The organism is Prevotella sp. P4-51, from assembly GCF_002251455.1.
In the GTDB taxonomy this organism is placed as follows: domain Bacteria; phylum Bacteroidota; class Bacteroidia; order Bacteroidales; family Bacteroidaceae; genus Prevotella.
Genome location: NZ_NPJM01000059.1, coordinates 57,672 through 115,342, shown reverse-complemented (window position 1 = coordinate 115,342; position 57,671 = coordinate 57,672). Strand labels below are relative to the sequence as shown.

The following is a 57,671-nucleotide window of genomic DNA, read 5'->3' as shown; positions in this document are numbered from 1 at the left end:
ATAAGCTATCACGTCGCCCTTGCGAACCTTGGCGCCCTGCTTGGCGTTAATCTCTACGAGTTTGCCGCCAAGGTCTGCCTTGACCTCAACAAACTCGCCCCAAGGAGCCTGTATGTAGCAGAATGCGTCGCCTTCCTTGTATTCTTTGCCGATGAATGGCTCAACAGCAGGAGCAGCCTCGCCGTCGCCCTGGAATTCCCAGAACAGCTGTCCCTTGACCGGACATACGATTGCATCGGCCTTTGCGTGCTTGAAAGCAGCCAACTGCTCGGCGCTCAACTGGCTTCCCATCTTTGCATCTTTGGCTTTCTGCAGGTCGGCGAGGAAGTTCTTCTTGGCCTGGCCGCTCTTGAAGTTGCGATACTGCTCGGGGTGCATAGCCAACTCGAACAGCTCCTCATCGTCCTGACCATACTCCCAACCGTTCTCGTCCATCTCCTTGCGGAAGTCATCGAGGGCGTCGGTGAGCAGTGTGTGGGCGTCGACATCGGTAAACTCTCGGCCCTGCTTCTGAGCCAGCTCTACCAGCTCGGGAGCGATGGTGCCAGGAATCTTGCCACTCTTGCCGAGAATCATACCCCACATAGCCTCGTCCATCATCACAAAGCGGCCCTTGCCCTGCTCGATAGTCAGCAGGTTCATCAGCGCGATGTTCTTGACATACTGGCTGAAAGGAGTAACCAGTGGAGGATAGCCTACGCGAGGCCATACATATTCAACCTCATCGAAGAGCTTGATGAGCAGGTCGTCCATAGACAGCTCGTCCTCACCCTTCTTCTTGCGTACGTTGTTGATGGTGGTGCGCATACCGCCGAGGTCGGCCATCATAGAACCCATCATACCGCCGGGCAGACCGCAGCCGAGCAGGAGCGAAGACATAATCTTGTTACCGGGGTTGATGAAGTAGCCGAGCCACTCGTCGATAAACTCCTGGGTAAGAGCGCGAGCCTTCATGTAGGCACTCATGTTGATTTCGGGTACCTCGAAGCCCTCGTTCTTGAGCATGCTGATGACAGAGATTACGTCTGGATGCACCTTACCCCATGACAGCGGCTCGATGGCTACGTCGATGATGTCGGCACCGTTGTTGCAGACCTCAAGGATGCTGGCCATAGACAGGCCGGGACCAGAGTGGCCGTGATACTGGATGATGATTTCGGGATGCTTGTCCTTAATCATCTTGGTGAGCTTGCCCAGGAATGCGGGCTGACCGATACCGGCCATGTCCTTCAAACAGATTTCCTCGGCACCAGCCTCTATCAACTCATCGGCGATATTGTTGTAATATTCAAGAGTATGTACGGGAGATGTAGTTATACACAGAGCGCACTGGGGAATCATGCCGCCCTCCTTGGCCCACTTGATAGAGGGCTTGATATTGCGAACGTCGTTCAGACCGTCAAAGATACGGGTGATGTTGGTACCCTGCTTGGCCTTAACCTTGTACATCAGAGCGCGTACATCGTCGGGCACGGGATACATGCGCAGCGCGTTGAGACCGCGGTCAAGCATGTGGGTCTGGATGCCCACCTCATTGAAAGGTTTGCAGAATGCGCGCACGGCGTCGTTAGGATTCTCGCCGGCCAGAAGGTTCACTTGCTCAAAGGCACCACCGTTGGTCTCCACGCGACTGAAGCAACCCATCTCAATGATTACCGGAGCGATGCGCTCCAACTGATCCTTGCGTGGCTGGAACTTACCAGAGCTCTGCCACATATCTCTATACACGAGACTGAACTGAATTTTCTTCTTCATATTATCGATAATATTTTTAATATCACTATATTTCAAGGTGCAAAATTATACAAAAAAAACCAATTAGCTCATGATTGCTGCTTTTTTTTGTTCTTTGGTGGAATTTAATTGTCCCATTTCGCTTCCATTGTTGACTTCCAGCCCGCTCATTTGGCTTTCTTTTCTCCTTGTTTTTGTTATCGTCAGCGCCCCCATTGTGCCGCGTTGCAGGCGGGTTATCCCCCTTCTTGCCCTCGCTGTCGCCCTCTGCCGTGGCTTTATTTATAAAAAAATAGTCGCTTCCTCCCTGTTTCTCATAATTTATGAGTAACTTTGCGGCGACTTTTGCCGTGGGCATCCCTTTATCCATGAGAGTGCCGCAGATGAGGAACGCCTCGTCTTCCCTTGTCAGGGTGGCGGCAGAGTCTTACATAACTGACAGACAAACCAAGAATGAAGAAAACAATTTATACCAAGTTTGACAAAACTCTGATTACGGCTCTTCCCGTGGTCGAGTTTCCAGGGCGCATTATCACCATCCTCACAGCGGGTGAGGCCGAGCGCGCCGTCGATTATCTGTTGACGCAGCCCATATTGGGCATTGACACCGAGACACGCCCCGCCTTCCGCAAGGGAAAGACCTACAAGGTGGCGCTGCTTCAGGTTTCGACTCACGATACCTGTTTTCTGTTTCGCCTCAACCGCATCGGCGTGACGCCAGCTATCATTCGTCTGTTGGAGAATACCATGGTGCCCATGGTGGGACTGTCGCTGAGCAACGACTTGCTGTCTCTGCACCACCGCGCCGACTTCAAGCCAGGTATGTTTGTCGATTTGCAGAACGAGGTAGGTCGCCTGGGCATCCAGGACCAGTCGCTGCAGAAGCTCTATGCCAACCTCTTCCACGAGAAGATTAGCAAGCGCCAGCGGCTCACCAACTGGGAGGCCGACGCGCTTACCAACCGCCAGTGTCTCTATGCCGCCACCGACGCCTGGACCTGCATCCGCCTCTACGAGGAAATCTGCCGTCTCGCCGAGACCGGCGACTATGAGCTGGTGACCGTCGAAGAGCCCGCTCCGAAACAAGAACGCAAACCCATAAATACAGAAGCATAATGCCACAATATCCATCCGTCATACTCAAGCGAGGCAAGGAAGAAAGCCTGCGCCGTTTCCATCCCTGGATATTCTCGGGCGCTATCATGCGCATGGACGAGGGGATAGGCGAGGGCGACATCGTCAACGTTTTTTCCTCATCGGGCGATTTCCTCGCCTGTGGCCACTATCAGATAGGTTCCATCGCCGTCAGAGTGTTGTCCTTCCGTCAGGTCGAGATTGACGCCGAGTTCTGGGAGAGCCGCTTGGCTTCGGCGCTGCAGATGCGTATAGCCATAGGCATAGCCGACAACGAGCGCAACAATACCTACCGACTCGTACACGGTGAGGGCGACAATCTGCCTGGTCTTGTCATCGACTGTTATGGTGCCACTGCCGTGATGCAGGCCCACAGTGTGGGTATGCACGTGAGCCGCCAGGCTGTGTGCGACGCCTTGGTCCGCGTGATGGGCCACCGCATCGAGAATGTCTATTACAAGAGCGAGACCACGCTGCCCTTCAAGGCCGACCTGCGTCAGGAGAACGGATTTATATATGGTGGCAGCGACGACAATACCGCTGTCGAGAACGGCCTTCGCTTCCATGTCGATTGGCTCAAGGGCCAGAAGACCGGTTTCTTTGTCGACCAGCGCGAAAACCGTTCACTTCTCGAGCAGTATGCCCGTGGCCGCACGGTTCTCAATATGTTCTGCTACACTGGAGGCTTCTCTGTCTATGCCATGCGAGGCGGTGCGCAAGCCGTCCACTCGGTCGACAGCAGCGCCAAGGCCATCGAGCTTACCAACCGCAATGTCGCCCTCAACTTCCCTGGTGACGCCCGTCACGAGGCATTCTGCGATGACGCCTTCAAGTATCTCGATGCCAACGACAAGAAGTACGACCTCATCATTCTTGATCCTCCTGCCTTTGCCAAACATCGTGCTGCGCTCCATAATGCATTGAAAGGCTACACCCGACTTAACGTTAAGGGCTTCGAACGCATCAAGCCAGGTGGCATCCTGTTCACCTTCAGCTGTTCGCAGGTCGTTACCAAAGATAATTTCCGCAACGCTGTCTTCACGGCAGCCGCCCAAGCCGGCCGCAAGGTGCGCATCCTGCATCAGTTGCACCAGCCTGCCGACCATCCCATCAATATCTATCACCCCGAGGGTGAATACCTGAAGGGACTGGTACTCTATGTTGAATAAAGAAGTAAGCCAATTCATCGCCGCCCATGACCTCCTGTCTCCGGGCGACACACATCTGATAGCCCTCTCGGGTGGCGCCGACAGCGTTTGTCTGCTGCTGGTGCTCCGACGGCTGGGTTATCAGGTTGAGGCGGCTCACTGCAACTTCCACCTCCGTGGCGACGAGTCCAATCGCGATGAGCAGTTCTGCATCGACCTCTGTCGCCGTCACGCCATCCCTCTTCATCTTGCCCACTTTGACACCCGTGCCTATGCCGACCTCCATAAGGTGAGCATAGAGATGGCTGCACGCGATTTGCGTTATGGTTATTTCGAGCAGTTGCGCCTCTCCATCGGTGCCGCCACCGTGTGTGTGGCCCATCATCGCGAAGACAGCGTCGAGACCGTGCTCCTCAATCTCATCCGGGGTACCGGCATCGACGGACTCACCGGCATCGCTCCCCGCAATGGTCATGTGGTGCGTCCGCTGCTTTCCGTGAGCCGCCGCGACATCGAAGAGTGGCTCAGCGAGCAGGGTGAGGGATATGTCACCGACAGCACCAATCTCGTCAACGACGTCAAGCGCAACAAGGTGAGACTCGATGTCATCCCCCTGTTGCAGACCATCAACCCCTCGGTTGTCGACAGCATCTACCAGACCTCGCTCCGCCTCACCGAGGCTGTCCGCATGGCCAATTCCCCTGTCATCCACGACCGTTATCAGGGCGACACTCTGTCCTTTGCCATGTTGCGCAGCGAGGCGTCTGCCGAGTATGTGCTCTGGCATCGCCTGGCACCGCTCGGCTTTACCCCCGTGCAGGTCGAGGATATGGCGGCAGCCATCGACGGCCGTCCCGGCATGGAGTGGCAGTCGTCTACACACATTGTGGTGACCTCTCGCGACGCCCTGGTCATCGCCCCGCTTGAACCCCAGGCTCCCCAGCCCGTGGTAATGCCCGAGGCAGGTACATACCTCATCTCTTCGGGCGAGCGGCTGAAGGTGGAGCTGGCGCCCTATACCCCCGATATGCCCATTTCCCGTGACCCGCTGAGCGTGATGCTCGACGCCACAGCCGTCGAATTGCCCCTCACCTTGCGCCGAGTGCATCAGGGCGACCGCTTCACGCCCCTTGGCATGCGCGGGAGCAAGCTCGTAAGCGACTACCTCACCGACCGCAAGCGCAATCTCATCGAGAAGCGGCGCCAGCTGGTCGTTACCGATGCCCGCGACCGTGTGGTGTGGCTTGTGGGCGAACGCCCCGACCACCGTTGCCGCATCACCGCCGACACACGACGATATATACAGCTCACATACATACGCCCATGACACCCCTTGTCCTAACTGTCATCATCCCCGTCTACAAGACCGCTGCCACCCTTGACCGCTGTGTCGAGAGCGTGTTCAGCCAGGCTGACGGTTGCGAACTCATCCTCGTCGACGATGGTTCGCCCGACGCCTGTGGTGATCTGTGCGACCGGTGGGCAGAGCGTAGCGACCGCATCAGCGTCGTCCACCAACCCAATCGCGGTCTCAGTGCCGCCCGCAACTCCGGCATCGCCCGCAGCCATGCGCCCTACGTCACCTTTGTCGACAGCGACGATGTGCTCCAGCCCCATACGCTGCCCCCGCTGCTTGCCCTGCTCGCCGCCCATCCCGACTACGACCTCGTCGAATATCCCGTAGAGATACACTATGGCTCGCCGCGCTGCCACCAGCTTGCGTTGGCCGATGCCGTCTATACCGACTGGCGCCGTTACTGGCTTGACGCCCGTGCCTATACCCATACATACGCCTGGAACAAGGTGTTCCGCCGCAGCCTCTTCGACCATTGCCTCTTCCCCGAAGGACTTACGTTTGAAGACGCCTGGCTTCTGCCGCGCCTGCTGCCCCATTGCCGCGCGATAGCCACCGTCACCACGGGCCTCTATCGTTACTACGACAATCCGCAGGGCATCACCCGCACCGCCACCGGTGCCGACCTCTCCCTGCTGCTTGCTGCCCATTGCTATGTGCTGCCCCTGGTGAGCAACGCCGACTATTATGCCCATGTGGTCAATGTCGCCCTCGATGTTTACCACGCCACCGGCCGTGTGCCTTCGCTGCCCCGGCTGCCTTACTGGCATACTCCCAAGTTATTGATTAACCGATTATTAGGATTCAGATTCTTATGCCGACTACACCAACTGCTCCGGCCACGCCACTGATGACCTTTGTCATCACCTGCTACGACCTGCCCGCCGATATGTTGCGCGAGTGCGTCACCGCCATCTTCTCCTTGGCTTTCCAGCCTGGCGAGCGCGAAGTCATCGTCATCGACGACGGCTCCAAGCTGCCCGCCATCACCGATATCGATGACGTAAAAGACCAGATTATCTATCTGCGCCAGCCCAACAGCGGCCTTGCCTGCGCCCGCAATATGGGTATCAGAGTGGCTACCGGCCGCTACATCCAGTTTGTCGATGGCGACGACTATCTTCTGCGTATTCCCTACGAGCATTGCCTCGACCTCGTGCGTTATCATAACCCCGACATGGTCTTGTTCGACTTCTCCACCCGCTCCTCGGTAGCTACACCTTATTCTTATGAAGGTCCCATGTCGGGCAGCGAGTATATGCAGGGTCACAACCTCCACGGCACAGCCTGTGGCTATATCTTCAGCCGCGAGCTGTTGGGCTCTCTGCGCTTCACAGCCGGCATCCTGCACGAAGACGAGGAATTTACGCCCCAGCTCATCCTCCGTGCCGAGCGCCTGTTTTATACCGACGCCAAGGCATACTACTACCGTCAGCGCCGAGGTTCCATCATGCACGCCGATGCCGCCAACCACATCGACAAGCGGCTCTCCGACTCGCTGGCTGTCATCCTGCGCCTGCAGCAGATGGCTGCCACCATGCCCGAGACCGACCGCCAGGCTCTCGCCCGTCGCGTCGCCCAGCTCACGATGGACTACCTCTACAATACCATCCAGCTTACCCACAGCCGCCAGCGCCTCGACGACGCCATTGCCACGCTCGAGCAGCAGGGACTCTATCCGCTGCCCGACAAGCGTTACACCCGCAAGTATTGGATGTTCCGCCGGCTCGTCCAGTCCAAGATGGGACGCAGCCTGCTGTTACATATAGTAAGATAACGATTATGCGCATACTCCTCATCGGCGAATACAGCAATGTACACTGGACCCTGGCTTGCGGCCTGCGCCAGTTGGGCCATCAGGTCACCGTCTTGTCCAACGGCGACTTCTGGAAAGACTATCCCCGCGACCTCTCCCTCGTGCGTCGTCCGGGCTGGTGGGGAGGCCTCTGTTACCTTATGCGACTCTGCACCTTGTTGCCACGGCTGCGGGGCTATGATGTGGTGCAGCTTATCAACCCCATGTTCCTTGAGCTCAAGGCCGAGCGCATCCAGCCCGTCTATCGCTATCTGCGCCGCCATAACCGTAGGGTGGTCCTCGGTGCCTTTGGCATGGATTACTATTGGGTCCACGAGTGCATTACCCGCAAGCCGCTGCGTTATAGTGACTTCAACTTCGGCGACCAGGTGCGTACAGACCCCGAGGCACAGGTGCATATCGACGACTGGATAGACACCGCCAAGGGACGGCTCAACCAGATGATAGCCGCAGACTGCGACGGCATCGTCGCCGGTCTCTACGAAGACTGGGTATGCTATCATCCCCACTTCCCCCATAAACTCTCCTTCATCCCTTACCCCATACGCTGCGACGCTCAGCCCGCTCTGCAACCCCACGACAGGCTCAAGGTCTTTATCGGCATCAACCGCAGTCGCTCGGTCTATAAGGGCACCGACATCATGCTGCGTGCTGCGCAGGACGTGGCTGCCCGTCACCCCGAGGAGATGACGCTGACCGTGGCCGAGAGCCTGCCTTTCGACGAGTATGTGCGCCTTCTGCACGACCAGGATGTGCTGCTCGACCAGCTCTACAGCTACACGCCGTCGATGAATCCCCTTGAGGCGATGGCCCACGGCGTGGTGTGCGTGGGCGGAGGCGAACCCGAACACTACGAGATACTGGGCGAGACCCAGCTGCGACCCATCGTCAATGTCCAGCCCACTTACGAGAGTGTGGTCGAACAGCTCGAATATCTCGTCACCCATCCCCACGAGGTTGTCCGGCTCAGAGAGCAGAGCGTAGACTATATCCACCGCCACCATGATTATATTAAGGTGGCGCGCCAGTACGAAGACTTCTATCAGAGTTTGCTATAGCGAATGAAAAAAGTAGGCCGAAATCTTGACAGTCCAATCTTTTATTCGTAACTTTGCACTCCGTAACAGACAGGGGTACTTGCTCAACCCCCTTTATCAAAACAAGAATATGAATAATAAAAGACAGAGTGTGAGTATGCTCTTTATGCTTTTCGGCATACTCTTCTGCGTTTGCCTGATTGCGTCAAACGTGTTTGCGACAAAGCAGATAGCGATGGGAGAGTTCAGCGTTACCGGTGGACTGCTTGTGTTCCCAATCAGTTATATCATCAACGACTGCGTATGCGAGGTGTGGGGCTACCGCAAGGTTCGCCTCCTCATCTGGATAGGCTTCGCCATGAACTTCTTCTTCACCCTGGTGGGTGCCCTGTGCGACTGGATACCCGGCGCACCCTACTGGACCAATGACCAGGGTTTCCATGCCATCTTCGGCTTGGCTCCGCGCGTGGCAGCGGCCTCGTTTGCCGCCTTCATCGTGGGCTCTTTTGCCAACGCCTATGTGATGAGCCGCATGAAGATCAGTTCCAACGGCCATAGGTTCTCGCTGCGCGCCATCCTGAGTACGGTGGCTGGCGAGAGTGCCGACTCCCTCATCTTTTTCCCGCTGGCGTTCTGGGGTGTGATACCCTTGAGCGAGATACCCGTGCTGATGTTTATGCAGGTGGTGCTCAAGACTGCCTACGAGATTGTGGTGCTGCCTCTTACCATCCGTGTGGTGCGCTGGGTCAAGGCCTATGAGGGCGAGGATGTCTATGACGAGGGTGTAGACTATAACGTATTAAAAATTTTCAATTTCTAATGGACAGAACTAAAGACGGACTGAAACAGCTGGGTTCGGCTACCAAGTATGCCGACGATTATGCCCCAGAGGTGTTGGAGACCTTTGTCAACAAGCATCCGGGCAATGATTATTGGGTAAGGTTCAACTGCCCCGAGTTCACATCACTCTGCCCCATTACAGGGCAGCCCGACTTTGCAGAGATACGCATCTCATATATCCCGGATATCAAGATGGTAGAGAGCAAGAGCCTTAAGCTCTATCTCTTCAGCTTCCGCAATCACGGCGACTTCCATGAGGACTGTGTCAATGTCATCATGAAAGACCTCATCCGCCTGATGGAGCCCAAGTATATCGAGGTGACAGGTCTCTTCACTCCCCGTGGCGGCATAAGCATCTATCCCTATGCCAACTATGGCAAGCCCGGCACCAAGTATGAGCAGCTGGCCGAGCAGCGCTTCATCCATCACGACATGGGTGATAAATAACAGCGCGCCAGCCACACTATCCCAATCGCCGCAAGCATTCTTCATATTGCTTGCGGCGATTGTCATTTGTGGCTGGAGCGTCTCTGCCTCTTCTCGCTACCCGCGCTGGCGGCGTGGCAGTGGCATCGGCTGGCTCGTATCTTATGTTACGTGGGCTCGTGATTTACGGCACGTGCTTACGTATCGTAAGTCACGAGCCCACGTACCTTCCGTTACGAGCCGGCAACCGCGCCCTCTACGCCGCAGTCTGCGTGCTCCTTATGCGTCGTGACGGTCTCTGCCGCGCCATAAACAATCAGAGCACCACCCGGTGGGTAGTGCTCTGATTGCGATGAGGCTGCGGGGGTAGGGGAGATGGCCTCCCTGTGCCCAGTCTATTGTGCTGTGGTCGCCTCCTTCAGCGCCTTCTTGGCCTGCATGCTGGCTATCGCCTTGGCCTTCTTGTTGATGTCCTCAATGTTGTTCTTGCGATAGTAGCTGCGCGTCACTCCGCCGCTGGTCAGCACCAGCGAGTCGCCCTTGAAGTAGTCTATGGTGCAGGTGTCATTGACCAGGTCTGTCACCTCCAGTTTGTTGTCCTTGCCCATCTTCGGCGTGCCGGCGGTGATGACCAGATAGCCGTTCCAGATGTGCCATGCGGTGAAGTAACCCAATGGCGGATAGACCACGGGGCTCTCCTCTTCGAGCGAAGTCTGTTCGCGCACATATCCCACGCTCATGCACGACCACTGGCGCTTCATCCAGAACCCGTATTCACGTGGTATAAGGTAAGTCTTCTTGATGGAATCGGGCATATCTCTCATGATACGCTTCTGCAGGCGAGGGCTCATCTGCTCATAGTCCTTCAGCTTGGGCATGACGATATAGCACCATATTCCCTTGAGCTGGTCCAGGTCTATCACCATGTCTGCCACGGTAGAGTCTTCCTTGTTGGTCACCACGCCTATCCAGTCGCCCACTTTGAGCTGTCCCATAATCTTGCCGCGGCGTGTGGCCTCTATCACGTTGAAACGTATGGGGTCGCTGCCGTCGTTGGGCAGAAGCAGCACCACCGAGTCGGTGCATCCGTCGCACGCCAGACCATATACGGTCTTGTCGCCGCTGAGTTTGAGCTCGTCGGTAGAGGCGCCCAACTTGGCTCCCTTGGTGCCGTTGTCACTGTTGCCCGAGCAGGCCATGATGGCCATCGTTGCCAGGGCTATGCCGATTATCGCAATTCTACTTTTCATCATTCTTGCCGTTGTCTATTGTCTATGCAAAGGTAGTGATTATGCGCGTATGCACCAAGTGATTTGCTGAAAAAAAGACTGGCAGCCACCGTCATTGCCACCCCTCTTGCTGTAACAGCGGTTGCCGTCATTCCAATTATTTTCACCCGCGTTGTAATATTTCTCTCCGTTTAAGCCTGTTTCTACTGAAAAAGTTTTACTTTTGTAGAACCGTAACTATCAACCATAATTTTTGCCGCTATGACCCACGATATATTCATCAGCTATTCGTCGGCTCAGTCTGACGCAGCCCAAGCCGTCTGCCTTCTGCTCGAACAACATGACATCAAGTGCTGGATGGCGCCCCGCAATCTCACTGGTGGCGCGAGCAGGATCAACGGCAGTTTGATGACATCAAGGACAGACTCACCTTTGCCCATCTGCCCAGCATAGATAAAGTCTGCCGGAGCCTGGTCTCTCCCGATGAGGTGAGAGAGGTCGAAGGAGTAGAGTATTCGTGGCTGCAGCCGTCGGCTGTCCAGCGTTATCTCCAGTATTACTGCCCGCTGGTGTGGGTGGATGTATTCTCTGGTGCATCCCCGGCATTTGGGCGCCTCTACAGTCTGGCCCGCCAGCACCAGCAAGAGTCCCTTGCGTCGGGCCAGGTTGATGAAGATGAAGTGAAAAACCTCGTCAATGCCTATGCCAACCTGTGTATGTCGTACAACAAGTATGTGGCAAGTCTTGCAGATAGCGAGCTCAGTCCTATGGATGCCAGCAAAGCAATACAGGCGCTGTGTCCTGGCAGCCCGTTGGCTGGCGCTGCCGGTGAGGCCACGAGTGCCATGAGTCCGCTTGGTGCCATTGCCGCCATACGCCGCGAGACCTGCAAGGCAATGCTCACCCTGCTGCCCTATACAGACCAAGGCTTTAGCCTAACCCTATCTGACGAAGACTTCCTGACATGCTGCGAGTCGCAGACCGACGATGCTTACCTGCAGCTGTTCTTCATCAGCGTTGTGGAAATCCATATAGAGCTCGAGGCGATAATGATAGACATCAATAAAGCCGTTTCCTATGTGGAGAATATGGCCAATATGCGTCTCTGCGACTGTGACCATGCGGGCGGTGACGGCAATTGACGCACTGGCGGCGTATGCTGTGAAAGGCTGGACAACAATGGCTTGGGCAGAGGCTGTCGGGGTGTGGACAATGGAAAATGAAAAAAAACTACGGTTTTCCTTTGTATTGTCTATGACTTGCATTAACTTTGCACAAGCAATTGGTTCATAGATTGATTAAAAAGGGAATCGGGTGAAACTCCCGAACAGTCCCGCTGCTGTGAACACCTGCGGCCTCGACAGGCGAGGCGGGCAAACCATCACGTCACTGACATTTTTTCGGGAAGACGGTTTGCCAGTGGTCATCACTGCGATGACAGAGGTGTGAGTCAGAATACCTGCCGTTGCTATATATATAATAAGGTGTATGGTCTGCGAGGACAGGCGACATGCTGACAGTAATGACAATGACAGTGAAACGCAACTTGGCTTTAATCCTGACGGTGCTCCTGATGACAGGAGCCACCTCGGTGTATGCCCAGCCGAAGGATACGACGCGTGTGCATCGGCTTCCCGACGTGGTGGTCGACGGCCAGCAGCGTCGCATAGACAACTCGGCTCCCGTGCGCGTCATTGGCAGTGCCGACTATCTGCGCCTTGGCGTCACCGATGTCGCCGATGCCCTGAACCGTCTGGCTGGTGTCACGCTGCGCGACTATGGTGGTGCGGGCGGCATGAAGACCGTGTCGGTACGTGGATATGGAGCTCAGCATACCGGTGTAAGCTATGACGGAGTAATGCTCAGCGAGATTCAGAGCGGCGAGATCGATGTGTCGCGCTACTCGATAGACAATGTGCAGAGTCTAAGTCTCACCATAGGCGATGGCGACGACATCTTCGTCACCGCGCGCCAAGCCACCACGCCTGCTGTGCTTGCCATCCAGAGTCTCACGCGGCTGCCAGCCGACCTCAAGCCCCATCTCACGGCGCAGATGAGGCTGGGCTCGTGGGGCTATGCCAACCCCTTTGTGCGCTACACCCAACGCATGGGGCGCAGCGTGGCACTCAGCGCCGTGGGCGACTATGTCTATGCCGACAACGACTATCCCTTCCGTCTGCGCAACGGCAATGTGACCACCATAGAGCGGCGCTCCAACAGCCGCATGTGCAGCGGTCATGCCGAGGTAAGCGGACTCTGGACGCCCAACGACCGCAGCAGTCTCTGGGCCAAGATATACTACTATGACAACGACCGCCAGCTGCCCGGCATCGTGCAATATTACACCAATGTGTGCGGACAGCAGTTGCACGACCGCAACTGGTTTGCCCAGACACGCTGGCTGTACCAGGCATCACAGCGGCTGTCGCTCCGGCTGACAGCCAAGGCCAACTGGGCTTCATCGGCGTATCGCGATACACTCTTGCCCGACCGCCGTGATGATGCTACCTACCAGCAGCATGAGTATTATGGCTCGGCATCCATGCTCTATGCTCCCTGCAGAGATGTGGAGATAAACTATGCGGCAGACTACTGCTACAACAACCTGAGCAGCAGTCTGGCCACCGACCGCAGACCCTATCGCCATACACTATGGCAGACGGCGGCGGTGAAGTTTCAGCGCCAGCGCTTTACGGCTCTGGCTCGCGTGTTGTGGACACTTTGTCTCAACGGAGCCCATCGCGGCGAGGCCCAGAGCGACATGCGGCGGTGGTCGCCTTCGCTCTCGCTCTCGTATCGGCTGATGGAAGACGAGGAACTCTATCTGCGCGCGTCGATGAAAGACATCTTCCGCGTGCCCACGTTCAATGAGTGCTATTTCCACCATTACGGCAGCCCCGACGTAAGGCCGGAAAACACGCGGCAGTATAACATAGGACTCACATGGCGCCACGCCTGGAGCCCCAAGCTCGTCGCCCAGGTGGCAGCCGACGCCTATCTCAACCGCATCAGCGACAAGATAGTGGCGGTGCCCTACAATATGTTTATCTGGCGCACCATCAATATGGCCAAAGCCCGTGGTATGGGCGTCGATGGCGAAGCGAGAGTAGAGTGGACTCCCTCTGCCGGTCACCGCATAGACCTGTCGGCATCGTACACCTATCAGCGTGTGGCCAACCGCACCGATGCGTCGTCGCCACACTATGGCAAGCAGGTTCCCTACCAGCCCCTCAATCAGGGCAGCGCTTCGGTGGGATGGGAGAACCCCTGGATCTCGCTCTCCCTGCACGGTCAGGCCGCCAGCGGCCGATGGGCTACGCCCAACCACTATGAGGGTACGCACATCGGTGGTTATGCCGACGTGGGACTTACCGCCTATCGCAATATGATGGTTGGTAAGACACGCCTCCAGCTGCGCGCCGATGTCGAAAACATCCTGGGCCATCAGTATGAGATAGTGGCGCATTACCCCATGCCCCGTACCCACTGGCGCATGAGTGTCAAAATGGAATTATAACAACAACTATAAACAACAATGACAATGAAAAAAAGTTTCTTAGCTATGGTGGCGCTCCTCGTAAGCGCTCCGCTGTTCTTCACATCATGTAACGACGACAACGGCCCATCCTTTCACTACGAGGTAGTATCTGACGGTGCCTTTATCGTCAACTCCGGCAATATGTACTCATCTATTGACGGTTCGCTGACAGGCATCAATTATGCCTCTAATGTTGCGGTGCAGAAGGTGTTTGCTGCCAACAACGGTGGACAGAGCCTCGGCTCAACCCCCAACGACGGACTGGTGTATGGCGACAAGATGTATGTAGTAGTCGATGGCTCGAATACTGTAGAGGTAATCAACAAGAAGACCATGCAGCGTATCAAGCAGATCAAGACTACCGAACTGCTGGGTGCCGCTGAAGGCAAGTCGCCCCGCCACATCATCGCTGGCAACGGCCACATCTTCTTCACCACCTATGGCGGTTATGTGGCTGCTGTCGATACTGTCAATTTCAAGCTCACAGCCAAGTACAAGGTTGGCTCTTTTCCCGAGGGTCTGGCTGGTTATGCCAGCAGCATCGTCGTGGCCAACTCTGACTATGCCAAGGGTCACGGCAATATCTCTATCATCAACCTCGGTACCGGCGAAGTGGAGACCCGCAATGTAGAGGGCATCAACAATCCCCAGAAGGTATTCATCAACAACGGCAATGTCTATATCCTCGACTGGGTGTACTATGAGGGTGAGTATCCCAACTCAGTAGAGAAGGGCGAAAGCGCCATAAAGTATCTCGCCGGAAACAAGGCTACCAAGGTGACCGATGCCTACTATGCCAGCATGCTCAACGGCAAGCTGTATATCATCAGCAATCCCTACGGTGAGGCCAAATACAGCGTATGCGACCTCAACAGCAATCCCTATCAGGGCACTACCACTCCGCTCAACCTCTCTGAGGGCGTCTTCTCTCCTGCCGGCATCGATGTTGACCCTGCCACAGGTGAAATCTTTGTTCTCTCTTACAACCAGGGTGAGAATGGTTATGCCGACTATTACAGCAATGGTTATGTGAAGCGATACAGCAAGAACGGAAGCTATATGTACAGTTATGACACTGGCGTAGGTCCTTGTGCTGTGTTCTTCAATGTAGGTGTGAAGACCATATTCGACAACTAAAACTGTCGCGATGAACCCTTTGCGCTCTATAATATATATAATAGGTATTGTTGCCGTCCTGACGTCGTGTCAAGGCGGCAACAATCGTGTTGCGACTCTCGAGAAGGGCGACACGGTGAGGTTTGACTACGCCACTCTGCTCACCGTGGTACGCTATAGCGACCATACCCATGTGGAGATAGCCAACCCGTGGGTCAAGGGAAGCGTGCTGCGGAGCTATGACATATCCCGCCCGCTGGGTAAGGCGGTGGTGACCACCACGGCACATTGCCAGTTGCTGACGTGGTTGGGCAAGACCGCGGCCATCGCCGGTGTGTGTGACAGCCGCTATATCGGAGTGGACGAAGTGAGGAAGAGACTGGCCGCTGGCAAGACTGTCGACTGTGGCAACTCGATGAACCCCGACGTGGAGCGCATCGCAGAGATAGGCGCCGATGCCATCATCGTATCGCCCTTTGAGCACAGCGGTGGCTACGGGCGGTTGGAGAAGACCGGCGTGACCATCATCGAAGCTGCTGACTATATGGAGCCTTCGCCGCTGGCTCGGGCTGAATGGATGAGGCTCTATGGCATCCTCTTCGGTTGCGAAGAGCAGGCCGACTCGCTCTTCCATGTCGTTGACAGCACGTATAATAGTTTGCGTCGCGAGGCAATAAAACTCCCCGAGGGCCGTTCTCTACTTATAGAGCGCAAGACGGGCAGCGTGTGGTATTGTCCTGGTGGCCGGAGTACGGTGGGCACGCTCATCGCCGACGCCCACGGACGCTATCCCTGGATGGGCGATGACCATAGCGGTTCGCTCACGCTCGCTCCCGAGCAGGTGGTAGAGCGCGGCGCCCATACCGATGCCTGGATGTTTGTCTATTCGGGCAAGCCCATCACGCTGCGTGATTTGGCGGGCGAGTATGCGGGTTACAAAATCCTCGACGCCTTCCGCCACGGCGAGGTCTATGGCTGTAATACCGACAGCGTCAATTATTTTGAGGAAATTCCCTTCCGTCCCGATTACCTGCTGCGCGACTATATACAGATAGTCCATCCCGGAGCGGGAAAGGGCGGGCTAAGATACTATAAGCGCATTGACTAAGACTATCTACATAGGACTGGCAGCGGCTATGGCATGTCTCTTCATGGCCGGACTGATGACGGGCAGCGTGTCTATACCCTGCTCGGCGGTGTGGCATGTACTCGTGGGCGACAAGGCAGCCGTGAGCGAGAGCTGGAGGTTCATTATCCTTGAGTCGCGTCTGCCCCAGATGGTCACTGCCATGCTGAGCGGTGCCTGTCTGGCCACTGCCGGACTGATGATGCAGACCGTCTTCCGCAACCCATTGGCTGGCCCCGACGTGTTCGGTATCAATGGTGGTGCCGGACTGGGCGTGGCGCTGGTGATGCTTCTGGCTGGAGGCAGTGTGACTCTGGGTACGCTCGGAGTCACGGGCAATGTGGCGATACTCGCTGCCGCCTTTGCCGGAGCCATGGCTGTGATGGCGATTATCCTGTTCAGCTCTACCTTGGTGCGCGACGGCGTGATGTTGCTCGTCATCGGTATCATGGTGGGCTATCTGTCGTCGTCGGTCGTCACTCTGCTCAACTACAGCGCCACCGAACAGGGCATACGCTCGTTCATGTTGTGGGGCATGGGCAGTCTGGATGGCGTCACCCCGTTGCTTCTGCCGCTCTATGTCACCATCACGCTGGCGGCACTCGTGCTCAGTCTGCTCATGGTGAAGCCCCTCAACCTCCTCTCGCTTGGCGACAACTATGCCCGCAATCTCGGGCTCAACACGCGGCGTGCCCGCAACTATGCCCTGCTGCTCACCGGTCTGCTCACGGCTGTGGTGACTGCCTATTGTGGTCCTATCGCGTTTATAGGACTGGCTGTGCCGCATATCGCGAGGCTCCTGACGGTTACCGACGATATGCGTAGGCTGCTGCCCATAACCATGCTCACTGGGGCGGTGATCACCATGGCTTGTCATCTGCTCTGCTTTGTGCCCGGAGAGGCAGGCATGTTGCCCCTCAATGCCGTGACACCGCTCATCGGAGCTCCGGTAATCATATATGTCATCATCCGTAAACGATAAACCTTTAGACTATGAACAAGATAACCACTCGACGTGGTGACAAGGGTCAGACCGACCTGTTAGACCACCAGCGTGTGAACAAGACCGACTGCCGCATCGAGGCCAACGGCGAGATAGACGAACTCATGGCTCTCCTGGGAATGCTCAAAGCTAAGCCTGAGTTGCCCGAGAGTATGCGTATCAAGATAGAGCATATCCAGATGATGCTGATGGCAGTGATGAAGCATGTGGCGAGTTCGGGTGCTACGCAGGTAGGCATCCTCCAGGCCGACATCGACGATATGGAGCGTTACATGAACGAGACTCCCACAGAGGGTTGTTTCCGTTTTGTGCTTCCGGGACACTCGCCCATAGAAGCATTGATGCAGTTGGTTCGCGCGAAGGTACGCACAGTGGAGCGCAGGCTATGTGCCGTCAATGCCGTCATACCTCTGCACCCCACCGTGATAATCTACATCAACCGCCTTTCAGACTATCTATTCTTCATGGCTTCGCAGGCGTGAGCCGAGGTGCATGCGAAGTAGCCCAAAACCAAAACCGCCAGACTGTAGCGTATCTCTGCTCTTCAGTCTGGCGGTTTGTTGAATCTATTGTTTCTCTCGGCGTTATGAGTGTGCCGATGTGAACTCTTCGAGGAAACGGGTGTCGTTTTCGGAGAACATGCGCAGGTCGCTCACACGGTATTTGAGGTTGGTGATGCGCTCTACACCCATACCGAATGCATAGCCGGTGTAGACCTTGCTGTCTATGCCGCACGCCTCGAGGACATTGGGGTCGACCATACCACATCCCAAAATCTCGACCCATCCTGTGTGCTTGCAGAAACTGCATCCCTTGCCGCCGCAGATGTGGCAACTGATGTCCATCTCTGCACTGGGCTCAGTGAAGGGGAAGTAGCTGGGACGGAGACGAATCTTGGTGTCGGCGCCGAACATTTCGCGGGCGAAGGTGAGCAACACCTGCTTGAGGTCGGTGAAGCTGACATTCTTGTCGACATACAGACCTTCGACCTGATGGAAGAAGCAGTGGGCGCGGGCAGAGATAGCCTCGTTGCGATACACTCTACCGGGGCAGATGATGCGGATTGGAGGTTCGTGACACTCCATATAGTGCGACTGGTCGCCAGAGGTGTGGCTGCGCAGCAGGATGTTCTTGGTCACGTCGTCAGGATGCTGCTCCAGGAAGAAAGTGTCCTGCATGTCGCGGGCAGGGTGGTCGGCGGCAAAGTTGAGCATGGTAAACACGTGCTTGTCGTCGTCCATCTCGGGACCGTCGGCGAGGGTGAAGCCCATACGCGAGAAGATGTCGATGATTTCGTTCTTGACGATAGTCAGCGGGTGGCGCGCGCCAAGGGCGATGGGGTAGGGAGTACAGGTGAGGTCTACATGGCAACAGCTGTCCTCGGTGTTCTCAATCTGCTCTTTCAGTTCGTTTATCTTGCCTTGTACGGTCTGCTTCAGTTCGTTGATTTTCATACCCACCGTCTTTTTCTGGTCGGCGGGGACATCTCTGAATTCTGCCATAAGGGCGGTGATGGCGCCTTTCTTGCTCAGGTATTTCAACCTTAGCTGCTCAACCTCCTCGGCGCTCTTTGCGCTCAGGTTTTCCACCTCCTTCAGCAGTTCTTCTATCTTGTCGGTTATCATAATTACATTAATATATTATAAATTCGTTGCAAAGGTAATATTTTTGGTGGAAAATAAAAAATATATCGAAATAAAGTTGTACTTTTGCAGCGATTTGAGAGCCCGGGACCAGAGATAGTGTACTTATTGTCCCGTATGGTTTTACGATTATTATAAAAGAGATTTTGAACATGAGAAAGTGTTCCTTACTGATGATGTTGGTGATTGTCGTTCTGGCAATCGCTTTTTCCACTACGGCATGTACAGACAAGAAGCCTGAAGCTGTTGACAGTGTGGCTGTGTCTGATACCATAGACACTGTGCCCGAAGACACGTTGGTGACCATGATAGAGGAGCAGCCTATGCCCAAGGCCGCCGACGAACTCTTCGACGATTTCTTCTTCAACTTTGCCGGAAACAAGAAGCTCCAGCGCAAGCGTATTGTCTTCCCCCTGCCCGTGTATGCCGAGGAAGAGTTTCTCCACAATATCTCTGCGCGCCAGTGGAAGATCGACCACTTTTTTATGCACCAGGAGTATTACACCCTGATTTTCGATTCGCGCAGCCAGATGAACCTGGTCAAGGATACCACCATCCACCATGTTGTGGTCGAGAAGATTCATCTCGCCGACGAGCAGGTCAAGCAGTATGTCTTTGACCGCATCAACGGCCTGTGGAAACTTACGAAGATTGTCCACCACTCGGCGCGCCGCGGATACAACGCCAGCTTCCTGGCCTTCTACAACCATTTTGCCACAGATTCCCTCTTCCAGGCCCGCAGCCTTGAAGACGAGGTTACCTTTACCGCCCCCGACCCTGATGACGACTTTGCCACCATTACCGGCACCATGCTCCCCGAGCAGTGGGACGCCTTCAAGCCTACATTCTTCCCCCACGGCACTATCTATAACATTCTCTACGGCCAGCATTACACCGAGAGCAGACACAAGATATTTGTCGTGCGTGGCATTTCCAATGGGCTAGAGATGGAGATGACCTTCAACCGCCGTCAGGGCCGTTGGCGTCTGTCAAGTTTCAGTTATTAATCTTCTTATACCCCCTATACCGATGAAGGATATCAGAGACCATTCACTCTTGGCGCACAATACCTTTGGTATCGATGCGCGCTGTCGTCGCTACCTCGAATATGCCAGTGTAGATGAGGCCCAGACCATTTGCCGCCAATTCTCCGCCACCGACTATCCACTGCTGATTATCGGCGAGGGTAGCAATCTGCTGCTCACTGCCGACTATCCCGCCACGGTCATTACCCCCGAGGCGAGGTTTGATGTGCAGGTGGTAGCCGAAGAACCCGATGGCGAGACCGTAGATATAGAGTGCTGGGCAGGAACCACCTTCGACGATGTGGTGGCCTATGCCGTAGACCACGGTTGGCACGGCGCCGAAAACCTGTCGCTTATCCCCGGCGAGGTGGGAGCCTCTGCCGTGCAGAACATCGGAGCCTACGGAGCCGAGGCCCAGGACATCATCGTGAGCGTCAAGGCTGTAGAGATAGCCACGGGCAACGTGGTCGAAATCCTTGCCGCCGACTGCGAGTATGGGTATCGCCAGAGCCGCTTCAAGCACGAGTGGCGCGACCGCTACCTCATTACCTCTGTCGTCTATCGCCTCTCGCGCCGCTTCTCACCGCGTCTCGACTATGGCAACATCAGGGCTACGCTTACCGAGCGGGGCATAGATGTGCCCACAGCCCACGAGTTGCGCCAGGCCATCATCGATATACGCCATGCCAAGCTGCCCGACCCCAAGGTTGAGGGCAATGCCGGCAGTTTCTTTATGAACCCCATCGTTTCCCAGCACCATTTCGAGCAACTTCTTGCACTCTATCCTGATATGCCTCATTATCGCATCGATGCTGACCATGTCAAGATACCTGCGGGATGGATGATAGACCAGTGCGGATGGCGTGGACGTACCGTAGGTCATGTCGGGGTACACGCATGCCAGGCTCTGGTGCTCGTCAACCGTGGCGGTGCTACCGGTGCCGAGGTCGTGGCGCTCTACCAGACCATCCAGCGCGATGTCAAAGACCGCTTTGGCATTGACATCCACCCCGAAGTCAATGTGAAATAACCCCGTATACGCCCATGAACGAGCCTCTTACGTTCACTTTCTTGGGCACAGGCACCTCGGGTGGTGTGCCCTCGTTGGGTTGCAGCTGTGCTGTGTGCCGCAGCCATGACCCTCACGACCATCGGCTGCGCAGTGCGGCGCTGCTCGAGCATGGCGATACGCGCATACTGATAGACTGTGGCCCCGACATACGCCAGCAGCTTATGCCCTTCGACTTCCGCCCGCTCACGGCGGTGCTCCTCACCCATGTCCATTACGACCATGTGGGCGGACTCGACGACTTGCGTCCTTTTTCCACCTTTGGCGACATCAATATCTATGCCGACGAGACCACCGTCGGTGGCATCCATCGCGCCATGCCTTACTGCTTCACCGAGCATCTTTACCCCGGAGTGCCCCGGCTCAACGTACACACGCTCGAGCCTCACAAGACCTTCCGTGTGGGCGACATCGACGTGCTGCCCCTGCGGGTGATGCACGGCAAGATGCCCATCATGGCCTACCGGTTTGGCTCCCTGGCCTATATCACCGACATGAAGACCATCTCCGACGAAGACCGCCAACTGCTCAGCGGCGTCGAGACGCTCGTGGTCAACGCCCTGCGCTGGGAGAAGCCCCACCACAGCCACATGCTGGTCGACGATGCCATAGCCTTTGCCCGCAGCGTCGGTGCCAGCCATACCTACTTCACCCACATGACCCACCAGTTAGGGTTCCATGACGAGGCCAACGCCCGGTTGCCCGAGGGCTTCGCCTTTGCCTACGACGGGTTGAGGCTGACCCTCTGACCGCGCACCGCGATGACAACCCCCGACGATATATACGAATAAAGCGTGGCCCGAGCCACGCTTTATTCGTTTCTGCTATCTTACCCTCAGCGTGTCGCCCACGCGTATCTGGTAGTCGGGGCCGAGGCCGTTCTTCTTGTACAGGCTCTCCAGGCGCATGCCGTATTTCTGAGCTATGAGATACATGCTGTCGCCGGCCTTGACCACATGGGGACGGTGCTTGAACTCCTTGGGCGCGCGCTTCTGCTTCTTCTTCAGATAGATGATGTCGCCCTTGTGCAGCGTTTCGCGTTTGTCGCGCTCGTTGTACTTGGCCAGCTTGCGCGCACTGATGCCAATCTCCTTGCTCAGCATCTTGAACGTCTCTCCCTCACGGGCGTAGATGTAGTAGTTCTTGTTGAAATAGTAGATGGGGTGCAGCGTAGGATTGTCGGGACTGATGCGCTCCGTACCCGAGTGTCGGGCTATGTAGCGGTCGTAGGTCTTGGCGCGGTCATACTGGTCGAGCCCGTAGAGTTCGATGATGTTGATGAGCTTGTAGGCATACTGCGGGTTGGTGGCATATCCGGCTGCCTTGAGTCCGTGTGCCCATCCGCGGTAGTCGGTCTGGCTCAGCGAGAAGAGCTTGCGGTAGCGGGGCTTGGTAGAGAGAAAACGGCTGTGGTCCTCGTAGCTCTCCAGCACCGTGTTGTAGGCGCGGAAGCACTCCTGTCTCAAGTCGTCGTCATGATAGGTGGTGGCACCGGTCCAGTCGTGACACTTGATACCGAAGTGGTTGTTGCCCTTGATGGCCAGGTCGCTTCGTCCGGCGCCGCTCTCCAGCAGTCCCTGAGCCAGCGTGATGCTCGCCGGGATGCGGTAGCGCAGCATCTGCTGTATCGCCAGGTCCTTATACTGGTTGATATATTGTTGGTATAGCGTGTTCCTGCGGGCCTGTCCGTATGACGACAGACAGAGCAGGAGGGCATATAGGAAAATACAGATTTTTCTCATGCTACTGATATATGTTTCTGCAAAATTAACGATAAAAGATGGATTATCGGCAGTCAGTGCCAAATAATTCGCAAAAAAGTAGCGCACCGCTTCTGCTCTCGTCGCCACCGATGGGAGCGTTTTCACCACCGTCGGGAGCGTTTTCACCACCGATGGGGGTATTTTTACCACTGATGGGGATGTTTTCACCACCGAAGCAGTCGTTCCAACCGCCGATGAGGGTGTTTTCACCACCGATGCAGTCGTTCCAACCATCTTTTCAGCCGCTCTCAAACCCACGAAGAGCATCCATAACAATATTGCAAAGCGTGAAATCACGGTTTCAGGCTTCGATTTTATTGTTTCGTGCTTCGATTTCTCCGTTTCCTGCTTTGCAAGGTACTTATCGAGCCCTTCCATGAGCTTGTTGGCGCTCACGCTGCCGATGCCGATGGCTGTGCAACAAAAAAAGGGGCTCACGCCCCCGATATCTTCGATTATTTTAGTTACTTTTGCAGCAACAAACCCTATAAGTATGACCACCGACCCTTCACCCATCGTGATATTGGCGCTCGGGTGCAACGTAGATGCGCCCGTCAATATGCCCCGACTCCAGGCTGCGCTTGCCGCCCGCTTTCCGTCCATCCGCTTCACGCGGCAGCTCGTCACTCCAGCTATAGGCATAGAGGCGGCGCCGTTTGCCAACTGCCTGGCGTGGATGGAGACAGACCAGGACTACGCCACGCTGCATGCCGCTACCAAGGAGATAGAGCAGCAGCTGGGCAGCACCCGTGAAGACCGGCGCGAAGGGCGTGTGGTCGCCGATGTCGACATCCTCTGCTGTGGCGGCTGCCGCTATCACGCCGACGACTGGCAGCGCCCTTACATCCAGACACTCATGGCCGAGTTGCCTCGTCGATGACTATCGCGACGCCCTCAGTGCCGCCATGTTGGCATAGCGTCGCTTCATCCACCGGTTGTAGATATTGCGCAGCCATATCTTGTGCAGAGCGATGAAGACCAGTCCTATAAGCATCATGATGATATACGACACCGTGTTGCTGCATACCAGTCTGAGCAGGCAGATGATGAGCATCGGTCCCAGATATACTCCAAAACTTACCAGCATCTGCACATAGTTGCCGTTGATGCCCGCCTTGCCCGTAAACTTGGTGTTGAGAGGCATGGTCTGCTTGTTGTATATCGTCAGCTGGAAGATGGTGAAGTACTGGAAGCCTGCGGTGAACACGCCGTAGGCTATCAGCATCAGCAGACTCCATTTGCCGGCTATCACCTGTGGCAGCATCAGCAGGAAAGGCCATAGCAACAGGGTGCTGTAGATGTAGTATTTGGTGCGAAGGAGCATCAGTATGTTCTCCTTGTGGGTGAGCAGACAGTCGATGTAGTTGCCCTCGTAGCTCATGACCTGCATCACCGTCATGGTGCCAAAGAGCAGATAGCAGTAGATGCACCAGAACGATGAGTAGTAGTCGCCGTCGTAGATGTCGGTAAAGACGATGACCATGCTGAATACCGCCACCATGAAGAACGCCGTTATCAGACCCTTGCGTGGGTTCTTGTTGCGCATCAGCAGCCGCAGTTCCATCTTGGCGTACATGCCTATCTCTCCATACTTGTCGAGATACTTCATCTGCGACACGTTGTGGGTCTTCACCGTTTCCTTCCTCAACAGTTCGCTGCGTACATGGGTGTACTGCAGACGGCGGTTGATGAGCGTGAGTACCACCAGCAGGGCTATCACACCTATATATATAAGTATGTTGCCACGCTCCATCAGCGTGCCGATGGTGGCGTAGAGGTCAAAGAAGTTTTCCCAACCCTTGAGCTTGCCCCACTTGAGCAGGATGGGCAGCGCCATGGTGCCATAGACACCCACGGGCATGAGCCACCACCACAGCGTGTCGGTGGTGAGGGTCTTGACGATGAGATACCATTGGCTGTTGGCGGCTATGAGCAACCACCACACCAGCAGAAACGCCAGCGACATCCACACGCCGTAGCTGAAAACGAGCGACATGAGCGTGAAGGGCACCAGGATGACAAACCAGGTGAAATTGTAGCGGGTCAGTATGGATGTGGCGACAAACGTGTCGATGCAGTCATAGCGTGACAGCGGCAGCAGATAGTATGGCTTTACTATCTGGGCTGGTGTCTGCTGGGCCATGAAGCGTGACGCGAAGTCGAGCAACAGCAGAAACGGGGCAAGGCCGAAGCAGAATTCGAGCGGGGTGGTGCCTCGGCTGTTGTTGGCGATAAGCGAAAGCATCACCGCAAGGAACAACATGTAGAGGAAACCGAAACTCATGGAGAACCAAACGATGTATTTGGCAGCGCGGTTCTGCTCATAGTTCAAGGCGCGACGGTCTGCCAGTTTGCGGTGATGGCGAAGCGTCTTGAATATCTGGTATCTGTTCATAACAAGCGTGGTCTGGTTGAGGATGGGGATAAGCGACTATCTCAGGTCGACGACCTCGGCGTGGGGAAATTCCTTGGCGTTGAAGGTGAAGACGCTGTCGGCCAAACGGCCAGCCTTGAAGTTGCGCACGGTGACAGTGGTCCACTCTTTGCCGCGGCGCATCTTGATGGTCTCGGGGTGCGAGGTCTTCTTGTCGATAAGGATATAGATTTCGGGCACGCTGTTTTTGGGGTTCCGAGCAGTGAGATGCACCCAGTAGGCCTTGCCTTTATCGGTAAGACCGAGGTTGTAGCCGGTCTTATACATATTGATAAATCTGTAGGGGTTCATCTGCAGCTGCTGGGCGGCGGTGGGGGTGCTCACGTTGACCTCTTCGGTCGACTTGAGGTAAGACCACTGTGTCTTGCCGTTGTACCATATTATCGAGTGGGGCGTTGTCACCTGAAACTTGTTGCCCTTGAGCGACAGCCGTCCGCTCACGGTGCCTGTCTTGGCGCTGGAAAGGGTGAATTGGGCTGTTGCGCCGTTCTTGTTGCTCACCACGGCAGCCGTCTTGTCAAGCACCTTGCGGGCTTGGGCGGCGTTCTGTGCGCCGATGGTGAGGGTGAGCATCACCATCAGTGTGATTAAAATAGTCTTTTTCATCATTTATCTGACAAAATACTGTTAAGTTGGTTCTCGTCGTTGACCAGCACCTGTCTCGGCTTGGAGCCCTGGGCTGCACCCACGATGCCGTATTGCTCGAGGAGGTCCATGATGCGTCCGGCGCGGTTGTAGCCGATGCTGAACTTGCGCTGGATGCTGCTGGTAGAGCCTTGCTGGTTGAGTACCACGTATCGTGCCACCTCGTTGAGCATTGGGTCCTTGTCGGCAATGGGCTCGCGGGGTGTGCTGGCGCCTTCGCCCTGCGACACGTCGACAGGCTCGGGCAGCTCCATAGGCTCTACGGGACCTGGCTGGTCTTCGATAAAGGTGTTGATGGCGTTTATCTCCTCGGTGTCGATGAAGGCACACTGCACGCGCACTGGCTCAGAGCCGTTGAGGAACAGCATGTCGCCCATACCTATGAGCTGGTCGGCGCCCTTGCGGTCGAGGATGGTGCGCGAGTCTATCTGGGCTCCTACGCGGAACGCCATACGGCCAGGGAAATTGGCCTTGATGTTACCGGTGATGATAGAGGTGGTAGGACGCTGCGTGGCGATAATCATGTGTATGCCCACGGCGCGCGCAAGCTGGGCTATGCGTGCGATAGGCAGCTCGACTTCCTTGCCGGCAGTCATAATGAGGTCGCCGAACTCGTCGATGATTACCACAATGTATGGCATATACTCGTGACCGTTGTTCGGGTTGAGCCTGTGGTTAAGGTAAAGAGCGTTATAGTCCTTTATCTTGTTCACACCTGCGGCCTTGAGCAGGTCGTAGCGATGGTCCATCAGTGTGCAGAGCGAGTTGAGCGTGCGCACCACCTTCTGCACGTTGGTGATGATGGGCTCGTCGTCGTTCTCGGGCAGACAGGCCATGAAGTGCTGGGCTATCTTGTTGTAGGGGGTAAACTCCACCTTCTTGGGGTCTACCAGCACAAACTTCAGTTCATTGGGGTGCTTCTTAAAGAGCAGTGAGTTGATGATGACGTTGAGTCCTACCGACTTACCCATACCCGTGGCACCAGCCACAAGCAGGTGGGGCAGCTTGGCAAGGTCTACCATGAACACCTCGTTGGTGATGGTCTTGCCCAGAGCCATCGGCAGCTCCATCTTGGTCTCCTTGAATTTCTTGACGCCCAGCACGCTCTCCAGCGACACGGTCGATTTCTTCTTGTTGGGCACCTCGATACCTATCGTGCCCTTGCCGGGGATAGGCGCGATAATACGTATGCCCTCGGCGGCAAGGCTCATGGCTATGTCGTCTTCCAGGTTGCGTATCTTGGCAATTCGGGTACCTGGCGTGGGCGTAATCTCATAGAGGGTTACGGTGGGGCCAACGGTGGCGTTAATCTTGTCGATGCTCACGTCGAAATAGCGCAGCACCTCGACGATGTGGGCATTGTTGACCTTGATTTCCTCCATATCCACGGCGTTACCCTTGCCGGCGTTGTGGTCTTTGAGCAGACTGAGTGTAGGGAACTTGTATCGCGTGAAAGGCTCGCGGGGGTCAATGGGAGTCTTTCGTATCTCGTCGGCAGTGAGCGTCTTCGCCTGGGTGGTCTCGTCGCCCTTGGGCACCTCGATGGTTAGGGTGCTGCCCTTGGGCTCGTCGTTGGCGGCAGGCTCAATTTCTATATCAGGTACGGGCGTGGCGACCGTCGGCTCGTCGGGCGAAAGGTTCACAACCATAGCCCGCGACTCTTCTCTCACCTCGTCTTCAGGGTTCTCCTCGGAGCTGTCATCGCTTGTGTCCTCATCATCGCCGGCATTGACATTGGTGATGGGGGTATTGATGGTAAACTGGATTTTGGACGTAAAATAGCCCACGGGATTGAGCATCTTGCGGATGATGGTGATGGTCTCGGCGCTCAGATAGGTAAGGAAGGTGATGGCGGTAATGGCCAGCACCACCACCAGTCCGGGCGGGCCTATGAGGTTCTGCAGAAAGTCCACGCAGTACAGACCGTGTCTGCCGCCAGGGTTGAACACCAGATCTCCGGCGAAAGGCGTGAGAAACTTGGCCAGCGTCACCGAGCACCATACCATAACCACCGTGATGCAGGCAAACCACTTGAGCAGGCTCACCTTGTAGGCGCGCATCAGCCACAGTGCCACCATGAGCAGGAATACGGGGATGAGGAATGCGGCAAAGCCGAAGTTGACGGTAATGAGCCAGTAGCTGAGCATAGCTCCCAGCGACCCGCAGTAATTGGTAAACTGGCGGGAGAAATTCAGCCATTCGCCCGGGCGCATGTCGTCGAGTATGCTCTGGTCTGCCTGACCCGTGTTGAAGTAGGATACCATGGCGATGACCATGTATATCACGAAGCAGAGCACCAGTAGTCCCAGGATGAAGTCGACCTTCTCGTTGCTCAGTATGTTGACGAAGCCCACGGCCTCGCCCATTGATTTTGGCTTTTTCTCTGTTTTCTTCTTTGCCATTATATCGTGCGTGTTTATTATGTTGGTGTGTCGTAAATGGGTTCTCTGTCATTGATGGCAGTTAGCGTGTTGCCATGCAGCAACCCGTTGTATCTGCAAAAATACTCCAAAAAAGTCATATACGTTCACGAAATGATTATTATTTTCATCTTTAGCGTGTTTTTTTTATCTTCCTCGAGTATGGGTTGAACCGCCAGGACGGTTGTCGGTATCGTGGAAGTTGCCGTGATGACCATCGCTTGGCAGAAGGGCATAAAAAAACAGCCCGGGCTGACAAACGCTATTGTGCAGACGTGGGCTGTTAGTGTACAATAATCTACATAAGGTTTTATTTTTAGTATTGCACTCTCTCACAGAGTATAACTTTATAACTTACTACTACCATAACAACGCTTACCCTTGTCATCCCTACCGCAGTGATGATGTTTTTAATGATTTTAACATTTGTAATGCCACTCCAAACGATATTTTGGCTAAATTTGTACACCTATATATATTATATATGTCCGCCGGACGATGGTCACGACCAATAGGGGAGTGGGGCAACGGGCCGAGGACGCAGAGGAAGGTATGAATATGACAACGATGATGAAGAAGGCCGACAGGCTGATGAAGACGCTCTGTGCGGCGGTGGTGATGGTGCTGGCGGTGACTGCTGCCAGCGCTGCCGACCTGGACTCGTGGCGCGCCGGCACTGTGGTGAGTGCCCAGGAGGTGACACGCTATGGCGTAGACCGCTGCTTCGCCATCGAGCAGATAAGCGATGCGGTGTTTGCCCGTATGTGCTACTCCTATATGCCCAATCCCCACATAGCCCGAGCCGACCTGCGCTATCTGCGGCTGCTCCACCGCGACGCCCACGACCGCATCGTGCTCGGCGAGATGGTCTGCCATCGTCGCATCGCTGCCGACCTGGTGGCTATCTTCCGTCAGCTCTACGATGCCCATTATCCCATCGCGCGCATGGTGCTGGTCGACGAGTATCGGGCTGACGACGAGACCTCCATGCGGGCCAACAACACCTCCTGCTTCTGCTACCGCACCGTGGCTGGCAGTCGCAAGGTCTCTGCCCATGCCATGGGGATGGCTGTAGACATCAATCCGCTGTACAATCCCTATGTCAAGCGGCGTGCCAATGGCCGGCTGTTCATCCAGCCAGCCAACGCCGAACCCTATACCCATCGCGAGCTCCGCTTCGACTACAAGATAGAGCGTGGCGACCTCTGCCACCGCCTTTTCCTCCAGCACGGCTTCAGCTGGGGTGGTGCCTGGCGCTCGCTCAAGGACTACCAGCATTTTGAGAAATCATTCTAATCACTGATATGCAAACAGACATACAGCCCGCGACCCACTGTGTGAGAGTATGCCACTCTTTCTATCCAGCCATGATGGGTGGCCCCAATTGTGACCATGACGAAGTGGAAACCTATGACCTTGCTGCGCTCAGCCCAGGTGATGCCCTCAAGTGGCGTGGTGAAGGCGGACGGTGGAAACCGCTCGTCTTTGTCGGCGCTGATGACGACGGCATCGACATCCGTTATGGCGACAGCGTCACCCATATCTGCTATGGTGGCGGTCATCACTGCGACACCGACGGCCATGACTACTGCCGTTTTGAACTTTATGTATCTGTAGACTAATAACCCCTTATGCTATGGACCCAGCACTGAACAATTATCTTAAAGCCGCCGATATGGCCTACGACATCGGTGAGATACACGCCCTCACTCCCGACTGCGCCCACCACGATACCCTCCTACGCCAGCAAGAGGTGTTGGGGCTGCTCGACCAGGCTGTTGACGGCGGTTATGTGCAAGCCTATCCCATGAAAGCGCTCCTCTCCGCTGCCGATGACTGGAGTACGTTCCGCCTCGTTCGTCCCGAGCTCTTCAGACAGATACTCCTCGAGGGCATCGATCGCGGATGTCTGGCCCCAGAACACGATGAAGCATGGACATGGATGACTCTGGCTGCCGAAAACAACGACCCCGAGGAGTTTATGGACGACATGGAGCGCTATTACGACCTGCTCATGACCGCCCTGGAGCATGGCAACTATGACGCAGAGACCATCATGGACATGATATGGCCTCCCGAACAGATTATAGAAGAAGACTGATATGGAAAAGGACATCAAGAGACTGGGCAAGCTGTTCTCCAAGATAGACGGGTTTGCCTCTACGCCCAAGCGGTGGCGCAATATCGCCCTGGCACAGGAGGCGTTTGAGTTTATGACCACCCGCCTGCCGTTGCGGGTCGAGGGCGAGCTGTCGCCTTACACCCGTGTGCGTCTGCTCGACATGATGATGGAGTGTGTGGACGAACTCGATGTGCCCCGATTTGCGCTCAAGGTGCGCGAGTACCAGTTGTCGATGCGCGCCCTCATCGATGACGCGCAGGACCTTGCCACCGACACCTCCTTCGACGACTATACTGGCGACGCAGCCGGCTACCGTCGCCAGCTGGATGTCTTTGACGATGTGGAGCGTGCCCGCCAGAAGTTGGCAGACTATATCGACCCCGCCGTGAGCGACGACGAGTGGATGGAGCGTTACCACGCCACGCTCCGCTTCTGTCCTGTCGAGCGCACAGAGCAGTGGGAAGAGGTTATCTATGAGGTAGAGCGCCGCTGTTACAACAAGACACGGCTGTCGTGGCGAGGTATGGGCTTCTGCTTCAAGTATTGGAGCATCAAGAGGGATGTCCTCGCCGCGATGGGCATCGACTGGCAGAGTCCGCAGGAGATGAACCCGCGGTGCAGGTTTGACTGAGCGCGCGCAGTCACCACCCAGAGAAATGCGAAAAGGGACGCGGAAGGCATGTGGTCTTCCTGCGTCCCTTTTCTGATAAATATAAAGTGAAAAATGGTCTCATATCAGAGGCATACCAGCCTCGGCACACTCGCGGCGCATGTCTTCGGGCCAGATACTCGCCTGGATTTCGCCGATATGTGCCTTGTGGAGCAGCACCATGCACAGTCGGCTCTGCCCGATACCGCCTCCGATGCTCAGCGGCAGCTTTCCGTCGAGCAGCTGACGGTGGAAGTAGAGCTCCTTGCGGTCTTCCTTGCCCTCGAGGGCCAACTGGCGCAGCAGGGCTTCCTTGTCTACGCGGATGCCCATGGACGACAGCTCAAACGAACGGTTGAGTATGGGGTACCAAATCAGTATATCGCCATTGAGTCCGGCCCTCCCGTTCTCGCCCATGGTCGTCCAGTCGTCGTAGTCGGGAGCGCGGCCGTCGTGCTTCTTGCCGTCGCTCAGCCGGCCACCAATTCCGATGATGAACACGGCGCCCCACTTGCGGCAGATGGCGTCTTCGCGCTCCTTGGGGGTGAGGTCGGGGTACATCTGGAGCAGTTCTTCGCTGTGTATGAAGTGTATCTGTCGCGGCAGAAATGCCTTCAGTTGCGGATAAGTCTCACACGCCAGATACTCGGTGCGCAGAATGGCGGCGTAGATGCGCTCTACCACGTTCTTGAGATGACTCACTGTGCGCTCCTCATTGGTTATCACCGCTTCCCAGTCCCACTGGTCCACGTAGAGCGAGTGCAGATTGTCCAGTTCTTCATCGGCGCGTATAGCGTTCATGTCGGTATAGATGCCGTAGCCCGGTTCAATCTCGTATTCAGCCAACGTGAGCCGCTTCCACTTGGCCAGCGAGTGCACCACTTCGGCTTTGGCGTCGCCCAGGTCGAGGATGGGGAACGTCACGGGGCGCTCGGTGCCGTTCAAGTCGTCGTTGATGCCCAGTCCTTTGAGCACAAAGAGCGGTGCAGTAACCCGTTGCAACCGCAGTTCGGTCGAGAGGTTCTGCTGAAAGAAGTCCTTGACCAGCTTGATGCCATGTTCGGTCTGACGGCGGTCAAGTACACGCTTGTATTCTTTATTGATGATAAGTTTACTCATGATTTCGTGTTAAATTGCTTGCAAAGGTAGATAATTTCTTATAAACTGCAAATTAAATTGCGTTATATTTTGTCAATCTGTCGATAATCGTGGGAAATATATTGACAATCTGTGCGCCGCTGCAAATAAATGATAGGAATTTTGCACATTTCAAAAGAAAGCTGTAACTTTGCATCACAGTTATGGCTCCGTAGCTTAGCTGAATAGAGCGTCAGATTCCGGTTCTGAAGGTCTTGGGTTTGAATCCCAACGGAGTCACTACGATGAAAGAGGAAGTCACCGAGATGGGGTAGGCTTCCTCTTTTGCTTTTGTGTTTGTGCCCAGCGCGACAGCCCTTGTCGCGGTTCTTGTAAAACATTGATATAGCGATCGTTGAGGCTGCGATGTCGCCGTGCTGATGACTTTTGCTGGCTCGTATCATAAGTCACGTGAGCCCGTATCGTATGTCACGCGGTCACGTGACAATTGGTACGTGCTCACGTATCATTTGATACGAGCCGACGACGATGGTCAGTGGTCTGCCGATGATGGTCAGTGGGCCGCCGCCGGTGGTTTGTGTACCCATCTATGGCCACTGGGCGATGGCGTAAGCATGGAGGCTGTCGGCCAAATCGCCCCTTTCTGGCTCGAGTTTAGTCATAATAAATATAAATATGTGTGATTTTGCCTCCGGCGTTGTCGGAAAATCAATAATTATTTGTAATTTTGCATCTTAATAGCAACATGCTGATACGACAGATGAGTAATAGCTCTACCGAACACATATTGACACAAACCATCGATGCCCTTGCCGACCCCTCTTCGTTAGAGGGGCTTATCTGTGGGCGCTCATTTCCCTCGTGGCCCGTCCTCGAAGAGATCGTCCAGTTGGCAAGAGCGGTTATATTTCCAGGCTACTACGGCAAATCATCGGTCGACCCCAACACCTTACGCTTCCATATCGGTGTCACTGTCGAACAGTTGCACCACCTGCTCGAACAGCAGATACGTGACGTGCTCTGCGCAGCGCGCCCCGATGATGCCGTGTCGGTTCTGCGGCGTGAGGCCAAGGACAAGGCTATGCAGCTGATAGCGCGTCTGCCCGAGCTGCGCCGCCGGCTTGCCACCGATGTCGACGCCGCCTATCTGGGTGACCCTGCCGCCAAGAGCTTTGCCGAGATTATCAGCTGCTATCCCACCATCAAGGCCCTGTCCAACTATCGTATAGCGCATGAGCTATACCTCCTTGGCGTTCCCCTCATCCCCAGGATGATGACAGAGATGGCCCACTCGGAGACCGGCATCGACATTCACCCTGGCGCCACGATTGGCGACCACTTCGCCATAGACCATGGCACGGGTGTGGTAATCGGCGAGACCTGCCGCATAGGCCGCAACGTGAAGCTCTATCAGGGAGTGACGCTGGGCGCCCGCAGTTTCCCCCTCGATGACCAGGGCAACCCCATCAAGGGTATCGACCGCCATCCCATCCTCGAAGACAACGTGGTGGTCTACGCCAATGCCACCATCCTGGGTCGCATCACTATCGGCAAAGGCTGTGTGGTGGGCGCCAATACTTGGGTGATGCACGACATGGCCCCTCAGACAAGCAAATACATAAAGAACAAAGACGATAATAACAATGGAATTTGAACTCATCGCCAAAACCTTCATGGGCCTGGAGCCCATTTTGGCACAAGAGCTGACCCAATTGGGTGCTAACAACGTACAGATAGGACGCCGCATGGTGTCGTTTACCGGCGACAAGGAGCTGATGTATCGCGCCAACTTCCAGCTGCACACCGCCATCCGTATCCTCAAAACCATCAAACACTTCAAGGCCCGCTCTGCCGAGGACGTCTATGAGGCCGTAAAGCAGATAGAATGGCAGAAGTATATCCTTGATGGCAAGACTTTCGCCGTTGACTCGGTGGTCTACTCAGAGGAATTCCGCAACTCCCGCTTCGTAACCTATAAGGTCAAGGATGCCATTGTCGACCAGTTCAGAGAACAGACCGGCAACCGCCCCAACATCTCTGTGACCAACCCTGATATCCGTCTGCATATCCATATCGCCGAAGACAACGCAACCCTCTGCCTCGACTCGAGCGGCGAGTCTCTGCACCGCCGTGGCTACCGTCAGGAGAGCGTAGAGGCACCTCTGAACGAGGTGTTGGCAGCCGGCATGATACTCATGACAGGCTGGAAGGGCGAGTGTGACTTCATAGACCCCATGTGTGGGTCGGGCACGCTGCTGGTCGAGGCTGCACTGATAGCCCGCAACATCAGCCCAGGTGTCTTCCGCAAGGAGTTTGCCTTTGAGAAGTGGCCCGACTTCGACGCCGACCTCTTCGACAACATCTACAATGACGACTCTCGCGAGCGCGAGTTCGAACACCACATCTATGGTTATGATGTGGATATGAAGGCGGTAAACACCGCGCGTCTGAACGTGCGTGCCGCCGGACTCACCAAGGACATCACCATAGAGAATGCCGACTTCAAGAACTTCACCAAGCCTGCCAACAAGAGCATCATGGTGACCAATCCTCCTTACGGCGAACGCATCTCTACCCCCAACCTGCTCGCCACCTACAAGATGATAGGCGAGCGTCTCAAGCACCAGTTCATGGGCAATGAGGCTTGGGTGCTCTCTTACCGCGAGGAATGCTTCGACCAGATAGGTCTGAAGCCCTCTATCAAGATACCCGTCTACAACGGCAGTCTGGAGTGCGAGTTCCGCAAGTATGCCATCTTCGACGGCAAGATGCGCGACTTCCGCTCTGAGGGCGGTGTGGTGAAGACTGAAGACGAGAAGCGCGAGATGGCACAGAAGCACCGCTTCCGCAAGGAGCGTGAGTTCAAGCGCCGTCTGGACGAGCATGAGGAAAACGAGGAAGGCGACATCCGCTCATTCAAGTTCCACTCGTTTGACGACAAGCAGCGTCCTGCCCGTCGTGGCAAGGACGACCGCTTCGGCGACCGTCAGGACCGTCCCCGTCCCCGCTTCACCGACAACGACCGTCGTGGCAAGGACAGCCGTGGCGGCAAGGGCGGCAGCAAGGGTGGCAAGCGCAATCCCTTCAAGACATACGACGCCGAGACAGAAGATTAATCATCAGGACAGCAGTCAGGGTGCTTCCATCCCTATGCACCGCAACGGGGGAGGCACCGGGGCTGTCAGTATAATATATATATAATAAGGTAGAGGTCATGAATATCAAGACATCATTCATCGCTATGGCAGCAATGTTATCAATGGGCGTGCAGGCACAGACCGCACAGCAGGTAGGTATGGTCAAGGAGCAGACAGGCGACAAGGGACTCACCCTTGAAGACATCAACTTTGGCGGCAGAAACTTCCACAACATGCGTGTGCAGAACCGCTGGTGCACCTGGTGGGGCAACCAGCTGGTGCGTCAGGATGCCGAGGCCTGCTTCATCGTAGACAAGAAGAGCGGCAAGGAGCGCCGTCTCTTTGCCATCAATGAGGTAAACCAGTGGGCTGGTCCCACCAAGAGCCGCAAGGTACACTCGCTCTACAACGCGCAGTTCCCCTATGCCGACAAGAGCATCGTGGTCATCCGCGAAGGACACACGATATACACCTTTGACTTCAAGAAGAAGGCACTGCTCTGCGAGCGCCAGATAGATGGCGATATCCTCGAGACCTGTGCTGCCAGCGAGGCTGTGGCATATCTCAAGGACGACAACCTCTATGTGCAGCGCGGCGTGAAGGAGTGGCAGCTCTCTGCCGACGGTTCGCGCAACATCGTCTACGGACAGAGCGTACACCGCGATGAGTTTGGCATACACAAGGGCACCTTCTGGAGTCCCGACGGTACGCGTTTGGCCTTCTACCGCATGGACCAGTCGATGGTGACCGACTATCCCCAGGTCAACATCCCTGAAATCAACTTCAACCACCCCGAGACCGAGAGCTGCATAGCCACCGCCGCTCCCGACAAGTATCCCATGACCGGCGAGACTTCTCACAAGGTGACCGTGGGAGTCTTTGACCTCAACACCGGCAAAACCGTCTATCTCAAAGCCGGCGACCCCACTGACCGCTACTTCACCAACATCGCCTGGAGCGCCGACGGCAGCAAGGTCTATATGTTTGAACTCAACCGCGACCAGAACGACAGCCGTCTCACCTGTTACGACGCACAGACAGGCGAAAAGAGCGGCGAGCTCTATCGTGAGACCGACGAGAAATACGTAGAGCCGCAGAACCCCATCATGTTCCTGCCTTGGGACAGTTCCACCTTTATCATGCAGAGCCGTTGCGACGGTTACAACCACCTCTACCTCTGCTCCATCGGCAAGCATGGCAGTCGTATGGCTGGCAATACCGAGTCGGTAGACATCAAGCCCCTCACCCAGGGCGAGTGGGAAGTGTTTGAGGTGGTAGGCTTCAACGCCCGTCGCAAGAGTGTCATCATCACCGGCAATGCCCTCAGTCCTATCCAGAAGAACGTGTTCATGGTAGACTGTGTTACCGGCAAGCGCACCCTCATCGACGCCAATGGCGAGGGCTGGCACAGTGCCCAGATAAGCAGTGACGGTCAGTACCTCTATGACTCTTACACTACACCTGACACCCCTCGCAATATCGCCATCATCAATGTAGACAACGGCAAGAAGCTCGACTACTTCTCTGCCCCCGACCCCTGGAAGGGTTATCGCGTGCCCGAGTACAGTTGTGGTACGGTGAAGGCAGCTGATGGTACCACCGACCTCTACTGGCGTATGGTCAAGCCCACAGGCTTCGACCCCGCCAAGAAGTATCCCGCCATCGTCTATGTCTATGGCGGTCCCCACGCCCACAATGTCGAAGCAAGCTGGCACTATGGCAGCCGCAGTTGGGAGACATATATGGCCGACAAGGGCTATCTGCTCTACATCCTCGACAATCGCGGCAGCGAGCATCGTGGCAAAGCCTTTGAGCAGGTTACGTTCCGCCAGTTGGGTCAGGAAGAGATGAAAGACCAGATGAAAGGTGTGGAATATCTGAAGAGCCTTCCCTATGTCGATGGAGACAAAATCGGCGTTCACGGATGGAGCTTCGGCGGATTTATGACCATCTCGCTGATGACCAATTACCCCGACGTGTTCAAGGTAGGCGTGGCCGGTGGTCCCGTCATCGACTGGCACTGGTACGAGGTGATGTATGGCGAGCGCTACATGGACACCCCGCAGACTAACCCTGAAGGCTACAAGAAGACATCGCTGCTCTACAAGGCCAAGGACCTCAAGGGCAAGCTCCAGATTATCACCGGCTACAACGACCCTACCGTCGTGCCTCAGCACTGCCTCACCTTCCTCAAGGCATGTATCGCCGCCGGCACCCAGCCCGACTTCTTTGCCTATCCCGGTGAACCCCACAACATGCGCGGTCATCAGAGTACCCATCTCCATGAGCGCATCAGTCAGTACTTCTTTGACTATCTCAAGTAAAGACATAAACCTATAATTCATATACAGTCATGAAGATATTATTGTTAGGAAGCGGCGGCCGCGAACACGCCTTGGCCTGGAAAATCGCTCAAAGCGAGAAAGTGGAGAACCTCTTTATCGCTCCCGGAAACGCCGGTACGGCCGGTGTGGGGCAGAATGTGGCTATCAAGGCCGATGATTTTGAGTCGCTCAAGCAGTTTGTCGCCGACAACGGTGTGGATATGGTTGTGGTAGGCCCCGAAGACCCGCTGGTCAAGGGCATCTACGACGACTTCAAGGCCGACGAGCGTACTGCCGGTGTGCCCGTGATAGGTCCCTCCAAGGCCGGTGCCGTGCTCGAGGGCAGCAAGGACTTTGCCAAGCAGTTTATGAAGCGCCACAATATCCCCACGGCACGCTACGAGACCTTCGACGGTACCACCCTTGATGAAGGCTTGAAGTTTCTCGAAACCCTCAAGGCTCCCTACGTGCTCAAGGCCGACGGACTTTGTGCCGGCAAGGGTGTGCTCATCCTCCCCACGCTCGACGAAGCCAAGAAAGAGCTGCGCGAGATGCTCGGCGGTATGTTCGGTAATGCCTCTGCGCGTGTGGTCATCGAAGAATTCCTCAGCGGTATCGAGTGCTCTGTGTTTGTGCTTACCGACGGCAAGAACTATAAGGTCCTGCCCGAGGCCAAGGACTACAAGCGTATCGGCGAGGGTGATACCGGTCTGAATACAGGCGGTATGGGCAGTGTTACGCCCGTTCCCTTTGCCACCGAGGCATGGATGAAGAAGGTGGAAGACCGCATCATCCGTCCTACAGTCGATGGCCTCGCCGAGGAAGGTATCGACTACAAAGGCTTCATCTTCTTCGGACTCATCAATGTCGATGGCGAGCCTATGGTGATAGAATACAACTGCCGTATGGGTGACCCCGAGACCGAGAGCGTCATGCTGAGGCTGAAGAGCGACATCGTGGACCTCTTTGAGGGTGTTGCCGAGGGCAATCTGGCTGATCGCAAGATAGAGTTTGATCCTCGCGCAGCCGTATGCATCATGCTCGTCAGCGGCGGATACCCCGAGCACTACGAGAAAGGTTATCCCATTAGCGGTATCGACAGCGTGGAGGGCAGCATCGTCTTCCATAGCGGTACGGCAGTCAAAGACGGCGAAGTGGTCACTGCCGGTGGCCGCGTGATAGCTGTCTCGTCGTACGGCAAAGACCGTGAAGAAGCCCTCCGCAAGAGTTTCGGTGAAGCCCAGAAGATACAGTTCAAGGACAAGTACTTCAGAAGCGACATCGGTCAGGACCTCAAGTGACACAAGCATAACCCCCAGGCTCTCTGCCGTGACCTGCGGCAGGGAGCAGACAAGAGTAACGAATGAAACGGATACAGAACAGATTAGCCGAAAGCAGATATGCGCTGCCCTTCGTGGCAGTGGTAGCCGTGGCGGTATACCTGGCTGCCGGGCTCTTTACCCACAATCTGTGGGCGGAGTTCGGCATGCTCATACTCGCCACCTACCTCATGGTGCTGATGAACAACCATCACGCCCTCATACGCATCTATAGCCGTATGGTTTCCTGTGCGTTTCTCGTGTTCAGCATGACGACGCTCTTCCTGTTCCCCCACATCCAGAGTGGCGTCGCGGCTTTGGGGTTTGCCACCTTCTACACGCTCCTCTTCCATTCCTATCAGGACAAGCAGGCCACGGGCATTGTCTTCTATGCCTTTGTCTGTCTGGGAGTGGTCTCCATGATATGGATGCGTGTGCTCTGGCTGTTGCCGGTGCTATGGATATTGCTCGCCACCAAGATGCTGGCTTTCAGCAGTCGCACTCTGCTGGCGTCACTCATGGGGCTGACGCTCCCTTATTGGCTTGTGGGTTGCTATCTGGTCTATACCCACAGACTGACAGAGCATACAGACTATCTGCTGACGATTGCGAGCGTCGACGCGTTGGCCGGCTTCGCCTCCCTCCCGCTCATGGTCACCCTGACCATCATCTTTGTGCTGCTGATGGGTGTGCTGGGAATGTGCCATTATCTCCATACGAGTTACAATGACCGTATCAGCACCCGTATGATTTATGAGTTCCTGGTTATCATGCAGATTGTGCTGAGTGTGTTTATCGTCCTGCAGCCCCAGAGCTATGCTGCGCTGCTCCCGTTGCTCATCGTCAACACCTCGCCGCTGATTGCCCATTTCCTGGCGCTCAGCCACACCAAAACCAGTAATGTCACTTTCCTTGTCATCGCCGCCGCCAGTGTGGCGTTAATCCTTTGCAACTTAGTATTATGTTGATAGATTTCGGCTATTGGGGCATGCTGCTGTCCTCGTTCCTTGCTGGAAGTGTCTTCCCCTTCTCCAGTGAAGCCATCATGTTGGGCTTGCTGGCGGCAGGCCTTAATCCGGTCTATCTGATTATCTATGCCACGATAGGCAATGTAGCTGGCTCCATGTTCAATTACGGCGTAGGCCGTATGGGTAAGATGGAGTGGATAGAGAAGTACCTCCACATCAAGAAGGAGAAGGTGGAACGGGCGCAGAGGTTCCTTTCCGGCCACGGCGCATGGCTTGGCGTCTTCTCGTTTCTGCCTGTATTGGGCAGCGCCATCAGCGTGGCATTGGGATTGATGAAGGCCAATCTCTGCATTACATTTACCAGCATCACCCTGGGCAAGTTGATACGCTACATAGCCCTTGCCGCAGGCGCTTCATTAGTAATATGACATATTATGCGAATCCCTACATCTCTTTTATTCCTTGCGGGCGTAGTGCTATTGGGTTCTTGCAGCATGAAAAGTGCTGAAGACACGCGCTCCATCATTGTCAGTATCGAGCCTTTGCGCTATTTCACCGAGCAGATAGCCGGCGACAGGTTTGTCGTCAAGTCGATGGTGCCCAAGGGCAGCAACCCCGAGACCTACGAGCCCACCGCGCGCCAGATGATAGACCTCTCCAAGAGCGACATGTATATTAAGGTAGGGCAGATAGGCTTTGAGCGTGCCTGGATGAAGAAACTTGAGAAGAACGCGCCCCATACCATCGTCATCGACTCTTCCCAGGGGATAGAGATGGCCACGACCATGCACGGACATCCCGACCCTCACACCTGGATGAGCACCCAGAACGCTGTGATCATCGCCCGCAACATCTACCGTGCCCTCGCGGCGGTAGACACCAAGGACAGCCTCTACTTCAAGGCCAACCTTGAGAACCTCGTCAGCCGTATCAACATCCTCGATACCCATATCCGCGAGCAGATTACCCGCGACAAGTCCACAGCCTTCCTTGTCTACCACCCATCACTCACTTATTTCGCCCGAGACTACCGTCTGCGCCAGATACCCATTGAAGAGGAAGGACGCGAACCCTCTGTGTCGCAGTTGATGGCCACCATCAAGGTAGCCAAGGACAACCAGGTGAAGTGCCTCTTTCTCCAGAAGGAGTTTGCCAACCGCAATACGCGCATCGTAGCCCGTGAGACCGGCGCTACGGTCATCACCATCAATCCCCTCAGTTATAACTGGGAAGACGAGATGCTCCTCACCGCCAAGCGGTTGAAGTAGCCGCTCGCCCCAATCATCCACAGCTATCACATCCACAACCATGAGTCCCATTATCACCCTCGACAACATCAGCGCCAGTTATGACGGCAAGTCTGTATTGGAGCATGTCTCTCTCCAGATTTACCCTCACGACTATCTGGCTGTCATCGGTCCCAACGGCGGTGGCAAGACTACGCTCATGCGTGTCATCCTCGGACTCAAGAAACCCGATGCCGGACGCGTGGCTTTCTTCCGCGACGGCGAGGCTGTCGACCACCTCGGCATAGGCTATCTCCCCCAGTACAGTCAGATAGACCGTCATTTCCCCATCTCCGTCTACGACATTGTAGCCTCTGGTCTGAAGACCCGCCACTGGTGGCAGCGCCGCCTCGATGCCCATCAGCGTCGCCAGATTGACGACACCCTCTCCCGCCTTGAACTCGGCGACTTGGCCCGTCGTCATGTAGGCCAGCTCTCTGGTGGCCAGCTTCAGCGCGTGTTGCTTGCGCGTGCTGTCGTCTCCAACCCCGAGGTGCTTATCCTTGACGAGCCCAATACCTACATCGACAAGCGCTTTCAGGAGCAGATGTACCAGACCCTTGCCGAACTCAACCGCTCCTGCGCCATCGTCATCGTGAGCCACGACATTGCCACCGTGATTGACAATGCCCGCCATGTGGCGTGTGTCAACCACACTCTCCACTACCACGATACCGTTTCGATGCCCCATGAGAGAATCGAAGAGCATTTCCTCAATATTTGACCTATCTGTGACCATGTCTGTCACGCGGAAATGTAAAAACTGATTAAAAAGAACACATCCTTTTCATTTTCTTTATCATTACTGCACTTTCTTGCACGAAAAGCAGTAACTTTGCAAGTATATATAGGCCCGAAATTATTAATAATTACATAATAACAATGAAACAGTACAAAATTGTGGACAATATTCTCGGCTGGTTTACATTCCTTGTGGCAGCTGTAGTCTATTGTTCTACCATTGAGCCGACTGCCTCGTTCTGGGACTGTCCGGAGTTTATCACCACCGGCTACAAGATGGAGATAGGCCATCCACCTGGGGCACCATTCTTCATGCTCACCGCCAACCTCTTCACCCAGTTTGTAAGCGACCCGTCTATGGTGGCCCGCATGGTCAACACCATGAGTGCGCTGCTCAGCGCCACCACCATTCTCTTCCTTTTCTGGAGTATCACCCACCTTACGCGCAGGCTGATAATCAAGGACTGGAGCAATATGACCACCAGCCGCATGATAGCCATCGAGGCATCTGGTCTGGTAGGTGCGCTTATCTATACCTTCAGTGATACCTTCTGGTTCTCTGCAGTCGAGGGCGAGGTCTACGCTTATTCTTCCGCCTTCACCGCCATTGTGTTCTGGCTTATCCTCAAGTGGGAAGACCACGCCGATGAGCCCCACTCCGACCGTTGGCTTGTACTGATAACCTATATGACCGGCTTGAGCATCGGCGTACACCTGCTCAACCTGCTGTGTATTCCCGCCATCGTGCTGGTGTTCACCTACCGCAAGTTCCCCAATGTCGAGCTCAAGGGTTCGCTTATTGCCCTCGCCATCTCGTTTGTCCTGGTGGCAGCAGTGCTTTACGGTGTCGTGCCTGGCATCATCACCGTGGGCGGATGGTTTGAGTTGCTGTTTGTCAACGTGCTTGGCTGTCCGTTCAATACCGGCGAGATTATCTATCTGATACTCCTTGTGGGCACCGTGATATGGGCCATCTACGAGACCTATACCAACCGTCACCCCAAGCTCCAGAATGTGGCATTCCTGCTCTCTGTGGCATTGTTGGGCATCCCCTTCTACGGTTTCGGCATCAAGGCAGCCGTGACCGGAGCCATCGTGCTCGCCATCCTGTGGTTCGTGCTCAACTACAAGCGTAAGGGCAGTGCCGGCAAGGCCGTGCATCTCGTGTCATCGCGTATCAAGAACACCGCGCTGCTCTGCATGCTGATGCTCATGATAGGCTACTCGAGCTACGCGCTCATCGTCATCCGCTCGGCAGCCAATCCTCCTATGGACCAGAACTCTCCCGAGGACATCTTCACCCTCGGCAGCTATCTCAGCCGCGACCAGTATGGCGACAGCCCGCTGCTCTACGGCCAGGCTTACACCTCTGAGGTGGCCCTCGATGAGAAAGACGGCATGTGTGTGCCTCGTATGAAGACGGGCGCGCCCATCTACAGCCGTAAGGAGAAGAGCAGTGAAGACGAGAAGGACTCTTACTTCATTGTCAATACCAAAGACCGCTATGTCTATGCCCAGAATATGGTTTTCCCACGTATGCACGACCGTGCCCATGCCCAGGAGTATGAAGACTGGATGGGTGGCGTTCAGGGCGATATCGTCAACTACGACCGCTGTGGCCAACCCGTGCAGGTTAAGGTCCCCTCGCAGTGGGATAACCTCAAGTTCTTCTTTTCTTACCAGTGCAACTTCATGTATTGGCGTTATTTCATGTGGAACTTTGCCGGTCGTCAGAACGATATTCAGGGCCACGGCGCTCTGGAGAAGGGTAACTGGATTACTGGTTTCAAATGGTTTGACAACTGGCGTCTCGGCAATCAGGACAACCTGCCCGACGACCTGAAGAACAATAAGGGACACAACGTATTCTACTGTCTGCCTCTCCTTATCGGTATCATCGGACTCTTCTGGCAGCTCTTCCGCGGACGCCGGGGCGAGCGCCAGTTCTGGGTAGTGGCATTCCTGTTCTTCATGACCGGTCTCGCCATCGTCATCTATCTCAACCAGACTCCCGGACAGCCCCGAGAGCGCGACTATGCTTATGCCGGCTCGTTCTATGCCTTCGCCATCTGGTGTGGTATGGGCGTCGCTGCCATCATCGACATGATTGCGCGCCGCTTCAAGAAGGAGAGCGTCATCATCAGCAGCGTTGTAGGTGCCGTGTGTCTGCTCATCCCCGTGCAGATGGCCAGCCAGACCTGGGACGACCACGACCGCAGTGGCCGATACACCTGCCGCGACTTCGGACAGAACTACCTCAACACCCTGCAGGACAAGGGCAACCCCATCATCTTCACCAATGGTGACAACGATACCTTCCCACTCTGGTACAACCAGGATGTAGAGGGCGTGCGTACCGATGCGCGCGTCTGCAACCTCAGTTATCTTGCTACCGACTGGTATATCGACCAGATGCGCCGTCCCGCCTACACCTCTCCTTCACTCCCCATCACCTGGAACCGTCTCCAGTACTGTATCGGTACCAACGACTATGTCGAAGTGCGTCCCGAGCTCAAGGAGCAGGTGCTTAAGTTCTATGAGCAGGACAAGGAAGAGGCTGTCAAGACCTTCGGCGAGAACCCCTTCGAGCTGAAGAACATCATGCAGCATTGGGTTCTGAGCAACGACCCCACCACCCATGTCATCCCCACCGACACCGTCTATGTCACCATCGACAAGGACGCCGTGCGCCGTAGCGGTATGATGATGGTCTCTGACTCTATCCCCGACCGGATGGTCATCTCGCTCAAGGGCAAGCGCGCGCTCTACAAGAACGACCTCATGATGCTCGAGATGGTGGCCAACAGCCAGTGGACACGTCCTATCTATGTCGCCATGACCGTGGGCGAAGACAACTACATGAACCTTGGCGACAACTTCATCCAGGAGGGCTTGGCTTATCGTATCTCTCCATTCACCACCAAGGACGGCAACAACTTCGACACCGAGACTACATATAATAATGTAATGAACCGCTACAAGTTTGGCGGTCTCGAGAAGCCCGGCATCTATCTCGACGAGACAGTTCGCCGCATGTGCTACACCCATCGACAGCTTATGGCTACCCTTGCGCTCAAACTTATCACCGAGGGCAAGACCGACAAGGCAGCAAAGGTGCTTGCCAAGGCCGAGAAGTGTCTTCCCACCTACAACCTGCCCCTGCGCTATATCGGCGGAGGCGGCGACATCGCCAGGGCGTATGCCCTCCTCGGTGCCAAGGCGAAGGCCAAGAAGATTATCAACGACCTCTGGCGCGACGCCACCCAGTACATGTCGTGGTATGTCACCCTCAACGACGCCAACTTCCACCAGTACTACAACGAGTGTCTCACCCAGCTCTATATCATGCAGCAGATAGTCGATGTGACCGAACTCGTGGACAGCAAGCTCGCCAAGGAGCAGCTCCGTCAGCTCAACGTGCTCTACACCATCTACCGCAACCGTGGTGGTGTTGACCCTAATGCCGAAGGATAGTCATGTTTATCGAGCAACCCTCTACGTTTCTGCGCTGGCTTTACCCTAAAGCCGTGTGGAGAATGAACTCTCACGAGAAGGCCGTCTATCTCACGTTCGACGACGGCCCTCTCCCGGAGACTACACCCTTTATTCTCGACACGCTGAGGGAGTTCGGAGTGCGCGCCACTTTCTTTATGGTGGGTGAGAACGTGTTGCGACACCATGACCTGTACAACCGCATCGTTGAGGAGGGCCACCAGGTGGGCAACCACACCTTCAACCACCTGGGTTCGTTCAAGCACATGAGCATTACCTATGCCCTCAATGTCATCAAGGCCAACGAGCTCATCCACGCCCATCTCTTCAGGCCGCCCCACGGCTGGATGCGCCCCACGGTCTATTGGTGGGTAAACCGCAAGTATCGCATCATCATGTGGGATGTCGTCACCCGCGACTATTCCAAGTGGATAACAGCCGAGGACGTGCTCAACAATGTAAAGCGATATACCCGCAACGGGTCTATCATTACCTTTCACGATTCGCTCAAGAGCATCGACAAGTTGCATTATGCCTTGCCCGAAGCTCTGAGATGGTTAAAAGAACAAGGATATGAATTCCGAGTTTTCAAATAAGTTAAAAGCCGAGGCCCGCAGTCTCGGCTTTTTTGCTTGTGGCATAGCCCAGGCGCGCCCCGTCGACGATGGCTACGCCCGCCGCTTCCTTCGCCGCGTGAGCAGTCGCACTTTCGCCGATATGGAGTATATGTACCGCCATGTCGACCTGCGCCTCGACCCACGGTTGCTTGTCCCTGGCGTGCAGAGCATTGTGAGTCTGGCGTTGCCCTATGCCCCTGCTGTCGAGGTGCCTCGCGACGAGCTTCATCTGGCTGCCTACGCGCTTGGCAAAGACTATCACGATGTGATGCGCCAGCGCATGCAGCTCCTTGTAGCCCGTCTTGGTATCACCGGGGGCTACCGGTGCTTTGTCGACACAGCCCCTGTGCTCGAGCAGTATTGGGCGCAGCAGAGTGGGATAGGATGGATAGGCCGCAACCAGCAACTCATCATCCCCCACGCCGGCAGCCAGTTCTTCCTCGGAGAGATATTCCTCGACATTCTCCTCGACTACGACGAGCCCATGGCCTCACGTTGTGGCACCTGCGACCGTTGTCTGCAGGCTTGTCCTACCCACGCCATCCATCTCGACGACGACGGCGAGGCCACGATGGACGCCTGCCGCTGTCTCAGTTATCAGACCATCGAAAACTGTGGTCCCCTCTCCGACGAGGCATCCCGTGCGCTCGGCAACTGCTTCTATGGCTGCGACCGCTGCCAGCAAGCCTGCCCCTGGAACCGTTTCGCGCAGCCCACTGATGTGCCCGAGTTCCAGCCCTCACAAGAGTTGATGGCGATGACCACCGCAGACTGGCAGCAGCTGACCGAAGACGACTATCGCCGGCTCTTCAAGGGCAGCGCCGTGAAGCGCGCCAAGTATGCCGGCATCATCCGCAATATCGCCGCAGCCACTGCCGACGACTGACCTCGCCATCCACCCTGTTTCCCCGTTCATGCCTGATATCCTCCTGTCTGGCGCCGTCCCGATGGCGCCCGTGCCCATCTGCGCCGAGATGGCATAAAAGTTGGATGCGAAGCGTGAAATGGTGAAATCAAACTTTGCAATGTGCAAATCAGAGTGGGAAATACAGAAATCAAACCACGAAATCAGGATTTTCGCCATCTCCTGGTTTTATGCCGTCATCGACCGCATGATGGTGACGGTGAGCACCAGTCAGAGGGCAACCCCTGATGGGCTGGGCAGAGTGGCGCGATGGGCGTCTGTCGTGGCTCACTCTCGCCGCAGCGATGCCTTGGCGCCCACATTAAGTGCGCCGTCTTCATAATAAATCGGCATATTCTGCGTTTATATGATATAGTCATACAAGTACAAACAAGTCAGCCGCTTCGAGGCTCAGCCTGCGCCCTTTGCGCCCCGCACAGCCAGGCCAAGAGCCCGTGGAGAAATGGGGCGGGCATGACTGCTCCCGACAGATATATGGAACATACATCCTACAAGCATATCCTCAAATACACCAGCGTGTTTGGCACCATCCAGGGACTCAATATCCTGGTGGCGATGATACGCAACAAGCTCGTGGCGGTAATCCTCGGTCCCGGGGGCATGGGCCTTATCGCCCTCTTCAACTCCACCCTCAAGCTGGTGGGCGACTCTACCAACATGGGTGTGCCCACGAGCGGTGTGAAGACCATCGCCGAGGCTTATGAGAGCAACGACCGCCGCAGGTTGGAAGAGAGCGTGTGCCTGATACGCTCCTGGAGCGTGATGGTGGCGCTGCTGGGTATGCTCGTGTGCGTGATGGCAGCTCCGTTTATCGACAGTTTCTCCTTCAACTGGGGCGCCCACACCCTCCATTATCTGCTGCTCTCGCCCACCGTGGCGCTTATGGCACTTACCGGAGGCGAGATGGCAGTGCTCAAGGCCGTCAGACAGTTGGGCTCGTTGGCTCGCATCTCGGTCTACAATGTCTTTGCCGTGCTGGTGGTCACCATCCCCCTCTATTACCTCTATGGCGAGACTGCCATCGTGCCCTCGCTCTTCCTTGCAGCCCTCATACAGGCTGTGCTGACCCTCTGGCGTTCATGCCGTCTCTTCCCTCTGTGCCTCTCCTTCAGCCGCCGCTTTCTCAGCCGTGGCAACGGCATGCTCAAACTGGGGCTTTCGTTTGTCGTAGCCGGCATGATGGGCAGCGGCATGGAGTTTGCCATCCGCTCATTCCTCAATGTGGCGGGCTCGCTCAACACCGTGGGCCTCTACAATGCAGGCTACATGATGACGATGACCTATGGCGGCATGGTGTTCTCGGCCATGGAGACCGACTACTATCCCCGCCTCTCTGCTGTCGGCGGCACGGGGGCTGCCCTCAACAGCTGCGTGAACCGCCAGATAGAGGTGTCGCTGCTCATCATGGCGCCCCTGCTCGTGGCGATGATGTTCGCCCTGCCCGTGCTGCTCCCCCTGCTCTTCAGCGGCAAGTTTCTGCCCGTGATTGGCATGATGCAGTTCTCGGTGATGGCCCTTTTCCTGCGCGCAGTCAAACTGCCCGTCGCCTATATCCCCTTGGGAAGAGGCGACTCGCGGTCGTTCATGTTTATGGAGGGCGTCTATGTGGTGATGATACTGCCCTTGATGTATGTCTGCTTTGGCTGCTGGGGTCTCACCGGTACCGGTGTGGCGCTGCTCATCGGTGCCGTGCTCGACACCGTGCTGCTGATGGCCTACAACCGTTGGCGCTACGGCTACCGTCCCGATGGTCGGGTGGCTGTATGTGTGGCTATGCAGCTGCCGGCAGTCATTGCCGCCTATGCCGTGGTGACTCTCGCCACGGGGTGGGTCTACTGGGTGGCCGCCATAGCGCTGGCCCTCGCCAGTCTTGTCGTCTCGCTCTGGCTCTTGCGCCGCCGCAACCGTCAGGACCACAATCAGGGAGGACGGCAGTGATGGTCAGACCTGTATGCTCCGTAATCGTGGCTGTGTACAACGGCGCCGCCTTTCTGCCCCAGTGTCTCGACTCGCTTATGGCGCAGACACTCGATGGGGTAGAGGTGATAGTGGCCGATGACGCTTCGACCGACACCACGCCCGAGGTGCTGGCTGACTATGCCGCCCGCTATGACACTATCCGCACCCTGCGACTCGACGAAAACCACGGCCAGGCCTATGCCCGCAACCAGGCGCTGAAGTTGGCGCAGGGCGACTATATCTGCTTCCTCGATGCCGACGACTGGTACGATCGTGACGCCCTGAGACAGGCTGTCGATGTGTTCAGCCGCCATGCGCATACCGACTGCGTGCTCTTTGATGTGGTGCAGTGGTTTGACGACCAACATCAGCAGCGCATCCCCCTGCCGCAGTTTGAGGTGATGAGCGGCTACGAAGCCTTCAGTGAGAGTCTGTCGTGGGCCATCCACGGAGTCTATATGGCGCGCCGCGCCCTCTACGACCGCTATCCCTACGACGACAGTTGCCGCGCCTATAGCGACGACAATACCACCCGGCTGCACTACTACATCTCGCGCGAGGTGAGACCCTGTGGCGGGCTCTACTACTACCGTCAGCACGAGGCGTCGGTGACCCACAAGGCAGGCCTCCGTCACTTTGACTATCTGCGCGCCAACGAGAGCATGCGCCGACAGCTGATAGACCTGGCCGTAGGCGACGACGTGCTGCGCCGCTATGAGAACCAGCGCTGGCTGGTGCTCGTCGACTGCTGGCGCTTCTATTTCATCCACCGCCAGCATATGACTCCCCATGACCGTAGGGCTGCTCGGGCAGAGATGAAGCGCGTGTGGAAGACCATAGATACCACCACACTGGAGCCCCGCAACAAGTGGAAACTGGGTTATATGCCCCTGCGCCCCTCGTGGCGTCTCTTCTGCCTTCAGGAAGAACTCTATTTCACGCTCAAACGCTGGCTGCGACGGCTCTGACAGCTGCTCTGCCGGGCATGGAGACAGGGGCGAACTTACCATTTGTCACAAAAAGTGTGTGTCTTAATGAAAAAAAAGTTAACCTCTACCAAAAAATGCCGCTACTCAGGGCGTTTCTTGATTATAAATGGTTATCTTTGCAGTGGAAATGATCTGAGAAATGACACTCGTAATAGTTGTCATATTGCTAATCGCCTATGTGCTAATTGCCACGGAGCTCCTGACAAAAGTCAATAAGGCTGCTGTTGCTGTATTTGCAGGAACGGTGGGTTGGATATTGTACATCTGCTACGGCACCGACTTCGTGATGAGTCAGCACCCTAATGATTATTTCGATTTCTTGAGTGGCGCCGTTCCCACAAGCAGTGTTGTCAAGGAGTATATCGCCCAGGATGTCTTTCTCAAATACGTTGGCCGCGGAGCAGAGATAGTGCTCTTTCTGCTGGCCACGATGACCATTGTAGAGATACTCCACAATAATGGTTGCTTCGACTTCGTCTCCCAGTTGCTGAAGACCCGTCGCAGCCGCCGACTGTTGTGGGCACTGTCGATAACCACCTTCATCATTTCAGCCAACCTGGACAACCTCACCACCACGGTGATGATGCTGACGGTGATGCGCAGGGTGGTGCCCCAGTTGCGCATGCGCCTCTATTTCGGCGCGGCCATAGTGCTGGCAGCCAACTGTGGCGGAGCACTCACCGTAATCGGCGACCCCACAGGTCTCTTCCTCTGGAACATGGGCCATGTCACCCCCACAGCCTATTCGTCGGCGATGGCGCTGCCCTGCCTCACGGCTTGGCTGCTGCCCACCTGGTGGATAGGCAGAAGCCTGCCCGAAACGACTGATACCGAATGGGTGACGATGCCCTATCGTGGCGACGACACCCGTCTGAATATATGGCAGCGGCTGCTGATGCTCTTTGTGGGTATCGGCGGTCTGTGGTTTATCCCCACCTTCCACCGTATCACCAAACTGAGCCCTTTCCTCGGCGCCTTCTGCGTGCTGGCGGTGCTGTGGGTAGTCAATGAAATCTTCAACAGGCGTCTGATAGACACTGACGAGATGATGCAGCGTCGTGTGCCTCGTGTGCTGCAGTATGGAGTGATACAGATGATGCTCTACATCATGGGTATCATGCTGGCAGTGGGCGTGGTACAGGAGACGGGAGCCGTGGGCTGGCTCGTGGCACAGCTCGACAACTACGTGGGAGCCACCTGGGTGGCTGGCACGCTGGCTGCGGCGCTGAGCACGGTGCTCGACAGCTTCACTTCGGCACTTACCTTCTTCACCATCGGCAAGAGCAACGGGCTCAACTCAGACTATTGGAGCATGATAGCCTATTCGACCGCCGTGGGTGGCAACATCCTCTGTGTGGGGTCGCTGAGCGGAGTGGCATTCCTCAAGACCGAGAACGCCAGGGTGGGGTGGTATATCTCCAATGTAGGCTGGAAAGCCTTCGTAGGCGCAGCCTTGGGTCTGGCGGTCATGATAGTGATGTAGAACGAAATAGAAACAACAATATAGATTATGGCAAAAATTAAAACAATCGGAATCCTTACATCCGGAGGCGACGCCCCCGGAATGAACGCCGCCATCAGAGCGGTAACCCGTTCGGGTATCTGTAACGGTTTTAATATCAAAGGTATCTATCGTGGTTATGATGGACTCATCAATGACGAGGTGGTTGACTTCACTACCGAGAACGTGAGTGGTATCATCATGTCGGGCGGTACGATACTCAAAACTGCCCGCTCCAAGGAATTCATGACTCCCGAAGGCAAAGCCAAGGCCTATGAGACCCTGCAGAAAGAGGGCATCGACGCCCTGGTGGTGATAGGCGGTAACGGTTCGCTCACCGGCGCTATGGATTTTGCACGCGCATACGATGTGTGCTGTGTGGGTCTGCCCGGTACCATCGACAACGACCTCTACGGCACCGACTCGACTATAGGTTACGACACCACGATGAACACCATCGTAGAGTGCGTGGACCGCATCCGCGACACAGCGCAAAGCCATGAGCGCATCTTCTTCATCGAGGTTATGGGACGCGATGCCGGCTTCCTAGCACAGAACAGCGCCATCGCCTCGGGAGCCGAGGCTGCCATCATCCCTGAAGACTCTACCGACGTAGACCAGTTGGCACAGTTCATGGAGCGTGGTATCCGCAAGTCAAAGCGTTCGTGCATCGTCATCGTCTCTGAGAGTCCCAAGTGTGGTGCCCTCTACTATGCCGAGCGTGTGCGCAACGAGTTCCCCCAGTATGATGTGCGCGTTTCCATCCTCGGCCATCTGCAGCGTGGCGGTCGCCCCTCTGCCCACGACCGTATCCTCGCTTCGCGTACCGGTGTGGGCGCCATCCAGGCTATCATGCAGGGTCAGCGCAACGTGATGGTTGGCGTGCGCAACAATGAGATTGTCTATGTGCCGCTGTCGGAAGCCATCCGCTCTGACAAGCCTTTCGACAAGTCGCTCATCAAGGTGCTCGACGAATTGAGTATATAATATAATAATGTAGAACATATTAACACAATCAGCTTATGTCACAGATAAATGGACGCATCTCACAGATTATCGGCCCGGTTATCGACGTATACTTCGATACCCACGGCGAGGATCCGGAGAAGGTGCTCCCAAAGATTTATGAGGCGCTCACAGTGAAACGCCCCAATGGTGAAGACCTCATCATCGAGGTCCAGCAACATATCGGTGAAGATACTGTACGCTGTGTGGCTATGGACAATACCGACGGACTGCAGCGCGGCTTGGATGTCGTGGCTACGGGAAGTCCTATCACCATGCCTGCCGGCGATCAGATCAAGGGCCGTATGATGAATGTTATCGGTAAGCCTATCGACGGTATGGAGAAGCTCGATATGCAGGGCGCTTATCCTATACACCGCGAGGCTCCGAAGTTTGACGAACTGTCTACCCACAAAGAGATGCTGGCTACCGGTATCAAGGTTATCGACCTGCTCGAACCCTACATGAAGGGTGGTAAAATCGGACTCTTCGGAGGTGCCGGTGTAGGTAAGACAGTGCTTATCATGGAGCTTATCAACAACATCGCCAAAGGACACAACGGATACTCTGTGTTTGCCGGAGTGGGAGAGCGTACGCGTGAGGGTAATGACCTGCTGCGCGATATGCTCGAAAGTGGTGTGATCAAGTATGGAGAAGCCTTCAACAAGGCCATGGAAGAGGGCAAATGGGACCTCTCTCTGGTTGACAAGGAAGAGCTGGCAAAGAGTCAGGCTACCCTTGTCTATGGACAGATGAACGAGCCGCCTGGGGCACGTGCCTCTGTGGCTCTCTCAGGTCTTACTGTGGCCGAAGAGTTCCGCGACCATGGTGGCAAGGACGGCGAAGCTGCCGACATCATGTTCTTCATCGACAACATCTTCCGCTTTACTCAGGCAGGTTCTGAGGTTTCGGCTCTCTTGGGCCGTATGCCTTCGGCAGTGGGCTATCAGCCTACGCTGGCAAGCGAAATGGGTGCGATGCAGGAACGCATTACATCGACCAAGAACGGTTCTATCACCTCTGTACAGGCCGTCTATGTGCCTGCCGATGACTTGACCGACCCCGCTCCAGCCACTACTTTCTCTCACCTCGATGCTACAACCGAGCTGTCGCGTAAGATAGCCGAGCTGGGTATCTATCCCGCCGTTGACCCGCTGGGCAGTACCTCGCGTATCCTCGACCCGCTGATTGTGGGCAAGGAACACTATGACTGCGCACAGCGTGTAAAGCAGTTGCTTCAGCGTTATAACGAGTTGCAGGATATCATCGCCATCCTCGGTATGGACGAGCTTTCCGATGAAGACAAGCTCACCGTTAACCGCGCCCGTCGTGTACAGCGCTTCCTCTCACAACCCTTCGCTGTGGCAGAGCAGTTTACCGGTCTGCCAGGCGTGATGGTGCCCATCGAAGAGACCATCAAGGGTTTCAATGCCATCCTTAATGGCGAGGTAGATGACCTGCCCGAGCAGGCGTTCCTCAATGTGGGAACTATCGAGGATGCCAAGGAGAAGGCCAAGAAACTCCTGGCTGCGGCTAATGTATAAGATGTGATTAATAACAAGTATCTATATGCTGACACTTAAGGTAATTTCTCCTGAAAAAGTGGTTTTCACCGGCGAGGTGGAGAGCGTTACCGTGCCCGGAACCCTCGGCGCGTTTGAGATACTGGTGGACCATGCTCCGCTAATCTCTTCGCTTGAGTCTGGCGTGGTGACCTATCTCCCCAAAGGCGGCGAGAAGGCACAACTGAACATTATGGGCGGTTTTGTAGAAGTTCAGAAGAATGAGATTAGTCTGTGCGTAGAAGTATAATACTGAAATAGAATACAAATGGAAACTCAAAAGAACGAGATAGACATCCGCTACTGGAAGTACATACGCCAGGGAGTGACACTTATGGCAGTATTGTTCTTCCTGACCTTGGTTCTCGCCATGAGCTATCCCTCGGTGACGCTACCTCTCATCGTGAGTGCCGTCTATGCACTCTTTGTCGAGATAGGGGCGGTCACGGCGTGGCGCAAGGTGGCTACCGAGGCTCCCGACAGTCTGCCCTCCGTGTTTCTGGCCATTTCGGGTGGCCGCTTCATGCTGGCGCTGGTCGTGATGTTTGTCTACTTCCTCCTCGTCGGCAAGACCGGCAAGGGCGATATGCTCACCTTTGTCCTCATCTTTGCCGCATTCTATCTCAGCGCTGTTCTACACCACACGCTGTTCTTTACGCATAAGCATAACACAGATGCGGAAAAGAAACCGTAGATTACATTTTATATGATGAATATGAAACAGATTAGAACAATCATCCTCCTGCTGGCGCTTGTCATGCTCCCCCTGGCAACTATGGCCAATGAGGGGGGCAAGGAAGAAAAGCTGGATATCCCCGAGACCGTATTGGAGCACCTCTCTGATGCGTATGAGTGGCACATAGCCAGTTACGAGGGGCGTTCGCTCAGTATTCCATTGCCCATCATCGTCAGAAGCGGCGCCACGGGTGAGTGGTTTGTTGGCACCGAGCACTCGCTGCCCGCGCCATTCTTCTTTGATGCCACCCATCATGGCAAGATTTATGAGAAGATGCCCGACGGGACCACCGAGCGCCCTCTGGATTTGAGCATTACCAAGGTGGTGCTGCAGATATGGATAGCCGTGGTTGTCCTGATAGTGATTTTCACCTGTTGCGCTCGTTGGTATCGTCGTCATGATACCCTTAGCGAGGCGCCGAAGGGATTTGTAGGGGCGATGGAGCTCATCGTGATGACCATACATGATGATGTGGTGAAGTCGTCGATAGGAGAAAAGGAGTACAAGCGCTTTGCGCCATATCTGCTCAGCGCCTTCTTCTTCATCCTGACCTGTAACCTCGTGGGACTGGTGCCCTTCTTCCCCGGCGGTGTCAACGTGACAGGCAATATCAATATCACCCTCTTCCTGGCGGTATGCACGATGCTGGCCATCAACCTCTTTGGCAACAAGGAGTATTGGAAAGACATATTGTGGCCCAATGTGCCAATCTTCCTGAAGGCCATTCCATTGATGCCCATCATCGAGATTTTCGGCGTATTTACCAAGCCGTTTGCCCTGATGATTCGTCTCTTCGCCAACATGATGGCAGGTCACGCCGTGATACTCAGCTTCACCTGCGTGATATTCCTGGGATGGACAATGGGCGTGGGCTTCGGTATCGGACTTAACATCTTCAGCGTCCTGATGCTCCTCTTCATGAACTGTCTGGAGCTTCTGGTTGCCTTCGTACAGGCCTACGTCTTCACTCTGCTGAGCGCTGTCTTCATAGGGCTCGCCCACAAGGAAGAAGAGGCCGAATAGAACATGTATATATAATAATGTATAGAACAAGAGAATATTAACAAAACAATTAACAACTAATAAACATTACAACTATGATTATTTCAACTTTATTGGCCGAGGGTCTGGCACAGCTGGGCTGCGGTATTGGTGCTGGTATTTCAGTTATTGGTGCAGGAATTGGTATCGGTAAGATTGGCGGTCAGGCTATGGACGCTATCGCACGTCAGCCCGAGGCTTCAGGTAAGATTATGACCAACATGATTCTTACTTCTGCTTTCGTAGAGGGTTGTGCGCTTTTCGCCATTGCAGCCTGTGCGTTTCTTATCCACTAATAGAAAGGACAGAGTATAATGAATTTGCCATCAATACTGACGCCTGATTTAGGACTGCTGTTCTGGATGGCACTGGCGTTTCTGGTGGTGCTCGTATTCCTTGCCAAGTATGCGCTGCCGGCGATAGTTGGTTCGGTCGAAGGCCGTAAGCAATTTATCGACGACAGCCTGCGCAAGGCCCACGAGGCCACCGAGCGTCTGGAAAATGTCAGACAAGAAGGCGATGCCCTCCTGCAGGAAGCTCGCGCTAAGCAAGCCACTATCCTTCAGGAAGCCGGTGCTGCCCGTGACGCCATCGTCGAGAAGGCTCAGGGTCAGGCCCGCGAAGAGGGTGCTCGTCTACTCTCTGAGGCTCGTCTGCAGATAGAAAGCGAACGCCAGGGAGCCATGCGCGGCATACGTACACAGGTCGCCGAGCTCTCTGTAAAGATAGCCGAGAAGCTGCTGCGTGAAGAATTGTCTGACAATGCCAAACAGATGGAACTGATAGACCGCCTGTTGGACGATATTCCTCAAAATAAAGTAAACTGATAAAGCTATGGATTTAGGAGTGATATCTGTGAGATATGCCCGTGCGCTTCTCAAGAGTGCCACAGCGCTGAAAATCGAGGATAGCGTGTGCCAGGACATGATGTGCCTTGGTCGTAGCTATATCGAGGTTCCCCAGCTTCGCACGGCTATTGCCACCCCCATGCTCCAGCCTGAGAAGAAGGAACTGCTGCTCGTTACGGCAGCCGGCACCGAGCCCACCGAGCTTACCCGCCGCTTCCTCAAACTTGTGCTGAGAGAGGGCCGCGACAACGCTCTGCAGTTTATGGCTGCCTCTTATGTTACACTTTATCGTGAGCAGAAGAATATCACCTGTGGCAGGCTTATCACCGCTACTGCCGTGACTCCCGCTATCGAGGACAAGATGCGGCAGATGGTGGAAAGCAAGACTCGTGGAACTGTGGAATTCAATACTGAGGTCGACCCCGACATCATCGGTGGGTTCATACTCGAATATGACACCTATCGCATGGATGCCAGTGTGAAGACAGGACTCAGGAAGATTCTCGCAGAGTTAAAGTAATTATCTAAATTAACAGGTTGTCTGTCCCGGCGTCCATGCCGGCAGACAGCTCATTAAAACAAATCAACATGTCAGATAAAATAAAACCAAGTGAGGTGTCTGAGGTTCTGCTCCGCCAACTCAACGAGGTTACCAGCAACCAGCAGTTCGAAGAGGTAGGCACCGTGCTTACCGTCGGTGATGGTGTGGCCCGTATCTACGGTCTGCGTAATGCTGAGGCCAACGAGTTGCTTGAGTTTGAAAACGGTACTATGGCTATCGTGATGAACCTCGAGGAAGACAATGTCGGTTGTGTGCTTCTCGGTCCTACCGCCGGTATCAAGGAGGGACAG

At 55.4% G+C, this 57,671-nt stretch carries 56 protein-coding genes, 1 tRNA gene and 1 riboswitch (2 of these 58 cut by a window edge); of the genes, 48 read left to right on the top strand and 9 right to left on the bottom strand.

Translation table 11 applies throughout. The features are described from left to right. Positions 1–1,755, bottom strand: the 5' portion of a protein-coding gene (locus CIK94_RS09865) for a biotin/lipoyl-binding protein (protein WP_094385028.1). Its footprint begins 27 nt before the window's first position; only the first 1,755 of its 1,782 coding nucleotides appear in the window; it begins with the start codon at positions 1,753–1,755; the stop codon falls past the left edge of the window. 25 nt (positions 1,756–1,780) lie between these two features. After that, positions 1,781–2,104 carry a hypothetical protein gene (locus tag CIK94_RS09860; RefSeq protein ID WP_094385030.1) on the bottom strand — a complete coding sequence of 108 codons (324 nt, stop codon included), beginning with the start codon at positions 2,102–2,104 and terminating at the stop codon, positions 1,781–1,783. Positions 2,105–2,187: 83 nt separating this feature from the next. Between CIK94_RS09860 and CIK94_RS09855 the strand changes: the two genes are divergently transcribed. The 9 genes from CIK94_RS09855 (at position 2,188) to CIK94_RS14090 (ending at position 9,836) form a co-directional block, all read left to right on the top strand. After that, positions 2,188–2,850, top strand: coding sequence for a 3'-5' exonuclease (locus CIK94_RS09855; RefSeq protein ID WP_094422888.1), 663 nt, complete (start codon positions 2,188–2,190; stop codon positions 2,848–2,850). Next, positions 2,850–4,037 (top strand): class I SAM-dependent rRNA methyltransferase, encoded by a 1,188-nt coding sequence (locus CIK94_RS09850; RefSeq protein ID WP_022311625.1) that lies wholly within the window; start codon positions 2,850–2,852, stop codon positions 4,035–4,037. Before CIK94_RS09855 ends, CIK94_RS09850 begins: the two co-directional genes overlap by 1 nt. Next, on the top strand, positions 4,027–5,343 hold the full coding sequence (gene tilS, locus CIK94_RS09845; RefSeq protein WP_094422886.1) for a tRNA lysidine(34) synthetase TilS: 1,317 nt from the start codon (positions 4,027–4,029) through the stop codon (positions 5,341–5,343). The genes CIK94_RS09850 and tilS overlap by 11 nt, the downstream gene beginning before the upstream one ends. Further along, complete coding sequence (locus tag CIK94_RS09840) at positions 5,340–6,221, top strand: glycosyltransferase family 2 protein (protein ID WP_094422885.1); 882 nt, start codon at positions 5,340–5,342, stop codon at positions 6,219–6,221. Before tilS ends, CIK94_RS09840 begins: the two co-directional genes overlap by 4 nt. Further along, a complete protein-coding gene (locus CIK94_RS09835; protein WP_094385039.1) occupies positions 6,185–7,147 on the top strand; it encodes a glycosyltransferase in 963 nt (320 codons plus the stop codon). The genes CIK94_RS09840 and CIK94_RS09835 overlap by 37 nt, the downstream gene beginning before the upstream one ends. 5 nt (positions 7,148–7,152) lie before the next feature. Next, the gene (locus tag CIK94_RS09830; RefSeq protein WP_094422883.1) at positions 7,153–8,244 is read left to right on the top strand and encodes a glycosyltransferase; all 1,092 of its coding nucleotides are present in this window, start codon (positions 7,153–7,155) and stop codon (positions 8,242–8,244) included. A 109-nt stretch (positions 8,245–8,353) separates the two neighbouring features. Continuing rightward, positions 8,354–9,043: a queuosine precursor transporter gene (locus tag CIK94_RS09825; RefSeq protein WP_094422975.1), complete on the top strand. Its 690-nt coding sequence runs from the start codon at positions 8,354–8,356 to the stop codon at positions 9,041–9,043. Continuing rightward, positions 9,043–9,510, top strand: coding sequence for a preQ(1) synthase (queF, locus tag CIK94_RS09820; protein ID WP_022311619.1), 468 nt, complete (start codon positions 9,043–9,045; stop codon positions 9,508–9,510). The genes CIK94_RS09825 and queF overlap by 1 nt, the downstream gene beginning before the upstream one ends. Positions 9,511–9,578: 68 nt before the next feature. Beyond that, the gene (locus CIK94_RS14090; protein ID WP_144007774.1) at positions 9,579–9,836 is read left to right on the top strand and encodes a hypothetical protein; all 258 of its coding nucleotides are present in this window, start codon (positions 9,579–9,581) and stop codon (positions 9,834–9,836) included. A 48-nt stretch (positions 9,837–9,884) separates the two neighbouring features. Here the strand turns inward: CIK94_RS14090 and CIK94_RS09815 are convergent, their stop codons facing one another. Continuing rightward, positions 9,885–10,742, bottom strand: a complete 858-nt coding sequence (locus CIK94_RS09815) for a hypothetical protein (RefSeq protein ID WP_336385641.1) — start codon at positions 10,740–10,742, stop codon at positions 9,885–9,887. A gap of 326 nt (positions 10,743–11,068) precedes the next feature. On the opposite strand from CIK94_RS09815, the gene CIK94_RS09810 reads away from it, so the two are divergent. The 6 genes from CIK94_RS09810 (at position 11,069) to CIK94_RS09785 (ending at position 17,983) form a co-directional block, all read left to right on the top strand. Further along, on the top strand, positions 11,069–11,860 hold the full coding sequence (locus CIK94_RS09810) for a hypothetical protein (protein ID WP_094422881.1): 792 nt from the start codon (positions 11,069–11,071) through the stop codon (positions 11,858–11,860). 124 nt (positions 11,861–11,984) lie between these two features. Beyond that, positions 11,985–12,200, top strand: a riboswitch (cobalamin riboswitch). A 46-nt stretch (positions 12,201–12,246) separates the two neighbouring features. Beyond that, the gene (locus CIK94_RS09805) at positions 12,247–14,235 is read left to right on the top strand and encodes a TonB-dependent receptor (RefSeq protein ID WP_094385174.1); all 1,989 of its coding nucleotides are present in this window, start codon (positions 12,247–12,249) and stop codon (positions 14,233–14,235) included. 24 nt (positions 14,236–14,259) lie between these two features. Continuing rightward, positions 14,260–15,393, top strand: coding sequence for a YncE family protein (locus tag CIK94_RS09800; protein ID WP_094385043.1), 1,134 nt, complete (start codon positions 14,260–14,262; stop codon positions 15,391–15,393). A 19-nt stretch (positions 15,394–15,412) separates the two neighbouring features. Next, positions 15,413–16,480 carry an ABC transporter substrate-binding protein gene (locus CIK94_RS09795; protein WP_254046190.1) on the top strand — a complete coding sequence of 356 codons (1,068 nt, stop codon included), beginning with the start codon at positions 15,413–15,415 and terminating at the stop codon, positions 16,478–16,480. A 28-nt stretch (positions 16,481–16,508) separates the two neighbouring features. Continuing rightward, entirely contained in the window at positions 16,509–17,480 is a 972-nt protein-coding gene (locus tag CIK94_RS09790; RefSeq protein WP_022311613.1) for an iron ABC transporter permease, read from the top strand. Between the two features lie 11 nt (positions 17,481–17,491). Next, positions 17,492–17,983 (top strand): cob(I)yrinic acid a,c-diamide adenosyltransferase, encoded by a 492-nt coding sequence (locus CIK94_RS09785; protein WP_094388047.1) that lies wholly within the window; start codon positions 17,492–17,494, stop codon positions 17,981–17,983. A 102-nt stretch (positions 17,984–18,085) separates the two neighbouring features. Here the strand turns inward: CIK94_RS09785 and pheS are convergent, their stop codons facing one another. Then, a complete protein-coding gene (gene pheS / locus CIK94_RS09780) occupies positions 18,086–19,126 on the bottom strand; it encodes a phenylalanine--tRNA ligase subunit alpha (protein WP_022311611.1) in 1,041 nt (346 codons plus the stop codon). Between the two features lie 170 nt (positions 19,127–19,296). Between pheS and CIK94_RS09775 the strand changes: the two genes are divergently transcribed. Genes CIK94_RS09775 through CIK94_RS09765 form a run of 3 tightly spaced genes read left to right on the top strand, consistent with a single transcriptional unit; the run spans position 19,297 to position 21,987 of the window. Then, positions 19,297–20,151, top strand: a complete 855-nt coding sequence (locus tag CIK94_RS09775) for a DUF4348 domain-containing protein (protein ID WP_094422879.1) — start codon at positions 19,297–19,299, stop codon at positions 20,149–20,151. Between the two features lie 22 nt (positions 20,152–20,173). Further along, positions 20,174–21,199 (top strand): UDP-N-acetylmuramate dehydrogenase, encoded by a 1,026-nt coding sequence (gene murB / locus CIK94_RS09770; protein WP_094422877.1) that lies wholly within the window; start codon positions 20,174–20,176, stop codon positions 21,197–21,199. A 14-nt stretch (positions 21,200–21,213) separates the two neighbouring features. Next, entirely contained in the window at positions 21,214–21,987 is a 774-nt protein-coding gene (locus CIK94_RS09765) for an MBL fold metallo-hydrolase (RefSeq protein ID WP_094422875.1), read from the top strand. Between the two features lie 75 nt (positions 21,988–22,062). On the opposite strand, the gene CIK94_RS09760 is transcribed toward CIK94_RS09765, so the two are convergent. Then, positions 22,063–22,980: a glucosaminidase domain-containing protein gene (locus tag CIK94_RS09760; RefSeq protein ID WP_094422873.1), complete on the bottom strand. Its 918-nt coding sequence runs from the start codon at positions 22,978–22,980 to the stop codon at positions 22,063–22,065. Positions 22,981–23,494: 514 nt separating this feature from the next. On the opposite strand from CIK94_RS09760, the gene CIK94_RS09755 reads away from it, so the two are divergent. Next, positions 23,495–23,881: a 2-amino-4-hydroxy-6-hydroxymethyldihydropteridine diphosphokinase gene (locus tag CIK94_RS09755; RefSeq protein ID WP_158214718.1), complete on the top strand. Its 387-nt coding sequence runs from the start codon at positions 23,495–23,497 to the stop codon at positions 23,879–23,881. On the opposite strand, the gene CIK94_RS09750 is transcribed toward CIK94_RS09755, so the two are convergent. Genes CIK94_RS09750 through CIK94_RS09740 form a run of 3 tightly spaced genes read right to left on the bottom strand, consistent with a single transcriptional unit; the run spans position 23,882 to position 28,482 of the window. After that, positions 23,882–25,396, bottom strand: coding sequence for a DUF5687 family protein (locus CIK94_RS09750; RefSeq protein WP_094385059.1), 1,515 nt, complete (start codon positions 25,394–25,396; stop codon positions 23,882–23,884). 36 nt (positions 25,397–25,432) lie between these two features. Beyond that, positions 25,433–26,044 (bottom strand): LolA-like putative outer membrane lipoprotein chaperone, encoded by a 612-nt coding sequence (locus CIK94_RS09745; protein WP_022311604.1) that lies wholly within the window; start codon positions 26,042–26,044, stop codon positions 25,433–25,435. Continuing rightward, on the bottom strand, positions 26,041–28,482 hold the full coding sequence (locus tag CIK94_RS09740) for a DNA translocase FtsK (protein WP_094422871.1): 2,442 nt from the start codon (positions 28,480–28,482) through the stop codon (positions 26,041–26,043). Before CIK94_RS09740 ends, CIK94_RS09745 begins: the two co-directional genes overlap by 4 nt. A 570-nt stretch (positions 28,483–29,052) precedes the next feature. Between CIK94_RS09740 and CIK94_RS09735 the strand changes: the two genes are divergently transcribed. The 4 genes from CIK94_RS09735 to CIK94_RS09720 are packed head-to-tail and all read left to right on the top strand — an operon-like array spanning position 29,053 to position 31,253. Further along, positions 29,053–29,796, top strand: coding sequence for a M15 family metallopeptidase (locus CIK94_RS09735; RefSeq protein WP_094422973.1), 744 nt, complete (start codon positions 29,053–29,055; stop codon positions 29,794–29,796). 8 nt (positions 29,797–29,804) lie between these two features. Continuing rightward, positions 29,805–30,122 (top strand): hypothetical protein, encoded by a 318-nt coding sequence (locus tag CIK94_RS09730; protein WP_144008367.1) that lies wholly within the window; start codon positions 29,805–29,807, stop codon positions 30,120–30,122. Positions 30,123–30,136: 14 nt separating this feature from the next. Continuing rightward, positions 30,137–30,601, top strand: coding sequence for a hypothetical protein (locus CIK94_RS09725; RefSeq protein ID WP_094388041.1), 465 nt, complete (start codon positions 30,137–30,139; stop codon positions 30,599–30,601). Between the two features lies 1 nt (position 30,602). Next, a complete protein-coding gene (locus CIK94_RS09720) occupies positions 30,603–31,253 on the top strand; it encodes a hypothetical protein (protein WP_094422869.1) in 651 nt (216 codons plus the stop codon). A 99-nt stretch (positions 31,254–31,352) separates the two neighbouring features. Here CIK94_RS09720 and asnA read toward each other — a convergent pair whose 3' ends face one another. Beyond that, complete coding sequence (gene asnA / locus CIK94_RS09715) at positions 31,353–32,390, bottom strand: aspartate--ammonia ligase (RefSeq protein ID WP_094385069.1); 1,038 nt, start codon at positions 32,388–32,390, stop codon at positions 31,353–31,355. A gap of 184 nt (positions 32,391–32,574) precedes the next feature. Here asnA and CIK94_RS09710 point away from each other — a divergent pair. From CIK94_RS09710 to atpA, 25 genes are all read left to right on the top strand, one after another. Next, positions 32,575–32,648, top strand: a tRNA-Arg gene (locus CIK94_RS09710). 481 nt (positions 32,649–33,129) lie between these two features. Next, a complete protein-coding gene (epsC, locus tag CIK94_RS09705; RefSeq protein ID WP_094422970.1) occupies positions 33,130–34,023 on the top strand; it encodes a serine O-acetyltransferase EpsC in 894 nt (297 codons plus the stop codon). Next, positions 34,013–35,485 carry a class I SAM-dependent RNA methyltransferase gene (locus tag CIK94_RS09700; protein ID WP_094385071.1) on the top strand — a complete coding sequence of 491 codons (1,473 nt, stop codon included), beginning with the start codon at positions 34,013–34,015 and terminating at the stop codon, positions 35,483–35,485. Before epsC ends, CIK94_RS09700 begins: the two co-directional genes overlap by 11 nt. Positions 35,486–35,583: 98 nt before the next feature. Continuing rightward, the gene (locus CIK94_RS09695; protein ID WP_094422867.1) at positions 35,584–37,830 is read left to right on the top strand and encodes a DPP IV N-terminal domain-containing protein; all 2,247 of its coding nucleotides are present in this window, start codon (positions 35,584–35,586) and stop codon (positions 37,828–37,830) included. A 29-nt stretch (positions 37,831–37,859) separates the two neighbouring features. Next, entirely contained in the window at positions 37,860–39,131 is a 1,272-nt protein-coding gene (gene purD, locus CIK94_RS09690; RefSeq protein ID WP_094385075.1) for a phosphoribosylamine--glycine ligase, read from the top strand. A gap of 62 nt (positions 39,132–39,193) precedes the next feature. Continuing rightward, positions 39,194–40,117, top strand: coding sequence for a hypothetical protein (locus tag CIK94_RS09685; protein ID WP_094388036.1), 924 nt, complete (start codon positions 39,194–39,196; stop codon positions 40,115–40,117). Next, positions 40,111–40,545 (top strand): YqaA family protein, encoded by a 435-nt coding sequence (locus tag CIK94_RS09680; RefSeq protein WP_094385079.1) that lies wholly within the window; start codon positions 40,111–40,113, stop codon positions 40,543–40,545. The genes CIK94_RS09685 and CIK94_RS09680 overlap by 7 nt, the downstream gene beginning before the upstream one ends. 66 nt (positions 40,546–40,611) lie before the next feature. Beyond that, positions 40,612–41,385 carry a metal ABC transporter solute-binding protein, Zn/Mn family gene (locus CIK94_RS09675; RefSeq protein WP_254046189.1) on the top strand — a complete coding sequence of 258 codons (774 nt, stop codon included), beginning with the start codon at positions 40,612–40,614 and terminating at the stop codon, positions 41,383–41,385. A gap of 40 nt (positions 41,386–41,425) precedes the next feature. Next, on the top strand, positions 41,426–42,127 hold the full coding sequence (locus tag CIK94_RS09670) for a metal ABC transporter ATP-binding protein (RefSeq protein ID WP_094422865.1): 702 nt from the start codon (positions 41,426–41,428) through the stop codon (positions 42,125–42,127). A gap of 158 nt (positions 42,128–42,285) precedes the next feature. Further along, on the top strand, positions 42,286–45,618 hold the full coding sequence (locus tag CIK94_RS09665) for a protein O-mannosyl-transferase family (protein WP_094385083.1): 3,333 nt from the start codon (positions 42,286–42,288) through the stop codon (positions 45,616–45,618). A gap of 2 nt (positions 45,619–45,620) precedes the next feature. Further along, positions 45,621–46,232: a polysaccharide deacetylase family protein gene (locus CIK94_RS09660; RefSeq protein WP_094385086.1), complete on the top strand. Its 612-nt coding sequence runs from the start codon at positions 45,621–45,623 to the stop codon at positions 46,230–46,232. Then, positions 46,210–47,139 (top strand): tRNA epoxyqueuosine(34) reductase QueG, encoded by a 930-nt coding sequence (gene queG, locus CIK94_RS09655; RefSeq protein WP_094422863.1) that lies wholly within the window; start codon positions 46,210–46,212, stop codon positions 47,137–47,139. The genes CIK94_RS09660 and queG overlap by 23 nt, the downstream gene beginning before the upstream one ends. Positions 47,140–47,278: 139 nt before the next feature. Further along, positions 47,279–47,500 (top strand): hypothetical protein, encoded by a 222-nt coding sequence (locus tag CIK94_RS09650; protein WP_144007776.1) that lies wholly within the window; start codon positions 47,279–47,281, stop codon positions 47,498–47,500. 152 nt (positions 47,501–47,652) lie between these two features. Next, a complete protein-coding gene (locus CIK94_RS09645) occupies positions 47,653–49,116 on the top strand; it encodes an oligosaccharide flippase family protein (protein ID WP_094422859.1) in 1,464 nt (487 codons plus the stop codon). Beyond that, entirely contained in the window at positions 49,116–50,105 is a 990-nt protein-coding gene (locus tag CIK94_RS09640; protein WP_094422857.1) for a glycosyltransferase family 2 protein, read from the top strand. Before CIK94_RS09645 ends, CIK94_RS09640 begins: the two co-directional genes overlap by 1 nt. Before the next feature lie 160 nt (positions 50,106–50,265). After that, positions 50,266–51,609: an SLC13 family permease gene (locus CIK94_RS09635; RefSeq protein WP_094385094.1), complete on the top strand. Its 1,344-nt coding sequence runs from the start codon at positions 50,266–50,268 to the stop codon at positions 51,607–51,609. A gap of 27 nt (positions 51,610–51,636) precedes the next feature. Continuing rightward, positions 51,637–52,614, top strand: a complete 978-nt coding sequence (gene pfkA / locus CIK94_RS09630; RefSeq protein WP_022311582.1) for a 6-phosphofructokinase — start codon at positions 51,637–51,639, stop codon at positions 52,612–52,614. Between the two features lie 35 nt (positions 52,615–52,649). Next, positions 52,650–54,176: a F0F1 ATP synthase subunit beta gene (gene atpD, locus CIK94_RS09625; protein WP_022311581.1), complete on the top strand. Its 1,527-nt coding sequence runs from the start codon at positions 52,650–52,652 to the stop codon at positions 54,174–54,176. 25 nt (positions 54,177–54,201) lie between these two features. Next, positions 54,202–54,444, top strand: coding sequence for an ATP synthase F1 subunit epsilon (gene atpC, locus CIK94_RS09620; RefSeq protein ID WP_022311580.1), 243 nt, complete (start codon positions 54,202–54,204; stop codon positions 54,442–54,444). Positions 54,445–54,462: 18 nt separating this feature from the next. Continuing rightward, positions 54,463–54,888 (top strand): hypothetical protein, encoded by a 426-nt coding sequence (locus tag CIK94_RS09615; protein ID WP_022311579.1) that lies wholly within the window; start codon positions 54,463–54,465, stop codon positions 54,886–54,888. 21 nt (positions 54,889–54,909) lie between these two features. After that, positions 54,910–55,953, top strand: a complete 1,044-nt coding sequence (gene atpB / locus CIK94_RS09610; RefSeq protein WP_094422968.1) for a F0F1 ATP synthase subunit A — start codon at positions 54,910–54,912, stop codon at positions 55,951–55,953. Positions 55,954–56,027: 74 nt separating this feature from the next. After that, entirely contained in the window at positions 56,028–56,267 is a 240-nt protein-coding gene (locus CIK94_RS09605) for an ATP synthase F0 subunit C (protein ID WP_022311577.1), read from the top strand. Positions 56,268–56,282: 15 nt separating this feature from the next. Next, positions 56,283–56,798, top strand: coding sequence for a F0F1 ATP synthase subunit B (gene atpF / locus CIK94_RS09600; RefSeq protein ID WP_094385096.1), 516 nt, complete (start codon positions 56,283–56,285; stop codon positions 56,796–56,798). A 7-nt stretch (positions 56,799–56,805) separates the two neighbouring features. Beyond that, the gene (locus CIK94_RS09595) at positions 56,806–57,339 is read left to right on the top strand and encodes a F0F1 ATP synthase subunit delta (RefSeq protein ID WP_022311575.1); all 534 of its coding nucleotides are present in this window, start codon (positions 56,806–56,808) and stop codon (positions 57,337–57,339) included. Positions 57,340–57,407: 68 nt separating this feature from the next. Beyond that, positions 57,408–57,671, top strand: the 5' end (the start) of a protein-coding gene (atpA, locus tag CIK94_RS09590) for a F0F1 ATP synthase subunit alpha (protein ID WP_094385098.1). The gene runs 1,323 nt beyond the window's last position; 264 of the gene's 1,587 nt are visible here — the first part of the coding sequence; the start codon lies at positions 57,408–57,410; the stop codon falls past the right edge of the window.

What these genes read in the sequence shown, in the direction of transcription:
- CIK94_RS09860 (WP_094385030.1), bottom strand. Translation starts at nt 2,104, where the DNA reads ATGGATAAAGGGATGCCCACGGCAAAAGTCGCCGCAAAGTTACTCATA.
- CIK94_RS09855 (WP_094422888.1), top strand. Translation starts at nt 2,188, where the DNA reads ATGAAGAAAACAATTTATACCAAGTTTGACAAAACTCTGATTACGGCT.
- CIK94_RS09850 (WP_022311625.1), top strand. Translation starts at nt 2,850, where the DNA reads ATGCCACAATATCCATCCGTCATACTCAAGCGAGGCAAGGAAGAAAGC.
- tilS (WP_094422886.1), top strand. Translation starts at nt 4,027, where the DNA reads ATGTTGAATAAAGAAGTAAGCCAATTCATCGCCGCCCATGACCTCCTG.
- CIK94_RS09840 (WP_094422885.1), top strand. Translation starts at nt 5,340, where the DNA reads ATGACACCCCTTGTCCTAACTGTCATCATCCCCGTCTACAAGACCGCT.
- CIK94_RS09835 (WP_094385039.1), top strand. Translation starts at nt 6,185, where the DNA reads ATGCCGACTACACCAACTGCTCCGGCCACGCCACTGATGACCTTTGTC.
- CIK94_RS09830 (WP_094422883.1), top strand. Translation starts at nt 7,153, where the DNA reads ATGCGCATACTCCTCATCGGCGAATACAGCAATGTACACTGGACCCTG.
- CIK94_RS09825 (WP_094422975.1), top strand. Translation starts at nt 8,354, where the DNA reads ATGAATAATAAAAGACAGAGTGTGAGTATGCTCTTTATGCTTTTCGGC.
- queF (WP_022311619.1), top strand. Translation starts at nt 9,043, where the DNA reads ATGGACAGAACTAAAGACGGACTGAAACAGCTGGGTTCGGCTACCAAG.
- CIK94_RS09815 (WP_336385641.1), bottom strand. Translation starts at nt 10,742, where the DNA reads ATGATGAAAAGTAGAATTGCGATAATCGGCATAGCCCTGGCAACGATG.
- CIK94_RS09805 (WP_094385174.1), top strand. Translation starts at nt 12,247, where the DNA reads ATGACAGTGAAACGCAACTTGGCTTTAATCCTGACGGTGCTCCTGATG.
- CIK94_RS09800 (WP_094385043.1), top strand. Translation starts at nt 14,260, where the DNA reads ATGAAAAAAAGTTTCTTAGCTATGGTGGCGCTCCTCGTAAGCGCTCCG.
- CIK94_RS09790 (WP_022311613.1), top strand. Translation starts at nt 16,509, where the DNA reads ATGGCATGTCTCTTCATGGCCGGACTGATGACGGGCAGCGTGTCTATA.
- CIK94_RS09785 (WP_094388047.1), top strand. Translation starts at nt 17,492, where the DNA reads ATGAACAAGATAACCACTCGACGTGGTGACAAGGGTCAGACCGACCTG.
- pheS (WP_022311611.1), bottom strand. Translation starts at nt 19,126, where the DNA reads ATGATAACCGACAAGATAGAAGAACTGCTGAAGGAGGTGGAAAACCTG.
- CIK94_RS09775 (WP_094422879.1), top strand. Translation starts at nt 19,297, where the DNA reads ATGAGAAAGTGTTCCTTACTGATGATGTTGGTGATTGTCGTTCTGGCA.
- murB (WP_094422877.1), top strand. Translation starts at nt 20,174, where the DNA reads ATGAAGGATATCAGAGACCATTCACTCTTGGCGCACAATACCTTTGGT.
- CIK94_RS09765 (WP_094422875.1), top strand. Translation starts at nt 21,214, where the DNA reads ATGAACGAGCCTCTTACGTTCACTTTCTTGGGCACAGGCACCTCGGGT.
- CIK94_RS09760 (WP_094422873.1), bottom strand. Translation starts at nt 22,980, where the DNA reads ATGAGAAAAATCTGTATTTTCCTATATGCCCTCCTGCTCTGTCTGTCG.
- CIK94_RS09755 (WP_158214718.1), top strand. Translation starts at nt 23,495, where the DNA reads ATGACCACCGACCCTTCACCCATCGTGATATTGGCGCTCGGGTGCAAC.
- CIK94_RS09750 (WP_094385059.1), bottom strand. Translation starts at nt 25,396, where the DNA reads ATGAACAGATACCAGATATTCAAGACGCTTCGCCATCACCGCAAACTG.
- CIK94_RS09745 (WP_022311604.1), bottom strand. Translation starts at nt 26,044, where the DNA reads ATGATGAAAAAGACTATTTTAATCACACTGATGGTGATGCTCACCCTC.
- CIK94_RS09740 (WP_094422871.1), bottom strand. Translation starts at nt 28,482, where the DNA reads ATGGCAAAGAAGAAAACAGAGAAAAAGCCAAAATCAATGGGCGAGGCC.
- CIK94_RS09735 (WP_094422973.1), top strand. Translation starts at nt 29,053, where the DNA reads ATGAATATGACAACGATGATGAAGAAGGCCGACAGGCTGATGAAGACG.
- CIK94_RS09730 (WP_144008367.1), top strand. Translation starts at nt 29,805, where the DNA reads ATGCAAACAGACATACAGCCCGCGACCCACTGTGTGAGAGTATGCCAC.
- CIK94_RS09725 (WP_094388041.1), top strand. Translation starts at nt 30,137, where the DNA reads ATGGACCCAGCACTGAACAATTATCTTAAAGCCGCCGATATGGCCTAC.
- CIK94_RS09720 (WP_094422869.1), top strand. Translation starts at nt 30,603, where the DNA reads ATGGAAAAGGACATCAAGAGACTGGGCAAGCTGTTCTCCAAGATAGAC.
- asnA (WP_094385069.1), bottom strand. Translation starts at nt 32,390, where the DNA reads ATGAGTAAACTTATCATCAATAAAGAATACAAGCGTGTACTTGACCGC.
- epsC (WP_094422970.1), top strand. Translation starts at nt 33,130, where the DNA reads ATGAGTAATAGCTCTACCGAACACATATTGACACAAACCATCGATGCC.
- CIK94_RS09700 (WP_094385071.1), top strand. Translation starts at nt 34,013, where the DNA reads ATGGAATTTGAACTCATCGCCAAAACCTTCATGGGCCTGGAGCCCATT.
- CIK94_RS09695 (WP_094422867.1), top strand. Translation starts at nt 35,584, where the DNA reads ATGAATATCAAGACATCATTCATCGCTATGGCAGCAATGTTATCAATG.
- purD (WP_094385075.1), top strand. Translation starts at nt 37,860, where the DNA reads ATGAAGATATTATTGTTAGGAAGCGGCGGCCGCGAACACGCCTTGGCC.
- CIK94_RS09685 (WP_094388036.1), top strand. Translation starts at nt 39,194, where the DNA reads ATGAAACGGATACAGAACAGATTAGCCGAAAGCAGATATGCGCTGCCC.
- CIK94_RS09680 (WP_094385079.1), top strand. Translation starts at nt 40,111, where the DNA reads ATGTTGATAGATTTCGGCTATTGGGGCATGCTGCTGTCCTCGTTCCTT.
- CIK94_RS09675 (WP_254046189.1), top strand. Translation starts at nt 40,612, where the DNA reads ATGAAAAGTGCTGAAGACACGCGCTCCATCATTGTCAGTATCGAGCCT.
- CIK94_RS09670 (WP_094422865.1), top strand. Translation starts at nt 41,426, where the DNA reads ATGAGTCCCATTATCACCCTCGACAACATCAGCGCCAGTTATGACGGC.
- CIK94_RS09665 (WP_094385083.1), top strand. Translation starts at nt 42,286, where the DNA reads ATGAAACAGTACAAAATTGTGGACAATATTCTCGGCTGGTTTACATTC.
- CIK94_RS09660 (WP_094385086.1), top strand. Translation starts at nt 45,621, where the DNA reads ATGTTTATCGAGCAACCCTCTACGTTTCTGCGCTGGCTTTACCCTAAA.
- queG (WP_094422863.1), top strand. Translation starts at nt 46,210, where the DNA reads ATGAATTCCGAGTTTTCAAATAAGTTAAAAGCCGAGGCCCGCAGTCTC.
- CIK94_RS09650 (WP_144007776.1), top strand. Translation starts at nt 47,279, where the DNA reads ATGTGCAAATCAGAGTGGGAAATACAGAAATCAAACCACGAAATCAGG.
- CIK94_RS09645 (WP_094422859.1), top strand. Translation starts at nt 47,653, where the DNA reads ATGGAACATACATCCTACAAGCATATCCTCAAATACACCAGCGTGTTT.
- CIK94_RS09640 (WP_094422857.1), top strand. Translation starts at nt 49,116, where the DNA reads ATGGTCAGACCTGTATGCTCCGTAATCGTGGCTGTGTACAACGGCGCC.
- CIK94_RS09635 (WP_094385094.1), top strand. Translation starts at nt 50,266, where the DNA reads ATGACACTCGTAATAGTTGTCATATTGCTAATCGCCTATGTGCTAATT.
- pfkA (WP_022311582.1), top strand. Translation starts at nt 51,637, where the DNA reads ATGGCAAAAATTAAAACAATCGGAATCCTTACATCCGGAGGCGACGCC.
- atpD (WP_022311581.1), top strand. Translation starts at nt 52,650, where the DNA reads ATGTCACAGATAAATGGACGCATCTCACAGATTATCGGCCCGGTTATC.
- atpC (WP_022311580.1), top strand. Translation starts at nt 54,202, where the DNA reads ATGCTGACACTTAAGGTAATTTCTCCTGAAAAAGTGGTTTTCACCGGC.
- CIK94_RS09615 (WP_022311579.1), top strand. Translation starts at nt 54,463, where the DNA reads ATGGAAACTCAAAAGAACGAGATAGACATCCGCTACTGGAAGTACATA.
- atpB (WP_094422968.1), top strand. Translation starts at nt 54,910, where the DNA reads ATGAAACAGATTAGAACAATCATCCTCCTGCTGGCGCTTGTCATGCTC.
- CIK94_RS09605 (WP_022311577.1), top strand. Translation starts at nt 56,028, where the DNA reads ATGATTATTTCAACTTTATTGGCCGAGGGTCTGGCACAGCTGGGCTGC.
- CIK94_RS09595 (WP_022311575.1), top strand. Translation starts at nt 56,806, where the DNA reads ATGGATTTAGGAGTGATATCTGTGAGATATGCCCGTGCGCTTCTCAAG.